The organism is Vibrio gelatinilyticus (assembly GCF_022836845.1).
Taxonomy (GTDB): domain Bacteria; phylum Pseudomonadota; class Gammaproteobacteria; order Enterobacterales; family Vibrionaceae; genus Vibrio; species Vibrio gelatinilyticus.
In genome coordinates, this window is sequence record NZ_JAJNNZ010000007.1 from 1 (window position 1) to 57,671 (window position 57,671).

At 45.3% G+C, this 57,671-nt stretch carries 53 protein-coding genes, 3 tRNA genes, 1 pseudogene and 1 riboswitch (1 of these 58 running past the window's edge); of the genes and pseudogenes, 24 read left to right on the forward strand and 33 right to left on the reverse strand.

Translation table 11 applies throughout. The features are described from left to right. Positions 1-219 precede the first annotated feature (219 nt). The 5 genes from udp to LNL84_RS10235 form a co-directional block, all read right to left on the reverse strand. Complete coding sequence (gene udp / locus LNL84_RS10215; protein ID WP_244357145.1) at positions 220-978, reverse strand: uridine phosphorylase; 759 nt, start codon at positions 976-978, stop codon at positions 220-222. Between the two features lie 218 nt (positions 979-1,196). Continuing rightward, positions 1,197-3,512, reverse strand: a complete 2,316-nt coding sequence (locus LNL84_RS10220; protein ID WP_244357146.1) for a zinc/cadmium/mercury/lead-transporting ATPase — start codon at positions 3,510-3,512, stop codon at positions 1,197-1,199. 97 nt (positions 3,513-3,609) lie between these two features. Continuing rightward, positions 3,610-5,070 carry an MATE family efflux transporter gene (locus LNL84_RS10225; protein ID WP_244357147.1) on the reverse strand — a complete coding sequence of 487 codons (1,461 nt, stop codon included), beginning with the start codon at positions 5,068-5,070 and terminating at the stop codon, positions 3,610-3,612. A 72-nt stretch (positions 5,071-5,142) separates the two neighbouring features. Beyond that, positions 5,143-5,559 carry a CBS domain-containing protein gene (locus LNL84_RS10230; protein ID WP_244357148.1) on the reverse strand — a complete coding sequence of 139 codons (417 nt, stop codon included), beginning with the start codon at positions 5,557-5,559 and terminating at the stop codon, positions 5,143-5,145. A gap of 462 nt (positions 5,560-6,021) precedes the next feature. Beyond that, positions 6,022-7,056, reverse strand: a complete 1,035-nt coding sequence (locus LNL84_RS10235; RefSeq protein WP_244357149.1) for an IS110 family RNA-guided transposase — start codon at positions 7,054-7,056, stop codon at positions 6,022-6,024. Positions 7,057-7,153: 97 nt separating this feature from the next. On the opposite strand from LNL84_RS10235, the gene LNL84_RS10240 reads away from it, so the two are divergent. Next, positions 7,154-7,381 carry a hypothetical protein gene (locus LNL84_RS10240; protein ID WP_244357150.1) on the forward strand — a complete coding sequence of 76 codons (228 nt, stop codon included), beginning with the start codon at positions 7,154-7,156 and terminating at the stop codon, positions 7,379-7,381. 30 nt (positions 7,382-7,411) lie between these two features. On the opposite strand, the gene nirD is transcribed toward LNL84_RS10240, so the two are convergent. The 9 genes from nirD to LNL84_RS10285 all read right to left on the reverse strand — a co-directional run bounded on the left by nirD (position 7,412) and on the right by LNL84_RS10285 (position 18,995). Next, positions 7,412-7,738 carry a nitrite reductase small subunit NirD gene (gene nirD / locus LNL84_RS10245; protein ID WP_244357151.1) on the reverse strand — a complete coding sequence of 109 codons (327 nt, stop codon included), beginning with the start codon at positions 7,736-7,738 and terminating at the stop codon, positions 7,412-7,414. Positions 7,739-7,740: 2 nt separating this feature from the next. Beyond that, positions 7,741-10,236, reverse strand: coding sequence for a nitrite reductase large subunit NirB (gene nirB, locus LNL84_RS10250; protein ID WP_244357152.1), 2,496 nt, complete (start codon positions 10,234-10,236; stop codon positions 7,741-7,743). Positions 10,237-10,247: 11 nt separating this feature from the next. Further along, positions 10,248-11,087, reverse strand: a complete 840-nt coding sequence (locus LNL84_RS10255) for an ABC transporter ATP-binding protein (protein ID WP_244357336.1) — start codon at positions 11,085-11,087, stop codon at positions 10,248-10,250. Positions 11,088-11,145: 58 nt separating this feature from the next. Continuing rightward, positions 11,146-12,114, reverse strand: coding sequence for an ABC transporter permease (locus LNL84_RS10260; protein ID WP_244357153.1), 969 nt, complete (start codon positions 12,112-12,114; stop codon positions 11,146-11,148). A 36-nt stretch (positions 12,115-12,150) separates the two neighbouring features. Further along, positions 12,151-13,551 (reverse strand): CmpA/NrtA family ABC transporter substrate-binding protein, encoded by a 1,401-nt coding sequence (locus LNL84_RS10265; RefSeq protein WP_244357154.1) that lies wholly within the window; start codon positions 13,549-13,551, stop codon positions 12,151-12,153. A 296-nt stretch (positions 13,552-13,847) separates the two neighbouring features. Continuing rightward, on the reverse strand, positions 13,848-14,420 hold the full coding sequence (locus tag LNL84_RS10270) for an ANTAR domain-containing response regulator (protein ID WP_244357155.1): 573 nt from the start codon (positions 14,418-14,420) through the stop codon (positions 13,848-13,850). 9 nt (positions 14,421-14,429) lie between these two features. Then, positions 14,430-15,410, reverse strand: a complete 981-nt coding sequence (locus tag LNL84_RS10275; RefSeq protein WP_244357156.1) for a glycosyl transferase family protein — start codon at positions 15,408-15,410, stop codon at positions 14,430-14,432. A 37-nt stretch (positions 15,411-15,447) separates the two neighbouring features. Further along, positions 15,448-16,305 (reverse strand): uroporphyrinogen-III C-methyltransferase, encoded by an 858-nt coding sequence (cobA, locus tag LNL84_RS10280; RefSeq protein WP_244357157.1) that lies wholly within the window; start codon positions 16,303-16,305, stop codon positions 15,448-15,450. Between the two features lie 11 nt (positions 16,306-16,316). Then, complete coding sequence (locus tag LNL84_RS10285; RefSeq protein ID WP_244357158.1) at positions 16,317-18,995, reverse strand: nitrate reductase; 2,679 nt, start codon at positions 18,993-18,995, stop codon at positions 16,317-16,319. Between the two features lie 331 nt (positions 18,996-19,326). Here LNL84_RS10285 and LNL84_RS10290 point away from each other — a divergent pair, with 331 nt between their 5' ends. Continuing rightward, complete coding sequence (locus LNL84_RS10290) at positions 19,327-20,127, forward strand: Cof-type HAD-IIB family hydrolase (protein WP_244357159.1); 801 nt, start codon at positions 19,327-19,329, stop codon at positions 20,125-20,127. A 44-nt stretch (positions 20,128-20,171) separates the two neighbouring features. On the opposite strand, the gene moaE is transcribed toward LNL84_RS10290, so the two are convergent. The 5 genes from moaE to moaA all read right to left on the reverse strand — a co-directional run bounded on the left by moaE (position 20,172) and on the right by moaA (position 22,925). After that, positions 20,172-20,627 (reverse strand): molybdopterin synthase catalytic subunit MoaE, encoded by a 456-nt coding sequence (moaE, locus tag LNL84_RS10295; protein ID WP_244357160.1) that lies wholly within the window; start codon positions 20,625-20,627, stop codon positions 20,172-20,174. Position 20,628: 1 nt separating this feature from the next. Further along, positions 20,629-20,874 (reverse strand): molybdopterin synthase sulfur carrier subunit, encoded by a 246-nt coding sequence (gene moaD / locus LNL84_RS10300; protein ID WP_244357161.1) that lies wholly within the window; start codon positions 20,872-20,874, stop codon positions 20,629-20,631. After that, on the reverse strand, positions 20,871-21,350 hold the full coding sequence (gene moaC / locus LNL84_RS10305; RefSeq protein ID WP_244357162.1) for a cyclic pyranopterin monophosphate synthase MoaC: 480 nt from the start codon (positions 21,348-21,350) through the stop codon (positions 20,871-20,873). The genes moaD and moaC overlap by 4 nt, the downstream gene beginning before the upstream one ends. Before the next feature lie 16 nt (positions 21,351-21,366). After that, a complete protein-coding gene (gene moaB / locus LNL84_RS10310) occupies positions 21,367-21,879 on the reverse strand; it encodes a molybdenum cofactor biosynthesis protein B (RefSeq protein ID WP_244357163.1) in 513 nt (170 codons plus the stop codon). 56 nt (positions 21,880-21,935) lie between these two features. Then, positions 21,936-22,925 carry a GTP 3',8-cyclase MoaA gene (moaA, locus tag LNL84_RS10315; protein WP_244357164.1) on the reverse strand — a complete coding sequence of 330 codons (990 nt, stop codon included), beginning with the start codon at positions 22,923-22,925 and terminating at the stop codon, positions 21,936-21,938. Continuing rightward, positions 22,914-23,061: riboswitch (molybdenum cofactor riboswitch) on the reverse strand. It overlaps the preceding gene by 12 nt. Positions 23,062-23,405: 344 nt before the next feature. Between moaA and yvcK the strand changes: the two genes are divergently transcribed. Further along, entirely contained in the window at positions 23,406-24,299 is an 894-nt protein-coding gene (gene yvcK, locus LNL84_RS10320) for a uridine diphosphate-N-acetylglucosamine-binding protein YvcK (RefSeq protein ID WP_244357165.1), read from the forward strand. Between the two features lie 53 nt (positions 24,300-24,352). Here the strand turns inward: yvcK and luxU are convergent, their stop codons facing one another. The 3 genes from luxU to uvrB all read right to left on the reverse strand — a co-directional run bounded on the left by luxU (position 24,353) and on the right by uvrB (position 28,275). Continuing rightward, entirely contained in the window at positions 24,353-24,709 is a 357-nt protein-coding gene (gene luxU, locus LNL84_RS10325) for a quorum-sensing phosphorelay protein LuxU (RefSeq protein WP_244357166.1), read from the reverse strand. Positions 24,710-24,718: 9 nt separating this feature from the next. Beyond that, positions 24,719-26,116, reverse strand: coding sequence for a quorum-sensing sigma-54 dependent transcriptional regulator LuxO (gene luxO / locus LNL84_RS10330; protein ID WP_482146148.1), 1,398 nt, complete (start codon positions 26,114-26,116; stop codon positions 24,719-24,721). A gap of 128 nt (positions 26,117-26,244) precedes the next feature. Beyond that, complete coding sequence (gene uvrB, locus LNL84_RS10335) at positions 26,245-28,275, reverse strand: excinuclease ABC subunit UvrB (RefSeq protein ID WP_244357167.1); 2,031 nt, start codon at positions 28,273-28,275, stop codon at positions 26,245-26,247. A 429-nt stretch (positions 28,276-28,704) separates the two neighbouring features. Here uvrB and LNL84_RS10340 point away from each other — a divergent pair. From LNL84_RS10340 to gloA, 9 genes are all read left to right on the forward strand, one after another. After that, positions 28,705-28,780, forward strand: a tRNA-Asn gene (locus tag LNL84_RS10340). A 288-nt stretch (positions 28,781-29,068) separates the two neighbouring features. Further along, positions 29,069-29,650, forward strand: coding sequence for an electron transport complex subunit RsxA (rsxA, locus tag LNL84_RS10345; RefSeq protein WP_244357168.1), 582 nt, complete (start codon positions 29,069-29,071; stop codon positions 29,648-29,650). After that, complete coding sequence (gene rsxB / locus LNL84_RS10350) at positions 29,650-30,231, forward strand: electron transport complex subunit RsxB (protein ID WP_244357169.1); 582 nt, start codon at positions 29,650-29,652, stop codon at positions 30,229-30,231. Before rsxA ends, rsxB begins: the two co-directional genes overlap by 1 nt. Positions 30,232-30,245: 14 nt before the next feature. Next, a complete protein-coding gene (gene rsxC / locus LNL84_RS10355; RefSeq protein WP_244357170.1) occupies positions 30,246-32,768 on the forward strand; it encodes an electron transport complex subunit RsxC in 2,523 nt (840 codons plus the stop codon). A gap of 3 nt (positions 32,769-32,771) precedes the next feature. After that, entirely contained in the window at positions 32,772-33,824 is a 1,053-nt protein-coding gene (gene rsxD, locus LNL84_RS10360) for an electron transport complex subunit RsxD (RefSeq protein ID WP_244357171.1), read from the forward strand. A gap of 3 nt (positions 33,825-33,827) precedes the next feature. Beyond that, the gene (gene rsxG, locus LNL84_RS10365) at positions 33,828-34,457 is read left to right on the forward strand and encodes an electron transport complex subunit RsxG (protein ID WP_244357172.1); all 630 of its coding nucleotides are present in this window, start codon (positions 33,828-33,830) and stop codon (positions 34,455-34,457) included. Further along, positions 34,457-35,146, forward strand: a complete 690-nt coding sequence (locus LNL84_RS10370; RefSeq protein ID WP_244357173.1) for an electron transport complex subunit E — start codon at positions 34,457-34,459, stop codon at positions 35,144-35,146. Before rsxG ends, LNL84_RS10370 begins: the two co-directional genes overlap by 1 nt. Before the next feature lie 59 nt (positions 35,147-35,205). Continuing rightward, entirely contained in the window at positions 35,206-35,847 is a 642-nt protein-coding gene (gene nth, locus LNL84_RS10375; RefSeq protein WP_244357174.1) for an endonuclease III, read from the forward strand. A gap of 11 nt (positions 35,848-35,858) precedes the next feature. Then, positions 35,859-36,275 (forward strand): lactoylglutathione lyase, encoded by a 417-nt coding sequence (gloA, locus tag LNL84_RS10380; protein ID WP_244357175.1) that lies wholly within the window; start codon positions 35,859-35,861, stop codon positions 36,273-36,275. Positions 36,276-36,312: 37 nt separating this feature from the next. Here gloA and motY read toward each other — a convergent pair. Then, positions 36,313-37,122, reverse strand: a pseudogene (motY, locus tag LNL84_RS10385) (flagellar protein MotY); the annotation flags it as partial. A 364-nt stretch (positions 37,123-37,486) separates the two neighbouring features. On the opposite strand from motY, the gene rnt reads away from it, so the two are divergent. Continuing rightward, positions 37,487-38,137, forward strand: coding sequence for a ribonuclease T (gene rnt / locus LNL84_RS10390; RefSeq protein ID WP_244357177.1), 651 nt, complete (start codon positions 37,487-37,489; stop codon positions 38,135-38,137). A gap of 27 nt (positions 38,138-38,164) precedes the next feature. Beyond that, the gene (locus LNL84_RS10395; protein ID WP_244357178.1) at positions 38,165-39,490 is read left to right on the forward strand and encodes a Na+/H+ antiporter family protein; all 1,326 of its coding nucleotides are present in this window, start codon (positions 38,165-38,167) and stop codon (positions 39,488-39,490) included. An 83-nt stretch (positions 39,491-39,573) separates the two neighbouring features. Here LNL84_RS10395 and LNL84_RS10400 read toward each other — a convergent pair whose 3' ends face one another. After that, positions 39,574-39,912, reverse strand: coding sequence for a Grx4 family monothiol glutaredoxin (locus LNL84_RS10400; RefSeq protein WP_244357179.1), 339 nt, complete (start codon positions 39,910-39,912; stop codon positions 39,574-39,576). A gap of 243 nt (positions 39,913-40,155) precedes the next feature. On the opposite strand from LNL84_RS10400, the gene sodB reads away from it, so the two are divergent. From sodB to LNL84_RS10415, 3 genes are all read left to right on the forward strand, one after another. After that, positions 40,156-40,737, forward strand: a complete 582-nt coding sequence (sodB, locus tag LNL84_RS10405) for a superoxide dismutase [Fe] (RefSeq protein ID WP_244357180.1) — start codon at positions 40,156-40,158, stop codon at positions 40,735-40,737. Positions 40,738-40,850: 113 nt separating this feature from the next. Beyond that, a complete protein-coding gene (locus tag LNL84_RS10410) occupies positions 40,851-41,354 on the forward strand; it encodes a VC2046/SO_2500 family protein (RefSeq protein ID WP_244357181.1) in 504 nt (167 codons plus the stop codon). Positions 41,355-41,579: 225 nt separating this feature from the next. Continuing rightward, positions 41,580-42,254 (forward strand): SDR family oxidoreductase, encoded by a 675-nt coding sequence (locus tag LNL84_RS10415; protein ID WP_244357182.1) that lies wholly within the window; start codon positions 41,580-41,582, stop codon positions 42,252-42,254. Between the two features lie 106 nt (positions 42,255-42,360). Here the strand turns inward: LNL84_RS10415 and adhE are convergent, their stop codons facing one another. Next, positions 42,361-45,060 (reverse strand): bifunctional acetaldehyde-CoA/alcohol dehydrogenase, encoded by a 2,700-nt coding sequence (adhE, locus tag LNL84_RS10420; protein WP_244357183.1) that lies wholly within the window; start codon positions 45,058-45,060, stop codon positions 42,361-42,363. Positions 45,061-45,726: 666 nt separating this feature from the next. On the opposite strand from adhE, the gene LNL84_RS10425 reads away from it, so the two are divergent. Together LNL84_RS10425 and LNL84_RS10430 are read left to right on the forward strand one after the other, a co-directional pair. Beyond that, positions 45,727-46,365, forward strand: a complete 639-nt coding sequence (locus LNL84_RS10425) for a YchE family NAAT transporter (RefSeq protein ID WP_244357184.1) — start codon at positions 45,727-45,729, stop codon at positions 46,363-46,365. Positions 46,366-46,452: 87 nt separating this feature from the next. After that, entirely contained in the window at positions 46,453-47,298 is an 846-nt protein-coding gene (locus LNL84_RS10430; RefSeq protein ID WP_244357185.1) for an ion transporter, read from the forward strand. 45 nt (positions 47,299-47,343) lie between these two features. On the opposite strand, the gene asd is transcribed toward LNL84_RS10430, so the two are convergent. The 4 genes from asd to yejK form a co-directional block, all read right to left on the reverse strand. Then, entirely contained in the window at positions 47,344-48,456 is a 1,113-nt protein-coding gene (gene asd / locus LNL84_RS10435; protein WP_244357186.1) for an aspartate-semialdehyde dehydrogenase, read from the reverse strand. A gap of 206 nt (positions 48,457-48,662) precedes the next feature. Next, complete coding sequence (locus LNL84_RS10440) at positions 48,663-49,853, reverse strand: chemotaxis protein (protein ID WP_244357187.1); 1,191 nt, start codon at positions 49,851-49,853, stop codon at positions 48,663-48,665. A 143-nt stretch (positions 49,854-49,996) separates the two neighbouring features. Continuing rightward, the gene (locus LNL84_RS10445; protein WP_244357188.1) at positions 49,997-51,226 is read right to left on the reverse strand and encodes an Hpt domain-containing protein; all 1,230 of its coding nucleotides are present in this window, start codon (positions 51,224-51,226) and stop codon (positions 49,997-49,999) included. 75 nt (positions 51,227-51,301) lie between these two features. Further along, positions 51,302-52,303 (reverse strand): nucleoid-associated protein YejK, encoded by a 1,002-nt coding sequence (gene yejK, locus LNL84_RS10450; protein WP_244357338.1) that lies wholly within the window; start codon positions 52,301-52,303, stop codon positions 51,302-51,304. A gap of 84 nt (positions 52,304-52,387) precedes the next feature. On the opposite strand from yejK, the gene LNL84_RS10455 reads away from it, so the two are divergent. Next, complete coding sequence (locus LNL84_RS10455; protein ID WP_244357189.1) at positions 52,388-52,603, forward strand: YejL family protein; 216 nt, start codon at positions 52,388-52,390, stop codon at positions 52,601-52,603. Between the two features lie 35 nt (positions 52,604-52,638). Beyond that, a complete protein-coding gene (locus LNL84_RS10460) occupies positions 52,639-54,453 on the forward strand; it encodes a DUF3413 domain-containing protein (protein ID WP_244357190.1) in 1,815 nt (604 codons plus the stop codon). 138 nt (positions 54,454-54,591) lie between these two features. On the opposite strand, the gene LNL84_RS10465 is transcribed toward LNL84_RS10460, so the two are convergent. Beyond that, entirely contained in the window at positions 54,592-54,738 is a 147-nt protein-coding gene (locus LNL84_RS10465; protein ID WP_244357191.1) for a hypothetical protein, read from the reverse strand. A 394-nt stretch (positions 54,739-55,132) separates the two neighbouring features. On the opposite strand from LNL84_RS10465, the gene LNL84_RS10470 reads away from it, so the two are divergent. Continuing rightward, positions 55,133-55,209: transfer RNA gene (locus tag LNL84_RS10470), tRNA-Pro, on the forward strand. 161 nt (positions 55,210-55,370) lie between these two features. After that, a tRNA-Ser gene (locus LNL84_RS10475) sits at positions 55,371-55,461 on the forward strand. Between the two features lie 389 nt (positions 55,462-55,850). Here the strand turns inward: LNL84_RS10475 and LNL84_RS10480 are convergent. From LNL84_RS10480 to LNL84_RS10490, 3 genes are read right to left on the reverse strand one after another with little or no spacing between them, the layout of a single operon-like run. Continuing rightward, complete coding sequence (locus LNL84_RS10480; RefSeq protein ID WP_244357192.1) at positions 55,851-56,042, reverse strand: DUF2986 domain-containing protein; 192 nt, start codon at positions 56,040-56,042, stop codon at positions 55,851-55,853. 56 nt (positions 56,043-56,098) lie between these two features. Next, a complete protein-coding gene (locus LNL84_RS10485; RefSeq protein ID WP_244357193.1) occupies positions 56,099-56,587 on the reverse strand; it encodes an NUDIX domain-containing protein in 489 nt (162 codons plus the stop codon). Beyond that, positions 56,584-57,528, reverse strand: coding sequence for a histone deacetylase family protein (locus tag LNL84_RS10490; protein ID WP_244357194.1), 945 nt, complete (start codon positions 57,526-57,528; stop codon positions 56,584-56,586). The genes LNL84_RS10485 and LNL84_RS10490 overlap by 4 nt, the downstream gene beginning before the upstream one ends. 54 nt (positions 57,529-57,582) lie before the next feature. Between LNL84_RS10490 and LNL84_RS10495 the strand changes: the two genes are divergently transcribed. Next, on the forward strand, positions 57,583-57,671 hold the 5' end (the start) of the coding sequence (locus tag LNL84_RS10495) for an SDR family oxidoreductase (RefSeq protein WP_244357195.1). It continues 598 nt past the right edge of the window; the window shows 89 of its 687 coding nt (coding positions 1-89); its start codon is at positions 57,583-57,585; the stop codon falls past the right edge of the window.

Consider the following 57,671-nt stretch of genomic DNA (forward strand, 5'->3'; position numbering starts at 1 on the left):
AGAAACAGTAGAAGATGTATTTGCGACGCAAATCCTTCCTGAGCGTTTTGTGAAAGCAAAAGCTGAGATTGAAAAGAAGAAAACAGCTAAAGCTTAATTTCTTTTCCTGACCTTTCAAAAAACCTCTCGCTAAGTCGAGAGGTTTTTTTTGAATACAACAAAATAAAAAACTCTTCGCACCAACGAAGAGTTTTATCAGTTACAGAATATTGAAATCAGTTACAACATCTTGCGCGCCGCTTCAACAACAACCTTAATTGAACGTGTTTCCGTTTCTTTTAAGGTCGAATGATCTGGAATTTCTTTTTGCGTGCGGTTGATAATAACACCAGCAACACACCCTGCTTTTAACCCTGAGCTAGCACACATAGTAAGGAGTGTGGCAGACTCCATCTCAAAGTTTAATACGCCCATATCTTGCCATTCCTGCATCGAACCCTGAAAACGCTTAACCACGCGACCAGAAAAGGTATCGTAACGTTCTTGTCCTGGGTAGAAAGTATCGCTCGATGCCGTCACTCCGGTATGAACCGTTGCCTCTTGCTCTAATGCCGCGTGCTTCATTGCAGTGGCAACATCAAAGTCAGCGACTGCCGGAAATTCCATCGGTGCAAAGTGCAAACTCGCACCATCAAGACGCACAGAGCCTGTTGTCACGATCATATCGCCCACATTCACGTTCGGTTGAATTGCACCTGTTGTGCCAACGCGTAGAAATGTTCTTACCCCTAACTGAGCCAACTCTTCAACAGCAATTGACGTCGAAGGGCCACCAATGCCCGTTGAGCAAACAATAACAGATTGCCCCTCTAACTTGGCACGATAGACCGTATATTCACGATGGCTCGCCAAAAACTCAGGCTCATCCATTAACTCAGCAATCTTCTGCACTCTAGCTGGGTCACCTGGAATAATCGCTAATGTCGCGCCTTGTAAATCTTGTTCTGTTACACCTAGGTGGAATACTGCTTGAGACATGGGTTACTCCTTTCTTCACATTGGATACCTGATAAAGCTTATAAGATAAATCCGGCCAAGACCGTACGCATGTCACGTTTTATCACTGCAAATTACAACGCATTGCAGATAAAATCGGTTGGCATCACATAATGTGACCCTATTGGTTTGAGATTTGCACAAGCCTTACTACATCAGTCGTAAAAAAAGCCGCTATAATCTGGCGGCTTTATGGACATTCAATCTTGCGTTCTTGTTTTATAGTGTAACAGTCTCAAAGCATTAAGAGTGACCAACGCAGTGGCGCCACTGTCAGCTAGCACTGCTACCCAAAGCCCGGTGATACCAAATAAACTCGTCACGAGAAACACCCCTTTCAAGCCCAATGCTAATGTTACATTTTGTTTGATATTATTAAGTGTCGCTCTTGAGAGCTCTACCATTGTAGGTAACTCAAGCAAACGATTATGAGTGAGTGCAGCATCCGCAGTTTCTAGGGCGACATCTGTTCCGCCTCCCATCGCAATACCAATGTTTGCAGCCTTCATTGCCGGCGCATCATTAATACCATCCCCCACCATTGCAACACGCTGACTTTCGCTTAGCTCGTCAACATAAGCCACTTTTCCCGCTGGTAGCAAAGATGCCTGGTAGTCCATTCCCAGAGGCTCTGCTATCGCTTTAGCGCTTCGTTCGTTATCACCTGTTAGCATAACCGAGTGAATACCAAGTCGTGAGAGTGCTTTTATCGCCTCTGCTGCTTCTCGACGCACTTCATCTTGCCATGCAATCAGGCCCAATATTGATTGTCCTTCAATGAGTACTACGGCTGTTTTTCCTGCACTTTCTAACTGAGCAATCTGTTGTTCAATTTCAACGCCAACGTCAACGTCAACGTCGAGTTTAGACGGTGACATCAAAGAAAAATGCCTGTCTCCAATGCGCCCTTCAACACCAGCTCCTACTAAGGCTCGTTTGTCGTCCGCTTGCGGGATGGTAATGTCTTTGTCCTCGACATATTGGACAAGTGACCTTGCTAAGGGGTGATTTGAACCCATTTCTATTGCCGCTGATACTTCCAATAATTCCAGCTCGCTAATCTTGTCGAAGGTAATAACATTCGTGACCGCAGGACGGCCTAACGTCAACGTGCCAGTCTTATCGAAGGCAACCGCTTCTATATTACCGAGCTGCTCTAGTGCCGCACCACCTTTGATCAAAGCGCCACGTTTTGCAGCTGCGGCTAGCCCTGATGTAATCGCTGCTGGCGTCGAGATCACAAGGGCGCAAGGACACGCGATGAGCAACAGTGCGAGTCCGCGATAAATCCATGTATCCCAAGATTGCTCGAACAATAAAGGAGGAGTGACGATGACGAGCAGTGATACCAACATCATCAGCGGGGTATACCAGCGACTGAATCTATCAAGAAATCTCTCGATCGGTGCTTTACGTGATTCCGCTTCTTCTATCAAATGAAGGATGCGGTCAATAGCATTCTCGCCTTGCTTAGAGGTCACTCGTAAAGTTACAACCTTGTCAGCAAGCACTGCGCCTGCCATCACCTTGTCACCGACTTCACGCTCGACGGGTAATGACTCACCGGTCAAGGCACTTTCGTCAAAACTCGCTGAAGACGAAACAAGAACACCATCGGCCGGTAAACGATCACCGGGTGCAACTTCAATTATATCGCCTGGATTTAACTGCGACGCACTCACCACACTGCGTTTATCTTCAACAACAACAGTGGCTTGTTCTGGTACCAGTGACATTAACGCCGTTACACCACTTCTTGCTTTTGAGGCCGCGAATACCTCCAAGCGCTCGCCAATCAAAAAAAGCAAGAGAACCATTGCGGCCTCAACCGTTTCGCCTAAATAAAGGGCTCCTAATGCGGCGACACTCATTAGAGTTTCTATCGAAAACGGAGTGCCTGAGCGTGCTAATCGCCATGCTTTTGATGTAATAGGCATTAACCCCAATAGGCAAGTTAACGCGAAAATCCTCTCACTCAAGACAGGCTGATTTGTTTGCATTAAAGCCGCTAGCGTCATACCAAGTGTAATGGCACTGATGTGAAAGTTCTCTTTCAGAAAATTAATCCAGCGCGGCTGGGAAGATTGCTTGAGGTTAGCTGACTGATCAGCGGCTGAAATGAGCCTGAATCCAGCCGATTTTACTGCAGATTCGACATCACTTAAGTATCGCAGTTCATCGACTCTCACCACTAATTTTTCAGTGGCAAAAAGCACCTTAGTGCTACTTACGCCGGGCAGTGAACCCGTCGCTTTTTCTACTTTACGAGCACAGGATGGACAATCCATACCTGCGACTTTCCAGGTTTTTACAATGCTTTGTTCTTTATGCCCCTCATTCACAAGGGGGTCGTCAATATCTTCAGACAGACACCCGTCAGATTGATGGTTACAACAGCTATCACTGGCCACTTCAGTTGCCGTTGCCACCAGCGGCTTTGCTGCTGCGCAAGAGCTTTGTATCGGACGAACCGTACTTATCTTTTGTGAGCGGCACGCTTCATGTTTCATACACATAGGCTTCTCCTTTCCTCTCCTATATAGACAGTTTAAACCTTGGAGGTAACTCCAAGGTCAAGGAGAAAAACGTTTTATTCAACTATGCCAATCACTCTTACGTTTTACTTGGATCTAGGATCTCTTCCTCAATGCTGGCGACATCATCGAGAAGCACGGCATCGTGAGAGCAAAATGGTTGTGAATTTACGCTAGTCATACTTGGATCCGTCACACCAGTACACTCACCTGTTTGTCTTAATTCACGAATATGGAAATTTAAAACTGCCAATCCAATAATACCAAACACAATATTACCGACAGCTTGCCCATACAAAACACCAAGCGCCCCAAACCAAAGGGAGCCCAAATATACAAAAGGTAAGGTACCCGCTGTCGCTTTACCAAGGTTGAGCGCTGTTGAATAAAGCGGTTTACCAAGGTTATTGAAAGAAGTGTTGGCGACAAACAGTGCCCCATTAAATACAAAGGTCACGGCAATGTAAGTGGCAAAGGTTGCCATGATCAAAGCAGCATCGCCTGTCAAAGAAAAGCTGCTAACCACGAGATCTTGGGCAAAGTACAACAGCAAGCAAACTAGCAAGGTATAAATGGTAGTGACTATCAATGAATTACGCAGAGTTTCTTCAACTCTATCTATTCTTTTGGCTCCATAATTTTGCCCTACGATCGGTCCAACCGCCCCTGATAACGCGAAAATTGCAGCGAAACAGACCGGAGTAATGCGGCCAATCACCGCAAAGCCAGCGATAAAGTCTTCACCATACTGAGCCAGTGATGTGGTCACTATGGCATTGCCTATTGGGGTCGCTGTATTGGTTAAAATGGCCGGCAATGCAATAGCCAATATCACTTTGCTGTTATCAACAAGCTCTCGGATCCTCGGACATGAAAGTAATTGATGCACTCTGAGTAATGGAAAAAAAGAAAAGTAAAACACGGTGAAGCGAGCAACAACAGACGCCGCGGCCGCACCTTCAACGTTCCAGCCAAAACCAAAGATAAATAATGGATCGAGTACGGCATTGACGATCCCTCCTGCTAATGTCGCCCACATAGAGCGCTTAGCGTCACCAGCGGCTCGAAGGCCCGCACCACTTGCCATGCCTATGGCAATTATTGGTGTGCTTGGCAGTATAATCCACAAATACGCCTGCGCTCTTTCGTGGGCTCGGCCTTCGGCTCCAATCGCTGAGAGCAGTTCGGGGATATAGACACACATCGTCGCGGTTATCACCGCACTAATGAGAAACGAAATGACTAAAACACTACTGCCAATTTGCCGAGCGTAATCGAGATCCTTTGCACCAATAGCCTTTGACATCAACGCCCCCATAGCGATAGACGTACCTATTGACACTGACGTTGCAAAAAAGAGCAGTGTTCCTGCAAATCCAACAGCGGCGGCTAATTCCACCTGACCGAGCATACTGATGAATAGCATGTCTAACAGATCGACGACAAACAGCGACATCAATCCCACCGAACCGGCTCCTGACATCACCAATATGTGCCGCATTGTTGAACCTTCAACAAACTTCGCTGAGCTATCCGTCATGATCAGATCCCATCAACTGGTTGAAAATGCAATAAAAAAGCGTCTAATGCGCTCTTTTTCGGATGGTAAAGGTTAGACGGGATGCTGGAAACAATCTTGGAGGTTTTTGCCAATGGCTCTAAGGACATCACGACGTGTTATAATCCCCACAAGCTTTCCATTATCAATAACCGGATAGACCTTGGGCTTTCCGACTTTCATCATATCCGCAAGTTCAATGATCGATGTCTCGGGCGAGACAGACAGAACCTCTTCATACATACAGTCACCCACCACATGTGTATCTTGGCAGTGGTAACTCACTTTGACCAATTTATCTAAGAGATCTTGCTCGGAAATAAAACCAATCACCTTTTCATTATCATCGATCACCGGCCCACCGAGTATCGGTGACTGCATCACTTTATCAAGAGCCGCGGTTAGCGACATATCTTTTGTGAAAGTAATGGTTCTTTGAGTCATATAGTCTTTAACTTTTAGTGATTCCATAGCACTCTCCTTTGTCTCCCGATAATCAAACCTAGTCCGTTTATTGTGGCGCAATCTGCTACAAGGTCGAAATGGGATTTACCGATACTATCGATAGTAAATTCCTATCACAGTAAAATTCATTGATTCCACGGCATTTATATTTCTAAGCGTAAGACGGTTTTTTCGATTTTGCCTGCCTTATCGATAAGAATTTTGTAACTATTCTGTGTGCTTGATTTTGGGTTATTGGTGTCACCCTCATATATGGACTCCCGTTAGATTGCAACTAGAGGACAAAAATAAGTAGGAAGCATGCGCATATTCGGGCTCTTATTGAGTTGCGAACTCTGCCCCTTGATGTTTTCGCACCCTAATGCCACTTCGCGAAAAAGGTACCTAGTACCATGAGGATGATCTGGCTCGTTAGGGTTGGTCTTACCTGTTTTCGTCTTACTCTTGGTTGTAATCTAAATATGGTTCTTAAACTGGTTCAGGTAATTGGTATGGTTGGTGGTGATTGAGCATTGACCATGCCGTCCTGACTGTTTTGTTGGCAAGCGCAACAGCGGCTCTTCGAAGCCCAGCTCTTTCTATCAGGCTTTTGACCCAAGCCTCTTTTGTTGTCTTAGGCTCTCTTCGGTCGACAACCCGAACAAAAGCGAGAGCACCTTGAATCAAATTGGCTCGTATTCGTTTACAGGCGAATTTTTTACCAATGCCTAAAAGTACAGTCTTGCCGCCAGTGCTGTACTGTTTTGGTGTTAGACCAATGCACGCTGAAGCTTCACGGCCATTTTTGAAGTTACCGCCGCCTTCACCTATGGCGAGATACAAGGCCAGCGCATTGACATTGCCCACGCCCTCAAGAGCAGAGAGGTCGCGACATTCAGGTTGTTGCTGAATTTCATTGTTGAGTTGTTTTGCGATTGTCTCTTTCTTTTCAATAAGGTCTTGATACAGCCAATACATCATCGATATTTGCTCTCTAACTATATCTGGCAGCCCGTTTTCGGCGTCTTCTAAAACAAACGGAACTTGCTTTCCAAAAGCGGACGTTCCACGTGAGATATCAATACCAAACTCGGCAACAAGCGCTCTAATCATGTTGCTTGTAGCAGTGATTGTGTCGACCAAGTGCTGTCTCATTTTGTCGATGGATTGAAGTGACTGCGCTCTAACGGATTTGACAGCAATAAAATGGACATTAGGCTGTTTAGCTGCGACAGCAATGGCCATCGCATCATTTTTGTCTGTTTTTTGATTGGTGCGAAATGGAGATACGTTCTTTGGTGCGATCAAGATGACATTATGCCCTATGGATTGACAATAACGCCCCCAAAAATGGGAAGTAGCACAGGACTCCATTACGACAGTGCAAGGAGGTTGCTTGAGTAACCAAGACTTTAGTTTGGCTTTGCTGAATGATTTCTCTGTAGCGACATGATTGCCAACTAGCTTACAAACTTGGAATGAGCTTTTTGCTAAATCAATAGCTATGGTCGTAGACTTGTTCATGTATGGACTCCTAAAGATTATGGTTTAGTCACCAGTAATTTTAGCTCCCTCTTAAGGGAGGGAGTCCATACATCGTGAAAAAGCGACTGCAATCCCGATGCGATCGAGTTTCGCTCGCACATTTGGGGTGGTGCATCTCTCTGAACCATTTATCAAAAACCCATCGTTGGCGGTCAATAAAGTTCCGTTTTCTAGCCCATTGTCATGGATGAAACGCAAAAGTTACACTCAATATATGTTCGGCAAACCCGTGACGATGACATCGTCACAACTGCTTGTGGGTGAGCTTGGCGAGGTTGTTCACCAGCTCATGAGGGTGAAGTAATCACCCCCCTCATGGTTCCATTCGCCCTGTTTAAGCTGACATCACCCATACTTCCTCACCACGTATTTCAACCTGCCATGTTTTAACGGCAACTTCAGGGGCTTCAATACACTCTCCAGAGGTCAAATCAAAGTGCTGCTTATACAGTGGTGAGGCAACGCAATCACGTCCATCAATGTCACCTACAATCCCACGGCTCAAAACAAACGCGCCACCGATGGGGTCCCAATTATCAATGGCATACACCGCTTGTTCGGTCTCAGGTAAATAAAACAGCGCCAATTGAGTATCTCCTACCAGCGCTCCACGCCCTTGATAGGGTGTCAAATCGGTAACATCACAAATCTTATTCCACATGATCAATCCTCCAATTGCGGGTCAACGATGGTTACAGGGATCCTTTGACCTCGAACGCGCTGATAACCAAGGTCTGTACTTTGTTGGTCACTATTAATAAATGGCATGAATTTGGCGCGTTTCTCTTGTGACTCAACGGCGGTTTTCCACTCACATTGATAAGTATCGACAATATGTTGCATCTGTTTTTCAAGCTGCACATTAATCCCAAGTGAGTCTTCGATAACCACTTGTTTCAGATAATCTAACCCACCTTCCAAGCTTTCCATCCAAACCGAAGTACGCTGCAAACGTTCACCCGTTTTAACGTAGAACATCAGTACTCGGTCAATCAAAGTGACAAGGGCTTCCGTCGTCAGATCAGAGGCTAATAAATCAGCGTGGCGCGGACGCATACCGCCATTGCCACATACGTACAAGTTCCAGCCATTTTCGGTAGCGATTACACCAATATCTTTACTTTGGGCCTCAGCACACTCACGAGTACAACCCGAAACCGCGAACTTGATTTTATGCGGAGCACGCAAACCCTTATAGCGATTTTCCAGGTCGATAGCGAGACCCACTGAATCGTCGACACCGTAACGGCACCAGGTTGAGCCAACACACGATTTCACAGTACGTAGCGACTTACCGTAAGCGTGGCCCGTTTCAAAACCGGCTGAAATCAATGTGTCCCAAATTTCTGGAAGCTGCTCGACTTGGGCTCCAAATAAGTCAACACGCTGACCACCTGTTATCTTGGTGTAAAGGTCGAACTTCTTCGCCACCTCACCCAGTACAATCAACTTTTCAGGCGTGATTTCACCACCTGGCACGCGAGGTACTACAGAATAGGAGCCGTCTTTTTGTAAATTTGCGAGGAAAAGATCGTTGGAGTCTTGCAATCCGCGATGAGAGCCCTCTAATACATGCTCATTCCAAAGTGATGCAAATACAGATGCCGCTGTGGGCTTACAGATATCACAGCCCTTCCCTTTACCATGCGTCTCAATTAGCTCATCAAAGCTTTTGATCGATTCGACTTGGCAAATGTGAAATAGCTCTTGTCGTGAGAACTCGAAGTGTTCACAAAGGTGATTGTTCACCTCTTGACCCATTGCGACTAACTCTTCATCGAGAACACTTTTCACCATGTTGCTACAGCCACCACAGCCCGTACCAGCCTTGGTTTCGTCTTTTAACGTCGCGAGATCGTGGGCGCCAGCATGAATGGCTTCGACTAAATCACCGCGAGTCACATTGTGACAAGAACAGATCATGGTAGACGCGCTAGCACCGCCTGATAGTGAACTGGTATCAAACAGCAGCTCAGCAGGATGCTCCGGTAAGGTTTTCTCATTGAGGTAAGCTTGCAACAGCAAGTCATAATCGGTGGTATCCCCAACCAGAATCGCGCCGAGTAAGCGAGTACAGCTTTCGTCCACCACAAGCTTCTTATAAGTCCCTTGTGCCATGTCTTGCAGCACCATTTCTTTGGCACCTGGAGTCTGCATTTGCGCATCACCAATCGACGCAACATCCACACCAAGCAGCTTGAGTTTGGTGCTCATATCTGCACCTTCAAACGTTGCCACTTTTCCCATCAGTTGGTCTGCAACAGTTCTCGCCATCGCATAGCCTGGTGCCACCAATCCGAAGATGCGATTTTGCCAAAGAGCACACTCACCAATCGCGTAGATAGCATCATCACTGGTTTGGCAGTTGTCGTTAATGACGATACCACCGCGCTCACCAATTTCTATACCCGCCTTTCTTGCAAGTGCATCTTGTGGGCGAATACCCGCAGAAAACACCACGACATCCACATCCAGCGGCTCTGCATCGTTGAATACCATACGGTGATAGGCCGTTTCACCATCACAGATCCTATCAGTACCTGTAGAGGTGTGTACTGTAAGCCCCAGATCTTCAATCTTGTCTTTCAAAAGACCACCAGCACCATCGTCAAGCTGCACTGGCATCAAACGTGGAGCAAACTCAATCACGTGCGTTTTCAACCCCAACAGTTTTAAAGCATTAGCCGCTTCAAGCCCCAGTAGACCGCCACCGATAACCGCACCAGTCTTCGCGCCTTCACACGCTTTACGAATGGCGGAAAGGTCGTCTAAGGTACGATAGACAAACACCTTGTCGCGATCTTTGCCTTCAATGGGGGGTACAAACGGATATGAGCCCGTGGCTAATACTAACTGGTCATAACCGAGAATGTCTTCGTCATCGAGCGTAATGCGTTTGCTCTGCTTATCGATAGCGGTAACCCGACTCCCCAGCACCAACTCAACACCGTATTTTTGGTACCACTCTTCATCACCCAACATTAGAGAATCGTAGGAGTTACCAGAAAAGAGTGATGAAAGTTGAACTCGGTCATACGCGGCATAACGCTCTTCACCAATAACCGTAATTCGATAATTTAAGTGTCCCTGCAGGCTAATTAGGTGGGCGATAAAATGATGCCCAACCATGCCATTGCCGACTACAACGATATGCTCCATATCTGCTCTCCCTATGCGCTTTTTTTCGCGTCTTGCTGTTTGCTCGTACTCGCGGTCACTGACAATTCGTTTTTCGCTTGTTTCTCATACAAAAAGGACAATACAGCTTGGCGGTATTTTTGATACTGCGTGTTGTCGGCCATGGCCACTCGGTTTCGCGGACGCTCTAAGTCAATATCAAGCACCTCACCAATCGTCGCGGCAGGTCCATTAGTCATCATCACAATCTTGTCCGACAGCAATACCGCTTCGTCAACGTCGTGCGTGATCATGATGACGGTGTTGTTTAGCTCGGCTTGAATCGCCATCAATGCATCTTGCAACTTGGCTCGGGTCAAAGCATCTAGCGCACCAAACGGCTCATCCATTAGCAGCACTTTCGGCTTTAACGCCAAAGCACGAGCAATGCCCACTCGCTGCTTCATCCCCCCGGAGATTTCGTCGGGCTTTTTGTCCGCGGCGTGAGACATTTCCACAAGTTCGAGATAGTGATGAACTTGCTCTTTGATCCATATCTTGTCCTTCCCCTTAGCCACCTGCTTCACTGCCAGTTCAATGTTGTCATACACGCTTAGCCACGGCAGCAACGAGTGATTTTGGAACACGACAGCACGCTCTGGTCCCGGGCCGTCAACTTCACGACCATCGACAATGACCCCGCCGTCAGTGGGAAAGTGAAGCCCCGCCACTAAGTTCAACACCGTGGACTTGCCACAGCCCGAATGACCGATCAATGAGATAAACTCCCCTTTTTGGATCTGAAGATTGACATTCTTGAGTGCCACAAACTCCCCTTGTGGCGTAGGGAACCGCATTCCGAGCTGGGTCAGGTCAAGTAAAGGTTTCGACATCATTAACTTCCTTATTCGATAATCAAGGCACTATTTATCAATTGGCAACAGTGTCTAGTTAGCGTAGCGATTGTTGTTTGTTCCAAGAAAAGTGCTTTTGTAACAGCAGCATGCCGCGATCAAGCAGCAGACCGATAAAGCCGATAGTCATCACTGCGACCATAATGCGACCGAGTGAAGCGGAGCTACCGTTTTGGAACTCATCCCAGACAAACTTGCCGAGACCTGGGTTCTGCGCCAGCATTTCTGCGGCAATCAATACCATCCAAGCAATACCGAGTGATAATCGCAGACCAGTGAAAATCATTGGAATGGCCGAAGGCAATACGATGGTGCGAATGTGTTGCCACCAAGACAGCTTCAACACTTTGCTCACATTAAGAAGATCCTTATCGACGCTGGTCACCCCCACTGCGGTATTAATAAGCGTTGGCCACAAGCTACACAGTGCTACCGTGAGAAGTGAGTTAACAAAAGATTTCGCAAACAAAGGATCATCACTCACATACGTGGCACTGACAACCATGGTGACTATCGGTAACCACGCCAGTGGTGACACCGGTTTTAAAAGCTGAATAATCGGATTAAATGCCTGATACACGCCTTGATTGAGGCCCAGCACGATACCTAACGGGATCGCAATCACTGATGCCAAAATAAAGCCACATGCCACCGTGATCAGCGAGGTGCCGATTTGATCAAAGAAAGTGGGCTTACCCGTATAAGGACGGATCTTCACTTTCGCATCCGGGTTTTTCGCCAGTTTCGCTGCATTACGCTTTTCTTGACGCTCAATAAATGCCTCGGCCTTATTACGCTCCTCAACGTGCTCTACGGCCAAATTTGTAAACTGTTCAAACGTTTTAACTGGCCCTGGTAAGGTACCCAATGACGTCTCTACCTGTCTTGCTGCCAAATGCCACATCATTAGGAAACACAGTATCCCAATGAGGGGAAACAGCAGCGCTCGGCTGCGGTTCACCACCATGTCACGGCTTGGCTTAAGTGAAATTACGTTCGTTGCCATCGCCTTTTCTCCTTAGCTTCTTCTCGGCTTATTCGGTTAAACTTTGTCGTTGCCTTTAAGACCGATAGAGAACTTTTTCAGGTACTCGTTCGGCTTCGTGCCGTCATACACGATATTGTCGATAAAGTGAGTTTGTGGCGCACGAAAACCATCTTCTTTTTTGAAATTCGGGAAATCTTTTGACGTTAATACACCATCGTCCACCAGCGCTTCAGCTGCTTGTTGATAGATGTCTGGGCGGTAGACTTCTTTTGCGATGTCCGTATACCACTGGTCATCTTTCGAGTCGGCAATCTGTCCCCAACGACGCATCTGAGTTAAGTACCAGATCGCATCACTGTAATATGGGTAAGTGGCGTTGTGACGAAAGAACACGTTAAAATCAGGCACGTCGCGCTTATCCCCTTTCTCGTACTCAAATGTCCCAGTCATACTGTTGGCGATCACCTCCGCATCTGCACCTACGTAGGCACTCTTCGATAGCATCTTCACCGCTTCTTGACGGTTTGCATTATTGTTTTCATCCAGCCAGTGCGCCGCACGGATCAGCGCTTTCACTACGCGAATATGAGTATTCGGGTATTGTTCAGCCCAAGACTTGGACACGCCGAACACTTTCTCTGGGTTGTTTTTCCAGATCTCGTAGTCAGTCACCACCGGCACCCCAATGCCTTTGAACACGGCTTGTTGGTTCCACGGTTCGCCTACGCAATAGCCTTCGATAGTGCCCGCTTCCATTGTCGATGGCATCTGTGGAGGCGGTGTTACGCTAAGCATGACATCGGCATCAACTTGACCACTGTTATCACCCGATTTTGGCGCGTAGTAACCAGGGTGGATCCCACCCGCCGCTAGCCAGTAGCGCAGTTCATAGTTATGGGTCGAAACAGGGAACACCATGCCCATATTGAATGGTTTACCTTCATCCAGATACCCTTCAACCACGGGCTTTAGTGCGTCTGCTTTAATAGGATGAACCGGCTTACCATCGGCTTGCTTGGCAATATGTGGCTTCATCGCTTCCCAAGTGTTATTAGAAACAGTAATCGCGTTACCGTTGAGATCCATACTGAACGCGGTGATCACCTCCGCCTTGGTACCAATACCGATCGTCGCTCCCAGTGGCTGACCTGCCAACATATGGGCGCCATCTAGCTCACCATCGATTACGCGGTCTAGCAGTACTTTCCAGTTAGCTTGCGCTTCGAGCGTGACGTACAAACCTTCGTCTTCAAAAAAGCCTTTTTCATAGGCCACAGCAAGCGGCGCCATGTCGGTCAGTTTAATGAAGCCAAACTTAAGCTCTTCGATTTCTGGCTCGCCCAACGCTGCCCACGCTGATGTGCCAACTAACAGCGTTGCCGTGGCAATAGTTGTGGTGCTGACGCGATGAAACGTCTTACCGACTTGAGTTGCTCGTTGAGTCCATTTCTTCATAACACTCTCTCCATGTAATGCTTAAATTTTTTCCAAAAAAAAGACGCCACTGCTAGATACAAGCAGTAGCGCCATTGCTAACCTTCATTCACCGCCATTGATGAGTTCAGGAGCTGCCCACGAAAGGGCGGGGGGTATTGTGTTTGATATTAGTCTTTCAATATGCGTGCCACATTGTAATTAAACTTTAAATTCAGTCACTTAGTTGAATTTTCATTTCAAAAAAGTGATTTCTTGCCTCTCCAGTGTGCACCGTGCACCAATTGAATGAAGTACCCCTAACCCTAAAGTGGTATCTAACAATGAATCGATTCCAGGGTGTTAATAAGGTTCTTGGCAACTTGACCAAGGGACAAACTCGACTGCATTGCCGATTTTCGTAGTGCAGCGAAGGCGGTTTGCTCATCAAGATGATGATGTTTCATCAACAGGCCTTTCGCTTTCTCAACGACTTTTCGCTCTTCGATTTTAAGATTTAGCGCTGCTATTTTTTGTTCGTCCTGAATCGATTTTTCTCGAACCTGTCTGGCGTGAATTACCCAAGCATTGAGTGAAAACTGAGAGTCATGAGGTAACAACACATAGTCGTTACCAAAAGGTAAGCGATTGATATCAGCATTATTAAGCTGCTTCAATATAACCAAAAGTGGACGTTTTTTCTGTTTCGCGACATCAATGATCAGCGACAATTCGGCACATGGTTGCTGCCAAGAAATGACTAAAGTGGATGACGGTTCTTTTTGAAGCATGGACTCCAACTGGGACAGTTGGCAGCCCATGATTTTATCAAAGTCTTGGGCAAGCCTAGCGCTGATGTGCGCCTGCTCGGCGATTGAATCGCAACAGACTAATACTGGTGTTTTTGGCATACGATTTCCCTAACATAGTGTTCCTTCACTCGTTAGTCCAACGCAATATGTATGCCAAAGTTGCTGAGCTTTTGATTGTGATTCCTTCCAATCACCGCATAACGCAAACAACGCCACTGTCATGGTACTTATAACCGTACTGGACATTAACTCTTGCTCGTCCTCAGAGGTACCTAGTGGGCACAAGATTGAGCTGTGGTTCATCATGCACTCTTCGATATAACTCGAGTTCACCATACCGTTTTCCGCCCACCAAATAGTTTGACTCACCTTCGGGTTATATTCGGTCTCACCCGACTGTCCTTTAAAAGAGACGGTTCGCTGAGTCTGCTTTGTCGGTAAATGCACTAACGACTCTACTTGGGCATGTAGCTCTTGAAAGCCTGGATGAAAGCTACCGCGCAATGCAAAAGGAGCATTTGCAGGGTTGAGCGCGCGTGCAACCGTATTGACTGGTGTTCTGAGCCCATAGCGATGCTTCCAATCGAGCATCATTTTTACTTTTGGTAGAAAGTTATCAAGAGGAAGATAAACGATATTAAACTGCTCTAGCTGTTCCTTAGCATCCTCAAGGCTACTCGCTGTATTGATATTGAGGTGGTTTAGAAAATTTCGGGCGTGCAAGCGATTATGCATTTTGTCCAAATCGCCATGGAGCAAAATTTTTACACCATTGTTAGCCAAAATCTTTGCTGCCACTAAATGCCATGGCAAACCTGAACTTTGACCGGTACGTTTCCCCGCATACAAAGGCCAATCCAGATCGGCAAAACGGTCAGGCGAGGATTTTAACGCCTGTACAAAACCGGCGATTTCCTCTGGTGTTTCATCACGAACCCGAATAAGCATCATCAGCATGGCCATTTGGTCATCACCGACTTCGCCATTAATGAAGGCCGTCATCACTTCTCGCGCCTGCGTTTGAGTCAGCGGACCTCGACCTCTTGAACCTCGGCCAACCGTACGGATACATTCTTGAATTAACGACACATCTTCTCCTACTTAATGTTACTCGCCAAGTTCACTTTCAAAGCAACCATGCTAAGTGTTCGTCTTGGACATATTCTTTCGCTACATCAACAAGCTGCTGACGGATCGATACCACTTCACCGATGATCATCAACGCTGGGCTCAAGCCACGAAGCTGTTCCGCAATTTGATTCATTTGCGACAATTGGAAAGTATATACTTCTTGTTCTGGGCTACAACCTTTACCGATAATAGCGACGGGGGTTGAAGAACGAAGCCCGGCTTGCAACAAGCCCTTTTGAATATCGAGGCTTTTTTCCAATCCCATATAACAGACCAAGGTTTGTCCTTGAGCGATAAGTGATGACCACGCAGGCAAAGCCCCAGAAACCACATTGCCCGTCACAAAGGTGACACTGCGCGCCAGTTTGCGGTGCGTTAACGGGATCAGCGCACTCGACGAGCAACCTAACGCCGCGGTAATACCAGGAATCACTTCAAACTCGATGTGCGCCGCTTTAAGTGCCAACGCCTCTTCCCCACCTCGGCCGAACACAAAAGGATCTCCTCCCTTTAACCGCACAGCGCGATACCCCTTCTGGCCGCAATCTTTGAGAATTGCATTGATTGATTCTTGGTTAAGGCTCGGCATACCGCAACGCTTGCCGACATAGAATCGAAGTGCGCTGCTGGGGATCAAATCCAAAATCCGCTGGCTGACCAAACGGTCGTATACCACGATATCCGCCAGTGCAATTCTCTTGTGTGCCGCCATTGTCATCAAATCCGGATCACCGGGCCCAGCACCGACTATAGAAACAAACCCTTTTTCTGACTTGTATGGCAATTCATCAATGAAACCAGAATCTTGCTGCTGGTGTGGACGGTATGCGTGCTCATGCCTTTGAAATTTCATGCTACGACTCCTTATTTAGCAATCACATCAATATGCTGAGAATGTTGAAAATGTTGATTGGCAATCTTTTCGACCTCAGGCAGACAAGAGCCACAATTGCTGCCACATTTAAGCTCACTTTGTAACTGGGCGATACAGGTATAACTTTGGGTTTGAATTGCGTCAATAATCTGATTTTCCGTCACTCGATAACAGCTACATACAAGCTTGCTGGTCACTCCGGTTTGAATTGCTTTAAGTGTTTTTGATAGCGAAAATGGCTGTCCAATCAGTTGCGAGAGCTGCTCCACATCAGCATCAAACGTTTTATTCTCCACTTGAATCACACTCTTCACTGTAAGCTCAGCACCGTCGGCACAGCTCAACGTGACCCAGCCATGTTCGGTATCCAAGACCAATAGTTTGCCCTTTAGCTCAACTCCTATCGCCTTGTTCCAAGCCTGCTTATTGAGCGGTGATTGACTCGCATAGCGCCACAAACGACCTTCAAACCCGCCCGTATTCGTCACTTGCATCGACGCAAACTCAGTGCGATCACGCAACTTGTCACTGCCCTCGCCCATGGCAACCATATAACTACCAATTTTGAACGGCCTTACGCTGACCAATGTTGATTTGAACGCAGGCTGGCCGGATATGGGGTCAACAACGGACTCCGTCACTTGGTTAACACCACTGCCAGCACCAAACTCCCCAGCCCAATGCATCGACAAGTACACACTATGCATCCCTAAACCTTCATCCGCTTTAATTCGCACCACGATACTGTTGCCACTATCTGGAAGTGTTACTTGTGCCAACTGATTCGTTGCTAGCTCTGCTCGCTCAATGGATAATGGATTAAGATAGAGCGTTGGCTCCACCTCTTTTTGTGTTAGCGATGACACGTATCCTGTGCGCGTCATGGTGTGCCACTGATCCCGATCTCGACCGGTGTTTAGAATAAACTCCTGGTGACCTCGTGGTAGACACTGTTCAATGGCTTCGGGGACAATCAAATTAGCACGACCAGACGAGGTCGAAAACGAGCCATCGGCGAACGGCCTAGCACCGTTCAGCGGCCACTGAGTTGGCTGCCAATTGTTGTACTCTTCTTCACTAAGCGTACTAAGCTCACTCAACTCAAAAATATAAGGGCCGCTTTTATTAATGCTCGACAGCGCAATGTGCTCTTTAAAAATGTCGTATTCACTTTGATAATCAAAGCCATCGGCTACCTCCATTAAGGAGCAAAATGCCTGCCCCACTTTAGAGATCGCCCACCAATCCGGCTTACTTTCTCCTCGCATGGGCAAGAACGCACGCTGACGAGACATCATGCGCTCCGAGTTAGTGACCATACCCTGCTTTTCTCCCCAACCCGCTGCAGGTAGCAAAATATCCGCATACTGAGCGATATCAGAGTTGACGCAAATATCCGATACAATCACCAATTCACAACGCTTTAGTGCTCGTTTGATTTTCTGGCTTTGCGGCAAAGAGACCACTGGGTTTGTAGCCATAATCCACACCGCTTTGACCTCACCCTGCTCTATCGCATCAAACAAATCTACGGCCTTTAGACCCGGTTTGGTGGCCATATTCGGCGCCTGCCAAATAGCTTGAACTTGTTCAATTGACTGAGGATCGAATCCGCGATGAGCGGCCAGTTGATTGGCAAGGCCTCCCACCTCACGACCGCCCATAGCATTAGGCTGACCAGTAATGGAAAATGGTCCACATCCCTCACGACCGATTTTACCCGTTAACAAGTGGGCGTTGATGATGGCATTACCCTTATCAGTACCATTAGCAGCCTGGTTCACGCCCTGACAATAGAGCGTAATCACGCGCTGCTTGGTCGCAAACCAATGATAAAACTGTTTGAGCCTAGTTTTGTCGACTTGGGTTTGCTCTGAGACAGCATCGAGCGAGCAAGAAGCTAGTTTTAGTGCTTTCATCAGCGCATCTGCGCCTTGCGTATGCTGATTAATGTAATCGGTATCTAACTGCTTAGTATCATCACAATAACGAGCCAGCCCCATAAACAGTGCCACATCGCTGTCGCTTGAAAGAGGAAGGTGCAGATCCGCTTGTTCTGCGGTCATGGTTTTTCGCGGGTCGATGACCACCAGCTTTAGGTTCGGGTTGGACTCTCTTGCCTGTTGAATGCGACGAAATACGATTGGATGCGTCCACGCCGCATTCGAGCCTACCAGCACAATCATTTCTGCAAGTTCAATATCTTGGTAATTCACCGGCACAACATCTTCACCAAACGCGCGAACGTGAGACGCAACCGCTGACGACATACACAAGCGAGAGTTGGTATCAATATTGGCGCTACCGACAAAGCCTTTCATCAGCTTATTGGCAACGTAGTAGTCTTCGGTTAGTAGCTGACCCGACACATACATAGACAATGCATCACTACCATGTTGCTGTTTAATGTCGTAGAACCGCTGAGCGATGGTATCAATAGCTTCTTGCCACGAGGCTTGTTTTCCGTTGACCTGCGGGTATAAAAGCCTTGCTGGCCCTGTATGACTCTCATCTAGAGAGGAGCCTTTGACACACAGTGCCCCCATATTCGCCGGGTGCGAAAAATCACCGCTAGAGGAAGCTTGATTAGGGTGACTGACACATTTGGCAACTAGACCACATCCGACACCACAATAAGGACAGGTGGTTTTGACACTTCTCGGCTTCATAGCTTCTCCTTAAGCTCGGCGACATCGATAAAAAACGCCTCTCCTTATTACAAGAAGAGGCGCCTTTGCCATTTTGACGAGTTAGATTATTGTTTATTTCATCGGTTTGTTAGCCAAACCCAACTTGGGAAGATGCAAATTTAGTTCCATGTAAGAATGTAGTTACATTTCATAGAGTTAATATAAGATAAAATAAAAAACTCACGATTATTGAGCATCATAGAGCACCAAGTTGGTGCGCTTTAACGAAGCCATCACTAAATGACTGCCTACCGTGAGGAAATTGAGTATACTTTAGCCCCTGTTCCCTAATTGACGACATTTGCGTTTTATGACTCACTCTATTAAGTTCATTGCCACAGACATGGACGGTACGCTGCTTGATGAAAATAGCAACCTACCACCTGCATTCCCAGAGTTTTTTCAAAGACTTAAAAACGAAGATATTTTGTTTGCGGCCGCGTCAGGCCGTCAGTATTACAGCCTGTACGACACCTTTGCTGATTATCAGGAAGAGATGTTATTCATCGCAGAAAACGGGACAATCGTTATGCACAAGGGCAACGAACTCTACAGCTGCACCTTAGATTTCGACGCCATCCCAGCAATCATCAACAAAGCGCGCACTATCGACAATGCCTTTATTGTTTTGTGTGGCAAAAAGAGTGCTTATATCGAAACTCAAGACCCTGTCGCACTCGCAGAAATCAGTAAGTACTACCATCGATGTGAGTACGTTGAAGACTTGCTCAGTGTTAACGATGAGTTCATTAAAATTGCTTTACTGCACTTTGATGGTTCGGCAAAACACATAGAACCGGTTATCCGACCCGTGTTTGAAGAGGCCTTCCAAGTGGTCGTCAGTGCAAAGATCTGGCTGGATGTCATGAATAAGGTCGCGTCAAAGGGTGCGGCCATTCGTCACCTACAACAAACTCTGGAGTTCAGTTATGAACAAACCATGAGTTTTGGTGACTATTTTAATGATGCTGAAATGCTGAAGGAAAGCTACTACTCGTATGCGATGGAAAACGCACACCCTGGCGTCAAACAAATCGCACGTTTCTCAGCGCCAAGCAATACCGAATACGGCGTCATAAGTGCTGTCTACGATTTCTTAGATAAAAAGTAAACGTACTCAATAGTAAAAAAAGCATGCCAAGGCATGCTTTTTTACTATTTTTGCCAACGCTGGGCAGCTTGGGCGTCTGAATCGCGAGACTCAACCCAACGAGTGGTCTCTTTAGTGCGTTCTTTTTTCCAAAAGGGTGCTTTAGTCTTGAGGTAATCCATAACAAACTCGCACGCTTCAAATGCTGAGCCTCGGTGAGCACTCGATACACCAACGAATACGATCTGATCCCCTGTATCCATATCACCCACTCTGTGGATAACACGTATGCCATTGAGAAGCCAGCGCTCTTCAGCCTGATCGCAAATAGACAGTAGCGCCTTTTCCGTCATTCCAGGGTAATGTTCTAGAGATAAACCAACCACATCATCCCCCAGATTCATATCACGCACTTTACCGACAAAAGTCACGATGGCACCTGATGCATGGCTTTGTGCCAATGCGTCGTATTCCTCTCCGACGGAAAAATCCTCGGTTTGAACCGATACTCTTGGTTTCACTTTAACCTCCTGTCACAGGTGGGAAAAACGCAACCTCATCGCCGTGGTTAACAGCTGAATCTAATGGCACAATCGCTTGATTGACAGCGGCAAGCAGTTTTCCACTTTCAAGAGCCAATGCCCACTTTCCTTCGCGCTTTGCCAAATGCTCTCGAATCGCGTCAACACTGGCAAAGTCCTCGTCTAATTCGATGCTGTCTTGGCCAATCAACTCTCTGGTTTGAGCAAAAAACAGTACTTTAATCATGATGACACCTTAAAATGACCCGATTTTCCGCCTGTTTTTTCTAACAAACGAACATTGTCGATGACCATATCTTTTTGTACGGCTTTACACATATCATAAATGGTCAGAGCGGCAACAGAAGCAGCCGTTAACGCTTCCATCTCTACACCCGTTTTGCCTGCGAGTTTACATACGGACTCAATACGCACTTTATTTTCGGACTCGATTGCTTCCAATTGAACTTCGACTTTAGACAACAATAAAGGGTGACACAATGGGATCAGATCCCACGTTTTTTTGGCCGCTTGAATACCGGCAATTCGCGCTGTTGCAAATACATCACCTTTATGATGGTTACCAGAAGTAATCATCTCTAGAGTTTCTGGTGCCATGTGCACGAATGCTTCTGCTCTCGCTTCTCTGACAGTCTCGGCTTTAGCTGACACGTCGACCATGTTTGCTTCGCCAGACGCATTGATGTGGGTAAATTGAGACATCTCTTTTCCTAGACGATTATTTACTTAGATGTGGCATAAAGTTGCATGGTCTGTGGCTCGCGTCCATTTGCTGCTTAATGATCTTTGTCCATGCAGTGCGACACGCTCCTGTTGACCCAGGCATTGCGAAGATAACGGTATGATTAGCAAAACCTGCAATGGCTCTAGATTGAATCGTTGAAGTACCGATTTCTTCGTACGAAACAGCTCTGAACAATTCACCAAAACCTTCAACCTGTTTGTCGAAAAGTGGGATAAGCGCTTCTGGCGTACTGTCTCTAGAGGTAAAACCTGTACCACCAGTGATCATTATCGCCTGAACAGAGTCATCAGCGACCCATTTCGAGACAATGGCGCGAATTTGATAGACATCGTCAATCACAATGGCTTTATCTGCAAGCTTGTGACCCGCTTCTTGAAGGTTTTCAGCTAAGTAGCGTCCGGACGTATCGTTTTCTTCTGTACGTGTATCCGATACCGTTAATACGGCAATGTTTGCTGGCACAAATTTGCTTTCTGCGTGACCCATTCTCGTTCACCCCTAATTAAAATTATTTGATTTTGTAATTGATAGTGGTGGCTTATCTAGCCACCTATTGATGCTAAATGCGGTGTGCTGCCCGAATTGCCATCTTGCAAGAAATGGCTAACTGATTTATTGGCAAGCTGAGCTTGGATACGGGCAATGAGCTCTTGTTCTTGCGAGTCCTCTTGCAACAAATCACGCAGCTCAACTCCGCATTCTCCAAACAGACACATGTGTAGCTTACCAAGAGCAGAGACTCGTAATCGGTTGCAGCTAGCACAGAAGTTTTTCTCATACGGCATGATCAGCCCGATTTCACCTAGATAGTCAGCATGAACGAAAACCTGAGCAGGACCGTCATTAACACCTCGAGCTTTTAAGATCCATCCATCGGCAATCAACTGATTGCGGATGGCGACACCTGAGACATGATGTTTTTGAAACAACTCATCCATTTCCCCGGTTTGCATCAGTTCGATGAAGCGCAGTTGAATCGGTTTATTTTTTATCCAATGTAAAAAAGCGGGCAATTCTCCGGCATTCAAATCCTTCATCAACACCACATTCACTTTCACCTGTTCAAAGCCAACTTCGAAAGCTTTATCAATGCCAGACATTACTTGATGAAATTTGTTCTCACCGGTTATTTGATGAAACATTCTTGGGTCAAGACTATCAACACTCACATTGATATTAGTGAGCCCCGCCTGTCTCCAAGTATCAACTTGGTTGGCCATACGATAACCGTTGGTTGTCGTCGCGACCTTATCAATGCCCGGAGTGTTAGCAACCGTTTCAATGATCTCAGGAAAGTCTCTTCTCAAACTAGGCTCACCACCGGTGATTCGGACCTTATTGGTACCGCAGTCGGCAAAGGCTGTCACTATCCGCTTGATTTCTGGGAGACTTAAAAAGGACGAGTTCTTATTGCCCGAGGGTTTGTAGCCATCAGGAAGGCAATAAGTACATTTAAAGTTACAGACGTCTGTAACTGACAAGCGCAAGTAATAAAACTTGCGATGGAATTTATCTTCGAATTGTTGCGCCACGGAACACCTTTCCAAATACGGGAGGCAAAATCATTTCCAATTATGCCCTGGTGACGAAATGTCACTGGCTCTAGACGCATATTGTCACGTTTACTTGTGACGACTTAGCCCAAAGAGCTCGGAGTTATGGCAATTATCAATTTATCCAATCGATAATAGCGTGCGATTAAAATACTTAATAACGAAAGGGTTTTCTAGTACTTATACACAAAACTTCTACTAACCTTTCACTTTTTGCTCGAAGCTTATGCTTCACTAGCTCTATAGTAGTATAGCTTCCCTTGTTTGATTCACCATAAAGGATTGAATTGCTCTGGTGAAATTAAATGTGATATAGGTGGACCATTGATTTAAAAAATATTCACAATCTACAGGCTTTGCCTTAACGTACCGGCTCAGAACCTGTTTAACGTTCGATAGAGTGGCGTTGTATTGCTCACTCGCCTAATGTCGTAATAGAACAATAAATAAGAAGACTCTATGGATATACATACGTCAAAAAAAGTGGTTGCTGTTGGTGGCGGCCACGGTCTAGGCCGTATTTTGGCTGCCTTGCAAGATTTTGGTCACAATGCCACTGGTATCGTGACGACTACCGATAATGGTGGCTCTACCGGCAGGATCCGCTCCTGCCAGGGCGGAATAGCTTGGGGAGATACTCGCAACTGCATTAACCAGTTGATCACTGAGCCATCAATCAGTTCTATGATGTTCGAATATCGTTTTCGAGGTACTGGTGAACTCGATGGACACAACTTAGGTAACCTAATGCTAACAGCTTTAGACAACCTATCTGTGCGCCCCCTTGCCGCTATCGACCTGATTCGTAATATGTTGGGTGTCGATGTCAATATTATCCCAATGACTGAACACCCATGTGACCTTACCGCACTGTCGATTGAAGGTAGCTGGGTCACAGGTGAAACCTCTGTCGATGAAATGACTGAAGATCTGCAGCGGCTTGATCTTGATCCTGTGGTACCCGCGACCAAAGAAGCCGTTGTGGCTCTCTCACAAGCTGACTGCATCATCTTGGGCCCGGGGAGCTTTCTGACTAGCATCATGCCACCGCTACTGCTATCTGAAATTAGCCAAGCCATTAAAAATAATAGCCATGCTCAGCTAGTCTTTGTCGAGAACCTTTCACCTGAATATGGTCCAGCAGGGCGAATGACGCTGGCGCAGAAACTAAAATGGTGTGAGCGTGCGCTTCATGGACGCACTTTGGATGTCATTCTTGGAGCCGAACCTCATATCGAATTGAAAGGCAAGTGGCACTGTGAAACCAGAGATTTGGCGTCGCCAAACCGAGATTGGCGCCACGACAGGGACAAGCTGAAGAATGCCATCTGCGACCTTATTCGCACCTGGTAGACCGTTTTGGATCATTGACTAGGCTGCGAACAATCCCTCGCAGCTTAGCCAATCTAAGCATTGGACTTTAATGACTTAAGATATTTTGAATAAACCTGATGAGTCTCATTTAGGCAACTCATCATGAAAGAGATATCTTCATCTTTCTCTACAAAGTCATCTTGCTTGACTGCTTCATCAACCGACAGTGCCAAATGACATAGAGCATCAGCACCAAAACTGGCAGCGCTGCTTTTTAACGCATGGCTGATTTCTTTCAAATACGCTGATTTTGCCGCCAAGTTGCCGCAATTCAACTGCTGCTGGTAGGTTATGAGCTCTCCGGTAAAGATTTCCAGCAACACTGGAATATTATCCACGCCAATTTCGCGGGTTAACTGTTCAACTTTATGCTGATTTAAATATTCCACATCGTCACCTTATTTTGTATTCCATGCTTGAATTTTTCGATAAATAGTTGACGGGCTGACGTCCAAAAAACCGGCGGCTCTAGGGATATTACCGTCACACACCTCAATAGCGTTTTCTATTGCGATCTTTTCTGTCTGCCACAGAGGAACAATGTCTTGCGGCGCCAGATTATTGGCCGTCGTAGTATGTGCGAACCGAGCACTGATGTTTTCGCCCTCTGCAGGTTCATTGAGAGGGGGTGGCAGCATATCTAATGTAATTTCCTTACCGTGATTGAGTACCACAACATTTCTCAGAACATTTTGCAGCTGACGTACGTTACCTGGCCATTCATACTGAATAAAGCGATCGACGACATCTTGAGAGAAGCGTATGAAGCTCTTGCCTTCTTCGTGAGACATAAAGCCGAGTAGCGAATAGGCAATTTCGATCACATCTTCATCTCGTTCTCTTAAGGGTGGGAGGTGAAGTGGGATCACATACAGTCGATAATATAAGTCCTCTCGAAAACGTCCTTCTTGTACTTCTTTCCAGGGATCCTTGTTGGTTGCACAAATAAACCGAACATCGACCTTTTTCATTTTCGAAGAACCCACTTTCTGGAATGTTCCCGTTTGAATAAATCGCAGCAGTTTGGTCTGCAACTCTAGATCCATTTCACACAACTCATCAAGAAACAGAGTTCCTCCGTCAGCAAGTTCAGCGGCCCCCTCCCGGTCACTAGACGCGCCCGTAAAAGCACCCTTTACGTGTCCAAAAAGCTCACTTTCAATTAAATCTTTTGGTATAGCTGCGCAGTTGATTGCAATAAACGGGCTGGTATCACGCCGACTTGCAGCATGTATGGCTTCAGCACAAACCTCTTTGCCAGTACCACTTTCGCCAGTGATAAAAATACTGGCTTTGCTCGTTGCAGCCGAGTCTATCGTTCGATAAACCGCTTGCATGGTATGGCTGCTCCCGATGAATCCTTGATATTTTTCTGCTGCACCATCATTGGCATCGTTGTTTTTGAGCTTTGACGCTTTGCGGATGGCATTATTGACTGTAACACGCAGACGATCTGCTTCGCAGGGCTTGATCAAAAAGTCTTGTGCGCCATGCTGCATGGCATCCACTGCAATATCAATGCTACCATGAGCAGTCATAAAGATAACCGGAACGTCTGAATGAGCTTGTTTGACCTGATCCAGAACATCCATACCCGTCATATCGGGTAAGCGTAAATCCAACAAAATAAGATCTGGGGTGCGATGATTTAAGCTTTGAATGGCATCGCGTCCCGTCCCAACGATATTAATATCGATCCCGAGGGGAGTGAGATAGGAGCGATACAACGCTGCCACCGAAGCGGTATCTTCAACCATTAGTAAATAGGTCGAGTTTGGATTGTTCTGTTCTGGCATAACCTAACTAACTTATAATGTGTTTATAGGCATATCATTACACCGTGTTTCGCATTTTGCAATTATCGTGACCAGTTACCACGCAAAATGCGTTAAAACCATCGTATTCTCCCCAGAAGATCGTGCGACTAGCTATTGGCTATAAAGTGTTGACGCAGTTTTTCCATCTCATCACGCTTAGCTGCGGCAAGTTCAAACTCTAGGTTCTGAGCGTGTTGATACATTTCTGATTCGAGTTTTAAAATCTGCTTTTCAATATCCTGAGATGACATTGCCACATAAGACATTGAAGGCTCGGCCACTTTCGACAACGGAACCTGCTTGGATTTCTTTGCACCTTGTTTCTTGGTCGCTTCACCTAGCTCCATAATATCTTTGATATTTCTTTTCAGTGCTCTAGGAACTAAACCATTTTCTCGGTTATAAGCCTGTTGCTTTTCGCGCCTACGCTCAGTTTCTTCCATTGCTCGCTGCATCGAATTTGTAATTCTGTCAGCATAGAGAATCGCCTTACCTTGAATATTTCGAGCTGCGCGTCCTATCGTCTGAACCAAAGAGCGCTCAGAGCGCAAAAAGCCCTCTTTATCGGCATCTAAAATTGCCACCAGGGAGACCTCTGGCATATCTAAACCTTCTCGAAGTAAGTTAATACCCACTAACACATCAAACTCACCCAGTCTTAAGTCGCGAATAATTTCAACCCGCTCAACGGTATCGATATCAGAGTGAAGATAACGAACTTTCACGTCGTGTTCACTTAAGTATTCCGTCAGATCTTCAGCCATCCGTTTCGTCAAAGTCGTCACTAGCACGCGTTCGTCTTTCTGGGCGCGAATTCTAATCTCTGAAAGCAAGTCATCGACTTGAGTCGCTACTGGCCGCACCTCTAGTTCAGGATCCAGCAAACCCGTTGGACGGACAACCTGGTCGGCAATTTCGCCATCCGACTTTTCAATCTCATAATTGCCCGGTGTCGCAGACACAAAAATGGTTTGTGGGGAAATCATTTCAAACTCTTCAAACTTCATCGGCCGGTTGTCCAATGCCGATGGAAGTCGAAAACCATACTCAACAAGCGTTTCTTTGCGCGAGCGATCGCCTTTGTACATTGCGCCGATTTGCGGCACAGTTACATGAGACTCATCAATAATCAGCAAACCATCTGCTGGTAAATAGTCAAATAATGTTGGTGGTGCCTCTCCCTCTTTTCGTCCACTAAGATAACGGGAATAATTTTCGATACCCGAACAGAAGCCCAATTCGTTCATCATTTCCAAATCAAATTGTGTTCGCTGACTAATACGCTGCTCTTCAAGTAGCTTATTATTATTCTTTAAGTATTCCTGACGCTCACGTAAATCAACTTTGATATTCTCAATCGCGTCAAGAATTTTCTCTCTTGGTGTAACGTAGTGGGTTTTTGGGTAGACGGTAAAACGAGCCAAATCTCGCTGGATAATAGCTCCTGTAAGTGGGTCGAAAAGGCTAAGGCATTCAACTTCATCGTCAAACATCTCAATACGTACCGCTTGATGTTCTGACTCCGCTGGGAAGATATCAATCACTTCGCCCCGCACACGGAACTGACCGCGCTCAAATGCAACATCGTTTCGAGAGTACTGAAGCTCTGCCAAGCGCCTGAGGATATCTCGCTGATCGATATGGTCACCTCGGGTCACGTGAAGCATCATTTTTAAGTAGGAATCAGGATCGCCTAAGCCATATATTGCAGACACCGACGCCACAATAATCGCGTCTTTGCGCTCAAGTAGCGCTTTAGTGGCAGATAACCTCATTTGCTCGATATGAGCATTCACCGATGAGTCTTTCTCTATAAAGGTATCGGTCGTTGGCACATAAGCTTCAGGTTGATAATAGTCATAATAGGAAACGAAGTATTCCACTGCATTATTAGGAAAAAATGCTTTCATTTCACCGTATAGCTGAGCCGCCAATGTTTTATTTGGCGCAAGTAGAATCGCAGGTCGTTGTGACTTAGCAATGACGTTCGCCAACGTAAAAGTTTTACCTGAGCCCGTCACCCCCAATAAGGTTTGGTGTGCCAGCCCAGACTCTAAGCCTTCATAAAGCTGCGCGATTGCGGTAGGTTGATCACCAGAAGGCTGATAGTCTGAAACCAACTCAAATAATTTTGCCATATCGAATTCATCCTTAAAGAGTGAACACAATATTACCTTATCGTCACGTTGGCGGAAATGCTTTCTCAAGATTCAGTCGCTTCAAGAGCGGTGTGAAAACCACCAAAAGTTATTCACTACTTATCGAGTTTCTAACCGGTTGATCCACAATATCTCAACACCAATAAATACCAATTTTTTCAATGACTTATTATGCTAAGGCTCAATTAAATACAATAAAGTTGAAGAGAAAAAGCTGTTTTTTTGATGTGGAAGCCAAATTTACAGATAGTTATCCACAAAATTGGTGGATAACTGGATAGAGCCTAGTTTTGGCAAGGGATTTGTGAAAGTAAAGTTTTTTGTAACTAATTTTATTGAATTTTTTAATCAAAAAAAGATTGACACAATAGGGTGGCAAATATAATATTCGCCGCGCTTTCGAGCAATTCCCCCTTAGTTCAGTTGGTAGAACGGCGGACTGTTAATCCGTATGTCGCAGGTTCGAGTCCCGCAGGGGGAGCCAAATTTTAAAAAGCCGTGTCCTAGACACGGCTTTTTTCATTTTGTCACGACATAGACATGGTTTGTGCTTAAGTATTTAGACCACGCAAGCAACGCTCAAACCCATCTTCTTTATCAAACACCGAAGATACACGCTTCGATATGACCGTTTTTGTTGGTCTGTTGCTATAATTCTTTCATTTCTAGGCTGCTTTTCGCGCAACTATTTAAAACCTTAGCTTTCATCGGTTGTTATTAGACTCACAAATAACGATAATATTGAGATCGGAGCTATTTAAAGTTTAACATTATGACCGAATATTTTTTGTTGTTGGTGGGCACCGTCCTCGTCAATAACTTCGTACTAGTCAAATTTCTTGGGCTGTGCCCGTTTATGGGAGTCTCTAAAAAGCTAGAGACCGCTATTGGCATGGGACTAGCCACGACTTTTGTGCTAACACTGGCCTCTGTCTGCTCTTATTTGATAGAAAGTTATGTCTTGATCCCGCTAGAGATCCAATATCTTAGAACAATGAGCTTTATCTTAGTGATTGCGGTTGTTGTTCAATTCACTGAAATGGTCGTCCATAAAACCAGCCCAACACTTTATCGATTATTGGGTATTTTCCTACCGTTGATCACCACTAACTGCGCGGTGCTCGGGGTCGCGATTCTCAATATCACCGAGAGTCACAATTTTATTCAATCGATTGTTTATGGCTTCGGTGCTGCCGTTGGTTTTTCTTTGGTTCTCGTTCTTTTTGCCTCTATGCGCGAAAGAATTGCTGCGGCAGATGTTCCAGCACCTTTTAAAGGAGCTTCAATCGCGATGATTACCGCAGGACTTATGTCTCTTGCGTTCATGGGCTTTACTGGGTTGGTGAAGCTATAATGAACACGATTCTTATTGCTATTATTGCCTTAGTCGCCCTTGCTGCGTTATTTGGTGCCCTATTAGGCTTTGCTTCTATCAAATTCAAAGTAAAAGCCGACCCTATCGTAGAACAAATAGACGCAATTTTACCTCAAACTCAGTGTGGTCAATGTGGCTATCCCGGTTGTCGCCCATACGCTGAAGCTATCGCTAACGGTGACAACATCAATAAGTGCCCTCCCGGTGGACAGGCCACGATCGAAAAATTGGCAGATTTAATGGGTGTCGAGGTTGAAGACTCCGCCCACGATCCAGAAAAATCCATCAAAAAAGTCGCCTTTATCCACGAAGATATGTGTATTGGTTGCACTAAGTGTATTCAGGCCTGTCCCGTTGACGCCATAGTCGGTGGAACAAAGGCGTTACATACCGTAATAAAAAGTGAATGTACGGGTTGCGATCTTTGCATTGCACCCTGCCCTACTGACTGTATTGAAATGATCCCAGTTCAGGCAACAACCGATTCTTGGAAATGGCAACTTGATACCATCCCGGTTTTGAACATTACAAATGTAAGCCCGCAGCAAGAAGTGAAATAAGGTAAGATTAAGATATGTTGTCACTGATAGAACAAATAAAAACGGGCTCATTATGGGATTTCCCGGGTGGCGTTCATCCGGAACAAAATAAACAGCAGTCTAATCAAACATCAATCGTAAGTTGCCCGCTTCCTAAGCAGTTGGTTTTACCTCTCAAACAGCACATTGGCAAGCCTGGTGATATTCTAGTTGGTGTCGGTGAACGGGTATTGAAAGGTCAACCTCTCACGCACATCAATGCCATGTTTATGTTGCCAATTCACGCACCAACTTCTGGTACTGTTACTGCTATTGAATCAAGGACAACCGCTCACCCTTCAGGCTTGTCTGAACTATCAATCGTCATCGAGACCGATGGTGAAGAGCAGTGGTACACACGTAATCCGGTAGAACATTACCTTGATGCCGCTCCTGAGCAACTGGTCGAGACCATTCGTCAAGCGGGTATATCCGGTTTAGGCGGTGCTGGCTTTCCAACCGCCACAAAAATTCAATCCGGATTAACGCGCACGGATATTCTTATCATCAACGCTGCCGAATGCGAACCCTATATCACCGCAGACGATCGACTAATGCAAGATCGAGCCGATGAAATACTACAGGGTATTGAAATTTTAGAGCATATTCTAAAGCCCAAGTTGACCGTTATCGGTATCGAAGATAACAAACCAAATGCAATCAAAGCGCTCGAAAAATCGGCCAAAAACATGGATATTCAGATCAGGGTTATCCCGACTAAATACCCATCTGGCGGCGAAAAGCAACTGATTAAGATCCTGACTAATCTCGAAGTACCTAATAACGGTATTCCAGCTGATATTGGTATCTTAGTGCAGAATGTGGGAACGGCGTATGCCATTAAGCGCGCAGTCATTGATGGAGAGCCCTTAATTGATCGCGTCGTGACTCTGACGGGCAATGCGTTCAAGCAACCTCAAAATGTCCAAGCCTTAATTGGCACATCGATTGCCCATTTGCTCGAGCATTTTGATTACAAAGCTGATAAGAAAGCACCTCGTTTGATCATGGGCGGCCCTATGATGGGCTTTACTCTGCCTCATGCCAACGTTCCCATTACCAAAACATCAAACTGTATCTTGGCGCCAACCTATCGTGAAATAGACCCACGTCAGGACGAGATGGCCTGTATACGATGCAGCCAATGCGCTGAAGCTTGTCCTGCTTCTTTGTTGCCTCAGCAGCTCCAGTGGTATGCCAAATCCCAAGAATATGACAAATGTGAAGAGCTGAATCTTAAAGACTGTATTGAATGTGGTGCCTGTGCATTTGTTTGCCCAAGTGAAATCCCACTGGTTCAATATTACCGTCAGGCAAAAGCTGAAATACGGGCGAGAAAAGTTGAGTCAGAAGCAGCAGAGCGCGCAAAAAATCGATTTGAAGAGCGTAAGGCCCGTTTAGAGCGTGACAAACTCGAAAGAGAAAATCGCTTTAGCAAAGCAGCCACTGAACGACGCAAGGAAATGAAAGCCTCGGGAGGCGACGATGCCGTTGCAGCCGCGATTGCCAGAGTGAAAGCGCAAAAAGAGCAATCCAATAAAGAAGTGAAGCCCGCCGTGGCGGCAGCCATTGCTCGAGCTAAAGCCAAGCAAGCACAAGCGGCGGAAAATGCTAGTCAAGAGCCGGATAACTCGGAAATGTCCAAGCTCAGAGAAGAACGTAAGCGTTTAGCTCGTGAGAAAAAAGCGCAGAAACAGACCGAAGATGCCCAAGCACAAGCAGAGCGCTCACAAGACGATAAAAAAACAGCTGTTGCTGAGGCTATTGCACGCGCCAAAGCGCGCAAAGCGCAGCAAGCTCAAAATCCCGCTGAAACAAGCCAGGTCGACGAGACATCGTCAAACCAGCAAGCAAGCGATAATGCCGACCCGAAAAAAGCCGCCGTCGCCGCCGCCATTGCAAGGGCCAAAGCGCGTAAAGCGCAGCAAGCTCAAGAGCCCGCTGAAACAAGCCAGGTCGACGAGACATCGTCAAATCAGCAAGTAAGCGATGACGCTGACCCGAAAAAAGCCGCCGTCGCCGCCGCCATTGCAAGGGCCAAAGCGCGCAAAGCGCAGCAAGCTCAAAATCCCGCTGAAACAAGCCAGGTCGACGAGACATCGTCAAACCAGCAAGTAAGCGATAATGCCGACCCGAAAAAAGCCGCCGTCGCCGCCGCCATTGCAAGGGCCAAAGCGCGTAAAGCGCAGCAAGCTCAAGAGCCCACTGAAACAAGCCAAGTGGATGAGGCATCGTCAAGCCAGCAAGTAAGCGATGACGCCGATCCGAAAAAAGCCGCCGTCGCCGCTGCCATTGCAAGGGCCAAAGCGCGCAAAGCCAAGCAGAGTTCGAGCATACCTGAGGCAGAAAAAATGGCTGACGATGCACAATCCTCGCCAGCCGAAAGCAATAATCCTGCCGAGGTTTCATCGGTTCTGGTAACAGACGATAACGTCGATCCAAAAAAAGCAGCAGTCGCTGCCGCCATCGCCCGTGCTAAAGCACGTAAAGCCCAACAACAAAAAAAACAAGGGGAATAGACAGTGGCCTTCTTTCTCGCTAGCTCTCCACATACTCATAACAAGAAAAAGACACCTGACTTAATGAAGGGCGTGGCAATGTGTGCCATTCCCGGGTTAATTGCTCAGTGCTATTTTTTTGGATGGGGGACATTAATCCAGCTCTGTTTTGCTATTTTAGTAGGCCTGATCCTTGAAGCGCTTGTGATGACAATCAGAAAACGTCCCGCAGCTCGAGCCTTGTCAGATTACAGTGCTTTGGTTACCGCGTGGCTACTGGCCATTGCCATACCCCCTCTGTCTCCATGGTGGATAGTGGTAATTGGTTTAATCTTCGCCATTGTAATTGCAAAACACTTATATGGCGGTCTTGGGCAAAATCCGTTCAATCCCGCCATGGTTGCCTATGTGGTATTGCTGATCTCATTCCCTGTTCAGATGACAAGTTGGATGGCTCCCCATCATTTGACCAGCGATTCCACTAGTTTCAGCGATGCACTATCGCTCATCTTTACCGGTTTTAATCTAGATGGTTACTCACTGCAGCAGATACGTACAGGGATAGATGGAATTACGACTGCAACACCGCTAGATGCGCTGAAAACCGGACTGAAAAACGGACTGACTCCTTCAGAAGTTATGAGTGATTCCATTTTTAATAACATTGCAGGCTTTGGTTGGACATGGGTCAACGTTGCTTACTTAGTCGGTGGCCTCGGCTTACTTAAAATGCGCGTTATCCAATGGCACATCCCTGCTGGCGTATTACTTTCGCTAGTCGTTTTAAGTAGTTTAGCGGTTCTTTTTGCTCCAGGCTCTAGCCCTACCCCCTTATTCCACTTGCTCTCCGGGGCAACAATGTTAGGAGCATTTTTTATCGCTACGGATCCCGTTTCAGCGTCAACCACCGTGAAAGGTCGGCTGATTTATGGTGTCTTTATCGGCGCAATGATCTTCGTGATCAGAACTTGGGGGGGCTTCCCTGACGGTGTCGCATTTGCCGTATTATTGGCGAATATGTGCGTGCCACTCATCGACTATTACACAAAACCAAGAACTTACGGGCACAATAGGTAAAACATGCTTACAGCCATTCGTAAAAATGGGTTAACCCTCGCGCTCTTCGCCTGTGTCGCAACAGGTGTCGTAGCCGTGACTCACTACTTAACCCAAGATAAGATTCTGCAGCAGCAACAAGCTCAACTGCAAGGTATCCTAAATGAGGTTGTGCCGCATAGGTTGCATGACAATGAGTTGTATGCTGAATGTACTTTGGTCTCGGACCCAGCATTAGGCAGCTCACAAGAACAGCCCGTTTATATTGCCACTCTGGGTGGCCAGCCAACTGCATTGGCTATCGAGAGCATCGCTCCCGACGGCTACAATGGTACAATAAAGATCATTGTTGGTATTGATATGCAAGGGAAAATCCTTGGTAGCCGTGTATTAGCCCATCAGGAAACCCCTGGGCTTGGCGACAAAATAGATCTTCGTGTCAGTGACTGGATCCTCAGTTTTACAGGAAAGACAGTGTCTGAGGACAACCTAGCCACTTGGGCGGTAAGAAAAGATGGCGGTGCATTTGACTCATTCACAGGGGCAACCATCACACCTCGCGCCGTAGTCAAAGCAGTTCGTGATACAGTAGACTTTATCAATGAGCATCGTTCAACTATCCTAACTCAACCACGCACTTGTGGAGAATTCTAATGAGTACTTCTAAACAGCTGGCAAAAAATGGATTATGGGACAATAACCCTGCTTTGGTTCAATTGCTTGGCCTTTGTCCCTTACTTGCTGTCTCTTCAACGGTGACCAACGCGCTAGGATTGGGGCTGGCAACTCTCGCTGTATTGATCGGGTCTAATGTGACCGTGTCATTAATACGCGACTATGTACCAAAAGAAGTTCGCATCCCCGTCTTTGTCATGATCATTGCGTCACTGGTCACCTGTGTTCAATTATTGATGAATGCGTATGCCTACGGATTGTTTCTCTCTCTTGGTATTTTCATCCCGCTCATTGTGACCAATTGCATCATCATTGGCCGAGCAGAGGCTTACGCTTCAAAAAATGCAGTGCTTCCTTCAGCTTTAGATGGATTTTGGATGGGGATGGGCATGACTTCGGTCCTCGTCGTACTGGGTGCAATGAGAGAAATTCTTGGTAATGGTACTCTTTTTGATGGTGCAGACTTATTACTTGGCGATTGGGCTTCGTCTCTGCGCCTAGAAATTTTTCAGTTTGATAGCCAATTCTTATTAGCCCTGTTGCCACCAGGGGCTTTTATCGGGGTTGGTATTCTTATCGCATTTAAAAATGTCATTGATCAACAACTTCAGCAAAGACAACCAAAACAAGAAGCAAAACCTATTGAACGAGCGCGCGTGACCAACTAGTTGAAATTTCTGGGCATCAGTGCATTGTTTAACTCATTGGAAGAGAGTTAGTCAGCAACATGAATAATATAAAGCGCAAAGAAATACTTGAACGCTTGCGAGCCGATAACCCTAACCCGCAAACCGAATTAAATTGGTCGACACCGTTTGAACTGTTGATCGCGGTATTGCTTTCTGCGCAAGCCACAGATGTCAGCGTCAATAAGGCCACCGATAAGTTATACCCCGTCGCGAACACCCCGCAAGGTCTATTAGATCTCGGTGTAGATGGCGTAAAAGAGTATATAAAAACCATTGGGTTATTTAACTCCAAGGCCGAGAACGTTATTAAGACATGCCGCATCTTGGTAGAGCAGCACCATGGCGAGGTTCCTGAAAACCGAGATGCACTGGAAGCACTGCCTGGCGTCGGTCGAAAAACGGCGAATGTGGTGCTTAATACTGCTTTTGGTTGGCCTACCATTGCAGTAGATACTCATATTTTCAGAGTATCCAATCGCACTAAATTGGCAATGGGAAAAAATGTCGATGATGTCGAGCAGAAATTACTCAAAGTAGTGCCAAAAGAATTCAAAGTTGATGTTCACCACTGGTTGATCCTACATGGGCGCTACACATGTGTAGCGCGAAAACCTCGCTGTGGCAGCTGCATTATTGAAGACTTATGTGAATTTAAAGAAAAAATTTATCCAGAAAATTAGGGAGTCAGATTATGTCAAATGGGCGCATTCTTCATACAATGCTTAGGGTTGGAGATCTAGAAAAGTCGATCGCGTTTTATACCGATGTGATTGGTATGCATCTTCTACGTAAAAATGACAACACTGAATATAAGTACACATTAGCATTCTTGGGTTTCGGGGACGAAAAGCAAGGTGCGGTGCTTGAACTTACTTATAACTGGGGCGTGACCGAATACGATCTTGGCAGCGCCTATGGGCATGTTGCGATTGGTGTCGATGACATCTACTCAACTTGCGATGCTATTAAAGCTGCCGGGGGCAACGTAACCCGTGAACCTGGACCTGTGAAAGGTGGTACAACAGAAATCGCCTTTGTCAAAGATCCTGATGGTTACATGATTGAACTCATCCAAAATAAACAGGCCAATGCCGGTTTAGAAGGCTAAAATCAAAAACCTGCCATGAGGCAGGTTTTTTTCATCACTAGACTTGCGTTCTACCAAACGAAATAACTACCCTACGGTTTTTAGCCTTACCGACTGGAGAGGTATTGTCAGCGACTGGGCGACGTTTTCCATACCCTTGAACTTGAATCCTATCCTCGGGTAGCCCTAAAGACTGAAAATAATCTTGCAATATCAGTGCTCTTGTTTCGGACAACTGCTGACTGTCGCTTTTATTGCTCACAGAATCCGTGTATGTGGAGACCAATACCAAGTCGATGTCTTGATTGTAACGAATGTACTCCGCTATCTGTTGCAAGCGATGTTGAGACGACTTATTTAGCCTCTCACTATTATTGTCGTAGTGCAGAATGGTAAACGAGATGTCTTCAAAGCTGTAAGGCAATAAATTCGCCACACAATCACTAAAAACATTGTATTTCCCTTGAAACAATACCGACGATAAAGACACTTCTATACGTTCGTCTCGACTTTGCCAGTCTTGATAACTGAATGTAGGGTAGCGACCTTTCTCTAGCTCGCTAAGCAGGCTCCACGCCGACTGCCCACCCACATAACCATCAAACTGCTTAAAGAACTGGAGATTGGTCATACCGTCAGCACTATCACCAGGTCGCCAAGGGGGTGGCATAGAGACTAAACTTACATTTCGAGTCTCCCCCATAGAGCGGCGCATTTTTAATTCGAAATCCAGATTCATTTTTTTACTGGCACGTGCCGTAAACTCCGCATCCCCGAAGTTTGGGATCGGATGAACCAAGCGACACTCTAAAGGTGTATTCACGACCATCTCCCATTGAGATTGGCTAGGCCTTGCCACGTAGTGCTTGTTGGTCATACCAACAGCAGAAAAAGCCACACAAAGAAAAGCTAAAGAAAATGGGTAAAACTTCATAAATTTCATAATGTTAAAATGAACCGATAGCCTTTAAGGAAATACGGCTAATCATTGCCGCCCTAGATAGAATAATTTGTCTAAACGTAATACTGCAAAAATCCCGCCAGATTTTCTATTTCACTACAAAGAGTCTCTTATAGAAAACAGGCTGCATAGGTTAATAAGTCGACACCAAGCCAATCAAAATAAACCACGTAAAATAACGGGAAAATGCCCATTTAAATACCGCTACTCGGTTTTTCTTGAGCAGATAATCTGCAATAATGTGGCGCCTATCACATACCGATGTATAACAATGACAGTGGAAAACGAAACGCACACGCTAAAAAAACGATTTCGAGGTTACTTCCCAGTCGTGATTGATGTTGAAACCGCAGGCTTCAATGCAAAAACAGACGCCCTTCTCGAAATATGCGCGATTACGCTAAAAATGGACGATAATGGCGAACTGCATCCCGCAAGCGTAGTCCACTATCATATCGAGCCTTTTGAGGGTGCAAACCTTGAACAGGAAGCGCTAGATTTTATCGGTATCCGAGATCCCTTTAGCCCTCTGCGCGGTGCGGTTTCTGAACAAGAAGCTTTAAAAGAGATCTACAAACTGATTCGCAAGGAGCAAAAACAAGCCGACTGTAGTAGAGCCATTGTCGTGGCGCACAATGCTCAGTTCGATCACAGTTTTGTCAGTGCTGCTAATGAAAGAAATAAATTAAAACGAGTTCCTTTTCATCCCTTTGCGACCTTTGATACTGCAACGTTAAGCGGTTTAGCCTACGGACAAACTGTTTTAGCTAAAGCTTGTAAAGCCGCCGGGATGGAATTTGACAATAAAGAGGCTCACTCAGCCCTTTATGACACTCAGCAAACTGCTGAGCTCTTCTGTCGTATCGTCAATAAGTGGAAAGCCCTTGGTGGTTGGCCGCTATTAGACGACTCAGAAACATAAATAAACACAACAACATTTGGGTAAACTATGAATCCTGTCGTTATTTCCGTTTGTATTATGCTGCTGCTGGCACTAATGCGTGTCAATGTCGTCGTTGCGTTGACCTTTAGTGCTATTGTCGGTGGTGTTGTCTCTGGTATGAGCCTAACCGAAGCTGTTTCGATTTTCGAAGGTGGACTTGGTGGCGGCGCTACTATCGCTCTAAGCTATGCCATGCTCGGTACGTTTGCTGTCGCAATCTCTAAATCTGGCGTAACTGATTTGCTTGCACAAGGCGTTATTAAGCGTATCCACGGTAGAGAAAGTGATGCTTCAACTACCGGCTTAAAATATGCGGTATTGTGCGCGCTAATATTGGTCACAATGTCTTCGCAAAATATCATTCCTGTACACATCGCTTTCATTCCCATTTTGATTCCGCCACTTCTTGGTGTGTTCGCTAAACTTAAGCTTGACCGCCGATTGATCGCCTGTGTACTGACGTTTGGACTGGTTACCCCATACATGGTTCTACCTGTTGGTTTTGGTGGTATTTTCCTCAACAACATTCTATTAAAAAACTTGCACGATAATGGCCTCGAGTCAGTGACAGCATCACAAGTACCAATGGCAATGCTATTACCCGCTGCGGGTATGATTGTCGGCCTGTTAAGTGCTGTATTATTCACTTATCGCAAACCTCGGGTGTATAAAGAAACCGAACTGACCCATGTTGACCCTGAACCTAGCCATATCAACAAGCGAAACATTGTTGTCGCAGTGATCGGTATTACGACCGCTCTTGCCATTCAACTCGCATCTGGTTCAATGATTATCGGCGCACTTGCAGGCTTCATGGTGTTCACTTTCGGCGGTGTCATCGCCTGGAGAGAAACCCAAGACGTGTTTACCAAAGGCGTGCACATGATGGCCATGATAGGGTTTATCATGATTTCGGCTGCGGGCTTTGCTGCGGTCATGAAACAAACCGGTGGCGTTGAATCTTTAGTAGAAGCACTATCAACAAGCATTGGCGACAACAAACCGCTAGCCGCTTTGCTCATGTTAATTGTTGGCCTACTGGTCACCATGGGTATCGGTTCTTCATTTTCGACGATCCCTATCATCGCTACTATCTATGTACCTTTGGCGATTGCCTTTGGATTCTCACCAATGGCAACGGTTGCACTTGTTGGAACAGCGGCAGCACTTGGTGATGCGGGTTCTCCGGCTTCCGATTCAACGTTGGGCCCAACCTCAGGATTGAATGCCGATGGTCAACATGAGCATATTTGGGAAACGGTAGTGCCCACGTTTATCCACTACAATATTCCACTGATTATCTTTGGCTGGATTGCAGCAATGGTTCTGTAATTCTTTTAAGGTACAAATCATTACGATCAAAAAAGGCTCGGTTTTCACCAAGCCTTTTTCTCATCTAGCACTAACATGCCAATTTAAGCGTTGCCTTCTTCGCCATTGCGCGCTGCAGCTTCTTTGATAATCGGTTGCAGCTCACCCTTCTGGAACATTTCCATAATGATGTCACAGCCACCGATCAACTCACCTTCAACCCAAAGTTGAGGGAAAGTCGGCCATTGTGCATATTTAGGAAGCTCTGCACGAATATCTGGGTTTTGCAGGATATCAACATACGCAAACTTCTCACCACATCCCATTAGAGCTTGAGCCGCTTGTGAAGAAAATCCACAACTAGGTAGCTTTGGAGAACCTTTCATATACAGAAGGATCGCATTCTCTTCAATTTGCTGCTTGATTTTATCGATAGTTTCCATTTTTTCCTCGAAATACTTGTACTGCGGATTTAGTCACATTCTAGCGAATCGGTGAAGAATAAAAAGCACATAATGTATATGGTTATTATTGTTACAAAAACAGACAGATTATTTTTCATCACCACCCTTTTAATAAAGTAAAAACTTGCTAAAATAGCAAGCAGTCAGTCTCATAAGACTCAAACAATAATTACTGGAAGCAAAGAGAGTATCCTCTCTCATATATAATGGAGAATTGAGCAAATGGCATTTGAATTACCAGCTCTTCCTTACGCGAAAGACGCACTTGAACCACATATTTCAGCTGAAACGTTAGATTTTCACCATGGCAAACACCACAATACTTACGTGGTTAAGCTAAATGGTCTAATTCCTGGTACTGAATTTGAAGGTAAAACGCTAGAAGAGATCGTTAAAACTTCATCTGGCGGTGTCTTTAACAACGCTGCGCAAATTTGGAACCACACGTTCTACTGGCACTGCCTAGCGCCAAATGCAGGTGGTGAACCTACAGGTGCTGTAGCTGACGCTATCAACGCTGCATTTGGTTCTTTCGAAGAGTTCAAGGCTAAGTTTACTGACTCTGCGATTAACAACTTTGGTTCATCTTGGACTTGGTTAGTTAAGAAAGCTGACGGTTCACTAGACATCGTCAACACTTCTAATGCTGCAACACCATTGACAGAAGAAGGTGTAACGCCTCTACTAACAGTGGACTTGTGGGAACACGCTTACTACATTGATTACCGCAATGTTCGTCCAGATTACATGAATGGTTTCTGGGCACTGGTTAACTGGGAATTTGTTGCTCAAAACCTAGCTTAATCTAAGCACATAACGCTTTCCTAAGGCCCGTATTTAATACGGGCTTTTTTTATGCCTTTTGCTAAAGAAACCGATTCGACAGCCGATAAAGTATTGAATCCAAGAGGTAAGCAATGCAAATACACACTTTAGATAAAGCAAATCTAGTCAACGAGCTACAATGTGGTCCGACACTTAATCAGGCTGTTGAGCAGGGTCGACGTGCTGATTTTGCTTTATTACTATCGATGTTTAGTGCTGACTGCAGAGAAACGATACCTGTCACCGGAGATCTTGAAGCTAGCATCGATGAAGAAGGTTTAAAAAGACGCTTCGCAGTAGCCGACAAACAAAAACTTACCGGTGATTTGGAGGACTACCCTCGTTCAGCAAGTCTTGCTGAAGGTTTTCACCAAGGTGGACTTGCGAGTGCGAAGCTTCGTCATTACTTGCTACCTGAGCCTTTGAGTTACCAGCCCGCCCATACCTTTGGCCTGCCTGAAGACGTTTATCAAAACTTATCTGGGCACACTCGCCGCCAACTGCAAGCAACTACGGTTCGTCCACAAGCCCCAGACAACTTGTACAATGAGCTGGTAACAACCTCAAGAATATCCCAACTGTCCTTCACCATTTGACATTCAGTCACCATTTAGCACTAAATATCCCTAAGCAAAACATGGCTGTTCAATGTAATCCTCATTGTTGTTCACAAGGAATGTGACCTAACGCTAACAAAAGACTTTTTACAGTACTGCACGGTAAAAAGTATGAAGTTATTCACACCTAATATACAACTTTTATACCAGTTTTATACCAGTTTTATACATCCTATTAAAAAACAATAGCGCGCTGGAGTATACATGGTCATAAACAATTCGGTTGTACTTATTACCTCTGCCTCTACCAACCTTGGTCCTACTATGGCGTGTCACTTTGCACACCTGGGGGCGAGAGTCATCCTTTGTGACACCGATGCTCAACAGTTAGCCATTGCTTACGACAAGTGCTGTGAAGTTTCGAGCAATGTAGAACAAAAACTGATCCCTGATACTTCATGCCAAACGATAGACGCGCTATTTTTTTCTATTCAACAAGAATATGGATGTTTTCCAGACGTACTCGTCAATAATTGGTCGGCTTTGCGGTTAAATCCCCTTGCCAACGGTACGACTTGTGAGGCTTTCATTTCAAAATACTCACAATTAGCTTCTAGTTTGCTCATGTTTGGACAAGTAGCCGCCAATAAAATGAGAGAGCGTCGTTCAGGGGTTATTGTAAATATTGCCTCGCAAGAACCCGAGTATAGAAATTGCGATCTAGAAAACACCTCATCACTTGTTACTGGCTTTACTAAAAGCTGGGCACTCGAATTGAAACCTTTCAATGTTCGCGTCGGTGGCGTAGTTCCAATACGCAGTGATCAATTTTGCAGTGCTTCACATTGGAATGAAATTCAACAAGAACTGATTAGAAACACTGAATACATTATCTCTAACGATTACTTCAGCGGGCGCGTCGTCTCTACTCAATTATGAGTCAAGTAAACTACGATCGTTTCAAATACCATAAAAAAAGCCCCCTTCATATGAAGGGGGCTTAATCTTTTCCCGATAGGTTTTCGTGCTAGCGAAAATCTACAACTTAAGCGTTAGCTTTTTCTTTCTTTGCTTTAGGTGCTTTAGCTGGCTGTTGGTCTGCTTTCTTCTTGATAACCGTTGTACCTTCGAAAGTTTCACCTTCAACGTATGGCTGACCGTGGAAAGAAGTTAGTAGTACTTCTTTAAGCTCAGTGATTAATGGGTAACGTGGGTTCGCACCAGTACATTGGTCATCGAACGCTTCTACCGCTAGCTCATCAAGCTTAGCCACAAAGTCTGCCTCGTTAACGCCAGCTTCTTTGATTGACTTAGGAATGTCTAGGTCAGTCTTCAGCTCGTCCAACCATGTTAGTAGACGTTCAATTTTCTGAGCAGTGCGGTCACCAGCTTGGCTTAGGCCTAGGTGGTCAGCAACTTCAGCGTAACGACGACGTGCTTGCGGACGGTCGTATTGAGAGAACGCAGTTTGCTTAGTTGGGTTGTCGTTCGCGTTGTAACGAACAACGTTAGAGATTAGTAGTGCGTTCGCCAGACCGTGTGGTAGGTGGAACTCAGCACCAATCTTGTGAGCCATTGAGTGACAAACACCTAGGAATGCGTTCGCAAATGCTACACCAGCGATAGTTGCTGCGTTGTGTACTTTTTCACGAGCGATTGGGTCGTTTGCACCATTCGCGTAGCTAGACGGTAGGTACTCTTTTAGCATCTTAAGAGCTTGTAGAGCTTGGCCATCTGAGTATTCGTTCGCTAGAACAGATACGTAAGCTTCTAGAGCGTGAGTTACTGCATCGTAACCACCAAATGCTGTTAGAGACTTCGGCATGTTCATTACTAGGTTTGCATCAACGATAGCCATGTTTGGCGTGATTTCGTAGTCAGCTAGTGGGTACTTAGCACCTGTTTTGTCGTCGGTAACAACGGCAAATGGAGTAACTTCTGAACCCGTACCTGAAGTTGTAGTAATACATACAAGCTCAGCTTTTTTACCCATTTTAGGGAACTTGTAGATACGTTTACGGATGTCCATAAAGCGCATTGCAAGCTCTTCGAAGTGAGTTTCTGGGTGCTCGTACATAACCCACATGATCTTCGCTGCATCCATTGGTGAACCACCACCTAGAGCTAGGATTACGTCAGGTTGGAAGCTCTTCATTGCTTCTGCGCCTTTCTCAACAACAGAAAGTGTTGGATCCGCTTCTACGTCGAAGAAAGTTTGAACTTCGATGCCTTGCTCTTTCAGTAGTTTAACTACTTCATCAGCATAGCCATTGTTGAATAGGAAACGGTCTGTTACTAGGAATGCGCGTTTCTTACCTTCAAGGTCGCTCATAGCAATTGGAAGGCTGCCACGACGGAAGTAGATAGACTTAGGTAGTTTGTGCCACAACATGTTTTCAGCTCGCTTAGCTACAGTTTTCTTGTTGATTAGGTGCTTAGGACCTACGTTCTCAGAGATAGAGTTACCACCCCAAGAACCACAACCAAGAGTTAGAGAAGGCGCAACGTTAAAGTTGTAAAGGTCACCGATACCACCGTGAGTAGTTGGGATGTTTACAAGAATACGTGCAGTCTTCATCTTGTCACCGAAGTAACGAATGCGGTCTGCGTTTACATCTTGGTTAGTGTATAGACCAGATGTGTGACCGATACCGCCGATTTCAACCATAGTTACTGCTTGAGCAACAGCATCTTCAAAGTTGTCAGCACGGAACAGACCTAGAGTTGGTGATAGTTTCTCATGAGCGAACTCATCGTCGATAGAAACTTTACCCAGGCCTTCACCTACAAGAACTTTAGTGTCCGCAGGAACTTTAACACCTGCCATTTCAGCGATTGCTGGTGCTGGTTGACCTACGATTTTCGCGTTTAGGTTACCGTCGATTAGAAGAACTTTACGAACTTTGTCAGCTTCAGCTTTGTTTAGAACGTATGCTTTGTGAGAAGCGAAACGCTCTTTAACTTCGTCGTATACAGAGTCAACAACGATTGCAGCCTGCTCAGAAGCACATACTACGCCGTTATCAAAAGTCTTAGACATAAGGATAGAAGCTACTGCACGTTTGATGTCAGCTGTTTCATCGATAACTACAGGAACGTTACCTGCGCCTACACCGATTGCTGGCTTACCAGAAGAGTATGCCGCTTTAACCATGCCTGGACCACCAGTTGCAAGGATAAGAGCGATGCCGTCGTGCTTCATTAGAGCATTTGAAAGTTCAACAGATGGCTGGTCAATCCAACCAATGATGTCTTTTGGTGCACCTGCTGCTACTGCTGCGTCTAGAACTAGCTTAGCTGCGTCGTTAGTAGAGTTCTTCGCACGTGGGTGTGGCGAGAAGATGATGCCGTTACGAGTCTTAAGTGAGATTAGAGACTTAAAGATCGCCGTTGAAGTTGGGTTAGTTGTTGGAACGATACCGCAGATAATACCTACAGGTTCTGCGATAGTCATAGTACCTAGGTTGTCGTCTTCTTCAAGAATACCACAGGTTTTTTCGTCTTTGTATTTGTTGTAGATAAACTCTGAAGCGAAGTGGTTTTTGATAACTTTATCTTCAACAATACCCATGCCAGATTCTGCTACCGCTTGTTGCGCTAGAGGAATACGAGCTTGGTTAGCTGCCAATGATGCTGCACGGAAAATTGCGTCTACTTTCTCCTGTGAGAATGTCGCAAATTCCTCTTGAGCCGCTTTAACGCGAGCTACTAGAGCATCTAACTCTGCTAAGTTAGTTACAGGCATAATGAATCTCCTAAAAAAAAAATATTAAAAACTTTTTAGTAAACAGGCCATCACATCGAATGCAAAACCCTTGAAAACCAAGTCTGCTTAGTAAATCGCTTTCATGACTGAGTATAATATTTCAGTTAATGAAAAAAATTGACGTAGATCAGTTCTGAAAAACTAATTACCCAATAAGTAGTACACAATCACCGCAATACCAGCTAAGCCCATGATTATTAGAGATAAAAACAACAAAAGCAAGTGGCAAAAAAAATAAGAAATCGAATGATATTTTTTTGTAACTTACACAATTGTGTAAAAAAGTTTCAATTTTGTACATAAATTTTATGTGTGACAGAATATCTGTGCCACTGGCAGTATAATCCCGATAACAACAAAACACACTACCATTGTGAAAACTTATCAATCAACACAAAAGCGTAACATATTGCGAGCATTGTTAACGCGCTTTCCTTACGTACTCTTCACAGCGCCACCTTCTTCCATACACACGAATTATGAGTCGATTTCAGCTTAATTCAGGCTATTAGTTTTTTTATCTTTACGTCTCCATCTGCTTTAGTTTTTTTCATTCGTATTCTAGCTAGCAATCGCTTACATTAGGCGCGATTCACCTTTGGTGAAGATCCTTTACCTTTAGGCTTTACAGTATTGAGCATTGCTATGAACAGCATCGAATTCGCGATTTATCTTCAGTTCTTCCTCGGCCTTGTTGCCGCGGTGAACCCGATCGGCATTATGCCTATCTTCGTCTCCCTCACCGGGCATATGCCCCTTGAAGATAAGAACAAGACTGCAGCAACAGCAAATATTGCAGTCGCAACTATTCTAATTACCTCATTACTAGGGGGACAGATATTGCTAGATATGTTCAGTATCTCGCTAGATTCCTTTAGAGTGGCAGGCGGGCTGCTGCTACTCACCATCGCATTTACCATGATGTCGGGTAAACTTGGTGAAGACAAACAGAACAAACAAGAGAAGTCGGAATACATTAGTAAAGAGCAGATTGGTGTGGTTCCTTTAGCTATGCCCTTAATGGCAGGACCTGGCGCGATTAGTTCTACAATCGTTTACGGTGCCAGGCACCCTAGCCTGATTGAAACCACTGGCATTATCATCAGCATCGTTCTTTTCTGTTTTTGTTCCTGGTTACTCTATCGCTCTGCACCAATCATTGTTCGCTTCCTTGGGCAAACGGGGATCAACGTCATCACTCGTATTATGGGTTTGATACTGGGAGCGTTGGGGATTGAGTTTATGGCCAACGGATTAAGAGCTCTTTTCCCTGGACTTGCTTAACAAAACAGTGATTGATTTAAAAACCTAGGCCGTATGCCTAGGTTTTTTTATATACTTAAGGCATTCAATCGACTTCTACTTAGCCTTATGACCAAGCAAACTCTTAGACATGACCTATACGTCGTTATATTTGGCACTTATACTCGAGCCGGGCGAGCGTTTGATATTGCCCTTATTGTCGCTATCTTACTCTCTTTAACTGTGCTAATCGTTCACTCAATTCCAAGCGTTTCAGAACAATGGGGAAGGCAACTCGATATTCTTGAATATATCTTTACTGGCATTTTCACTATCGAGTATATGATAAGGCTCTATTGTTCCCCCAAACCCAAAGCCTACGCAAAAAGCTTTTATGGCGTCGTTGATTTGCTCTCTATCTTGCCAACCTATTTAGCCTTAATCTTCCCCTCTGCCTCTTTCATGGGGGTTATTCGTTTGCTGAGGGTTATGCGGATTTTCAGAGTTCTTAAACTGGTTCGTTACCTACAAGACTCCAACATCCTACTGCGTTCTCTTTTAATGTCGCGCCGAAAAATTCTGGTCTTTTTTAGTACTGTTGCCGTTCTTGTCACTATTTTTGGTGCTTTGATCTTTGTTATTGAAGGGCCTGAGAACGGGTTTACGAGCATACCGCAAAGTATATATTGGGCCATCGTCACCATCACTACTGTAGGCTATGGTGACTTAGTACCAAGCACACCACTTGGCAAAGGCATTGCTTCAATAACTATGTTGCTGGGTTATTCAATATTGGCTGTACCTACCGGTATTATCACGGCAGAGCTTAGCCAGGAGATGAATACTCACCGAAATCTGGTGAAATGCCCAAACTGTTCTAGGTCTGGACATGAAACAGAAGCGCTTTTTTGTAAGCATTGTGGCAGTGAACTTGCAGAGCCCGACAAACGAGTGGTCTCCACAACATCACCATAAAAAAAAGGGTTCTCTAAAGAGAACCCTTTTTCAAAGCGGTTTAAATTACTTTTCAGCTAAGATAATACGCAGTGTTCTACGTAGTGGCTCTGCTGCGCCCCAAAGCAGTTGGTCACCCACTGTAAATGCGTTGAGGAAGTCATTGCCCATTGCCATTTTACGAAGACGACCAACAGGAATAGACATGGTGCCTGTTACTTTGGCAGGAGTCAGTTCTTGGGCGGTAATATCACGCTCATTCGGGATCACTTTAACCCAGTCGTTATGAGTGGCGATAATTTCTTCGATCTCGTCCATAGGGACATCTTGCTTAAGCTTGATCGTTAATGCCTGAGCATGGCATCGCATTGCGCCAATACGAACACAAGTTCCATCAATAGCAATAGGGTTACCGTCTGTGCCGAGGATCTTGTTCGCTTCTACGCCAGCCTTCCACTCTTCTTTGCTTTGACCATTATCACGTTTCACATCAATCCAAGGGATCAGAGATCCGGCTAATGGCACGCCAAACTGGTCCGTTGGGAAAGAGCTAGAGCGAAGGGTTTCTGATACTTTTTTGTCGATGTCTAGAATCGAGCTTGCCGGGTTTGCCAATTCAGAATGCACTGAATCATTCACTGTCCCCATTTGAGAGATCAGCTCGCGCATATTCTTAGCACCTGCTCCTGACGCAGCTTGGTAAGTCATGGCACTCATCCATTCAACCATGCCTTTCTCGTACAGTCCGCCCAAACCCAATAGCATTAGGCTAACGGTACAGTTACCGCCGACAAAGGTATTTGTTCCTTTGTGCAAGCCTTGCTGAATTTGAGCCATGTTGACAGGATCCAGAGCAATGATGGAATCTTTGTCCATACGAAGTGTAGAAGCTGCATCAATCCAGTAACCCTTCCAGCCAGCTTGGCGAAGTGCTGGGTATACTTTTTCGGTATAACTGCCACCTTGGCAAGTAATTACCGCGTCTAGTTGCTTCAAGCTGTCGATATCATAGGCATCTTGTAAAAGCCCGCCATCTTTACCTAGATTTGGAGCCGGGATACCAACTTGGGAAGTGCTGTAAAATACTGGTTCAATAAGGTCGAAATCTTTTTCTTCCACCATACGTTGCATCAGCACTGAACCCACCATACCGCGCCAACCGACTAAACCTACTCTCATTGAATTACTCTCCGTGTTAATTAATCTTTGCTTTACCCATCTATAAAATTTTCCAACGAAGAACACAAGAGTAAATTCACAAAACCGATGATTTTTTTAACAAGACCTACCACTCATAAACCAGCGCTTAGCACAGAAACCAAAAAACTCTCTGCCTAAACCGAGAGTTCAAGTCATCACCCAATATTGGGTTTAACGCTTTGACACTAGGTTGGTTTTTTTATCGCAGATTTCTTGCCTAATATATAGCCAAGACCTAGAGGAGCGAAGAAGACGAGCAATAAGAAGAGAATAAAATAAACGATGGTGCTTTTGATTAGCGCTATGAGTTTTTCTACCGCCAACGCTAATACGTCTTGAGAAATTTTATCAAGGTCCTGTGCAAACAACGCTCTTTCATTCGATACGATGACAGCGATCTCTTTTCGTTCTCGTTCCACCAATTTAATCAGCTGTTGTCGTTCCCGCATCACCATCTCGTCAATGGCTTTTCTTTCCTCAGTGAGTTGATCAAGTTTATTTTGTGTTTTGGCGTCGATTTCATCGAGCAGTGGCTGCAACTCTACTGCCATTCTCCTTGCTAAATCTTGCATATACTGGGGGTTATTGTTGACGAAATCTCGGAAAGCAGCGGAGCTCAATTGAAAGCTATTAATGGCACCAGAGATATCTTCACTATTGATATTACTGTTAAGTGCGATTAACTCCGCTTTCCAGCTCAAAAGTTTTGGAGTCTGTTCAGATAAAAGCGCCAACCGATCGGACACATCCGAAAGAGCTTCAGGCATGGTACCCATAGTCGAGGCGACTTCACTTTCATCTATATTATTCGCTTTAAGCCATCCTCGATAGGCAGGGGTTCGCGAAAAAGCGATGCTTTTTTGCGGGTGGGATTGAGAGAATTGCTCAACAAACGTTTTACTCGCTTGATACGAATCCTCATTAAGTAGGACATTGGCTAACTCATCGATACTAGCAGCTAGCTGGGTCGAGGCCGTCTGAGCACTCGCATCAACAAACAGTCCAACACCTTTTCCCGTTTCGAAGAAATCTCGCATTTGAAGTGTAAATACCCAGGAATCAATCAGAGATGCAAAGGGGGAAACCTGAAACGCTGAACTTTGTAAGCCTTCTTCGGCGTTAATTTTCCAAAGCAGCAAGCGAGACTGGTTGACAACATCTTTCTCGGGATACTGTTTCGACAGCAGATCAGCGGCACTTTCTACCTGAGTGAAGAACTCTTGGCTGTATTCCCGCGTCATCAAGCGCATATTTAGCTCTTGCTGAGTGAGAGGTGTGGTTTGCGAATCAATACTGACCTCCAATAATGAGCACCCAAACAGCAAAGTCATCATCAGGCATAATAGAGTGCTGCGATACAAGCATAGCAACTTCATAACCCCTCCCTCTTTCAATCACACTCTGACTTTGTGGCCGTGCTCCGCTTGATTTTTATCGGAAGTCACCCTATCAAAATAGCCTGTTATCATTGTGTGTTAGTTATTAAATTTGAGCAAGTTGAGCAAGTTGAGCAGCCTCATTAATGACATAACTCCGAGTAACGCTGGATTTGGTGATGGGCTGAAGTTAACGCCTCCTGTAAGGCAGAAGACAAGTCAGAAAGTTGCTGCGGTGAAACAGCACCAGATTCTTTTAAAGCAAACTCGGCACTGCTTGCCGTCAATCTCAATTTGTCAGCATGCAAACTGCCCGCCACCCCTTTTAGAGTATGCGCAATTCTTATAGCCTCTTGGCTATTTTTTCCCAAGAAGGTTTTAAGTTTGTCGATATCATGTTCATGCTCTTGAGTAAAAACTCTCAGTATCAGCAGCATCGCATCAGGATCCTTGTCTAGGGTCTCCAACATCTTGTTGTAATCAATCGCTGACTCGTTAACCGATAAAGGTAAAGAAGGCGGCGTATTGACCTTCACTGTGTCATTACTCGTTTGTATTGATGTTGCCTCATTCTGTTGCGGCTTTTTTATCTTAGGCGGTTTTATCCCAGCCTGCTTGCCAATGAGAAGAGATGAAAGCAATAGGATACAGATAGTGCTGATGAGGACTATAGAATACAGATGAATCAAAGTGGCCTTTTTCGCTGTATCACGACTAAGCGCAAGCTCATTGTATATAGGGTGCCTGATAAGTCGATCGACCAAAAAGTCAATTTGCGCATAGTTGGAAAGCAGTGTGGATGCTTGCCAGGTCGCTTTTTGCAGTTCAACTCGATCCGATTCTGGGTGATCTTTTGCGGCTAAAAGTATCCCTTCTAAGCTTTGATATACACCCCGACCAGCTAACTCATCATTAAACAATGCTCTTAAGACAACTGATGCTAACTCACTGTATAGTGACGACAATTTAGGCGTTGCTACGCTTTTCTGTCGCTCAATATAATAAGCAAAGTTTGAAATTTGTAACTCAAGCTCAATAAGATCGTGTGACTGATCAACAAAACGATTGAGAGAATAAACAAGTTGAGCACGACTATCGTCGATTAATGGCGAATCATCGGCAATGAGTAAGGTTTGAGATTGAACAAGCTGCAAATCTAACTCGAGTTGTTGAACCAGATTGGCTCGATGCGGTTCGGACAAGAACAATGTTTGCCTGAAGTTTTCAATGCTATGGCGAACCTCGTCTATTTGCCGAGTCACCCTACTTTGTTTGTGGTCTAAAAACAAAACTCCTGCGACTACCAGCAACCAAATCACTGATATCAGTAGCACAGAGATATACTTGTATCGGCCTGCTCGAATTAAACGCATACCTTTCCTTAACACTGTTTTATTACCATTCCATTGGCAATTAAAGAGTCATCACCACTCGATGACTCTCGCGTTCTATTTGTCTCTTGTTAGCTGCTCTCGTAAATTTGGCGGAGTTCCTTTAATCGTAAGAGTGTCAGTTTCTGGATCGTAAAAAATTCTTTCGCCTAATAGCAGGCTATCAAAACTCACATTGAGCCCACCACCAGCGCCAACATACTTGGTCAGTTTACGTACGGTTGAACGATCCACAGGAAAGCTCTCCTCAAGTTCGTAACCTTGCTCTTGGGTGTAATCAAGAAAGCTAGTACCACCTTGGCTTTGCGGCAACTCACCAGAAAGCTCTTTAACTTGGAGCTCATCACCTGATTTTAGCTGCTCATTGCAGTAATCATAAACCTGCTTCTTATAGGTGACCGCTTCTTCTTTATCTAATTGTGCATTACTGCAAAAATCTTGTACCGCTTGCATTAACACTTGGTTCTGCTGCTTGGTGTCTAATCCCACTTCAGCTTGTAAAAAGTCCAAAAAGAAATCCGCCACTTTACGACCGACACGACCTTTGATGTACGCTAGATAGCGGTTGGAGTCTTTGTCTGTTTGATAGCTTGTTAAATCGATGCGAGCAGCGATGTCCATCTTGGCGATATCGAGGTAATCAATTGCACCGATATTCAGCCCTTCCGTGACTTGCAAACTGTTGTAAGATGGTAGAAGACCGAGAAACAGATAGTCCGTTGCCAATGACTGATATTGAGCGATCACTAACGTGCCCGCATCGGCAAAGGGGTATTTCGCCAGTTCTGTTCTCAATCGCTCGGCACTTTGCTGGGAAAAAGCGTAAAAGTCTTTATCTCCCTGATTGAGATCTGCTAGCCACGTTTGAAAATCACTTTCATCTTTGAAAGAGCCAAAGCCTTTACCCGCTTTGGCATTGAAAACACGATGGAGCTCAGCAACTAAGCTTTCTGTTGAGCTATCATTTTCAAGAGTTTCAGGGCGGAAATTAACAATCAGCTCTTCCTGATCGTTTATACTCAGTTGGTGTAAAATAACGTTAGACAGGTTCAAACTCATAGTGAATAAATTGTCGTTGATGTTTCGTTTGTGATGCATTGTAGGGTATCATAAGCCGCTTTCATTATCATTATTAGAGTCGTTATGCCAATTACATCCAAATACAGTGACAATCAAGTTGAAGAAATTCTTTCTGAAGTGGCAGCAGTGTTAGAAAAACACGGTGCTACTCCAGAGCTTTCTCTCATGATTGCAGGAAATATCGCAACCAATGTCTTAAATCAAGACGTTGCGGCTTCACAACGCCACGCAATTGCGGAAAAATTCTCTCAGGCACTGTTGTCTTCGATCGACGCATAGTCGCAACATAATTAAGCACGGAATTTTATCGGCAAATGGTAGATAACGGAAATACATACGGTGAACGAGTCTCTCGCCTAGTGGGCTGGGGACACTGGTTTGCATTTTTTAATACTATTGCGGCCATGCTTATTGGTACCCGATATATTGCTCAGTCGCCTTGGCCTGAGACACTGTTGGGTCAGTTCTACCTATTAATTTCTTGGATAGGGCACTTTGGCTTTCTTGTTTTTGCCTTGTATCTGTTGATACTATTTCCACTGACTTTCGTGATCCCTTCGCGAAAGCTGTTCCGAATTGTTGCGGTCTGTTTTGCTACGTTTGGGTTGACGATCTTACTGATTGATACTCAAGCGTATCAAAGTATTAACCTGCACTTATCACCGGTCGTCTGGGATCTTCTTTTTAGCACTGAAGACAATACCGTTAGTGCCGATTTGCAACACCTTTTTATCGTGCTTCCACCAATATTCCTTATTCAGCTGGCTTTGTCAGAGTGGGTATGGCGCAAGCAACGTAAGTTGTCACATAAACATATCGGCCGACCAATCGCCGCGTTGTTCTTTGTTTGCTTTGTCACTAGCCACCTCATATTTATGTGGGCCGATGCGTATTTCTATAACCCAGTGACCGCACAGAAAGCAAATTTTCCTTTGTCGTACCCAATGACGGCAAAATCGTTTATGGAAAAACACGGTTTATTGGATCGTGAAGAATACATAACCAAATTAAAAGAAAATAAAGGCTCTGTAGACTTAGTCCGTTACCCAATTGAGAAGATAGAGTTTAATCGCCGTTCCGAGAACTATAATGTTCTACTGATTAGCATCAATAACTTACGTAGTGATGCTCTACAACAAGAATACATGCCAAACGCTTATCAATTTTCCTTGGCGAACCAGAACTTTACCAATCACTATAGTTCAAGCAATGATGCATATGGTGCGTTCGGTCTGTTCTATGGGTTGCCAAGCAGTTACGCGAGTAGCATAAAAGCGCAAGGGACAGCGCCGCTGTTTTTGACGACCCTTGAAGACCAAGGCTACTCATTCAATATGGTAAGTGGCGATAACTTCAGTGACGATTTGTATCGAGAAACGATTTTAAGGGCCTTCCTGGCAAATGGAGAATTTAGCGAAATTTCCACAACGAGTACCGAGGCAAAGCTCAGCACTGTAGAACGTTGGAAGTCATCGTTGTTAGAGAATACATCTTCACCGTGGTTTAGCTTTATTGAACTCACCACTGTTGATGACTTTAGCCGGTACAAGCCAAGTACGCCAAATTTAAGTCCTGAAGAACGCTTTGTAGAAGCTTATGCCAATGCTGCAGCGGCAGCTGATGAAGAGTTTGGCAAGATTATCAGCTCGCTTGAAGAAAACGAACTGCTTGATAAAACCATTGTAATTTTAACGTCTAATCACGGAACTGAATTCAATGAGACCAAAACCCGAAGCTGGGGCTCGAATAGCAACTACAGCCAGTATCAGCTGCGTGTTCCTATGGTTATTCACTGGCCTGGTAAACTCGCCGCTAACTACGACCATATGACGAGCCATCTCGATCTTTCGGTTACCTTGATGCAAGATCTCAGTGGTGTATCGACCAATGCCAAACATTACAGCAGTGGCCGTAATCTGTTTTCGGAGTCTAAGCGTCGATGGGTACTAGCAGGAGACACTAGAGAGGTCGCATTGATTACAGACAAAGACACTACAGTAGTCGACAAGTTTGGCAATTACAGCCTTTATGACAACGATTATCAAAGCCTTGATAATAAGAACCCTAAACTGCCAGTGCTAATGCAAGGTTTTACTGAACTGCAACGTTTTTACTCAAAAAGCCGCTAAACGATAGCAAGTTAACGCATATGAGAACGCCCTTACGATTCACGTTGCAAGGGCGTTGTTGTCTCTGAGCCTTTCGATACTGAGCCTTTCGATACTGCGTCTTTATCAAATGATATGCCTTAGCGCTGCCAAGCACTTCTAACGCATGCTGCACTTCTCGGCATATTGTAATTTGCCATTATTCCATTTTGTCACTTCACAAGTAATTGCACTGCGAGAAATGCCCTTTGCATCTTGCTTAGCCACGGGGGCAAATAACAGTGGAAGAGTCATTAATAACGCCATTGGACTGCCCCTACGCTCTGGCTCTTGTTCTTTGAATCTATAAAAGCATCCACAATCGTTTGGCTTTGCAAGTGATTCACTCCTTTTAGCTGAATAAGGTAATGACGGCTAAACTGTAAACGCTATCCTCTCACTTGGGCAGGGTGTCATAAAATTAGCATTCATTTGCTTTTTAGATATTTTGCGTCAAATGGCATCCAGTTCCCCCATACGCGCGCTGGTTTTCCCAACCATCTTGTTGTGGAGATGTCGACCAGCAACCAAGCGCTCAATCTATAACCAGTTGACTTCGTTATTATTCTTCACCGTCGATGTTATTACTATTAGGAGGTTGACTTGATAAACACGAATCGTTATTTTATTGGCAATCCAACAGCACAACGTTGGCAGTGTTCGGACTGTAGCGCAGCTTGGTAGCGCACCGTCATGGGGTGTCGGGGGTCGGAGGTTCAAATCCTCTCAGTCCGACCATTTTTCCGCTCAAACGTTTATTTTTGCGGACTGGTTAGACATATTAGTCTAACTTTTAAACACCCCAACCTCTTTTTTCAATCAAGTGCTCATTTACTAATCACTTGATTAAAATAGGGGTTTACAAGAAAGGCAATGCACATTATTATGCGCACCAACACGGAGAGATGGCTGAGTGGTCGAAAGCACCGGTCTTGAAAACCGGCAACCGTTAATAGCGGTTCTAGGGTTCAAATCCCTATCTCTCCGCCACATTCAGAAAGGCCGCTAAGAAATTAGCGGCCTTTTTTCGTTTTACTGTCTCGTCCTGAATTGTGTTTACACTTCGATGCTTGCCGCACAGCAAAGATACTTCTCGGACACCTCCCCTTTAGTCACCGCTTGACGTGGTGTCGCTGGACTTCTTTGAACTTAAAAGCGCACTTAAACCACTGCCCGTGTCATTCGTACTAATAAAAGTAAGAGCCTGGCGAGTATAGCGGAGGTCGTATTCACAACGAACCCAATTAAGATGCGACGGCGGATGGTCGGCTTGGAAGTTTGGATATGACGCCCATGACTTCCAGGGCGCGACAGGATGAATAGCAATTGAAATGGTTGTTGCCCAGTCAAAGTGACTGAGCAATCTTATTGGCGGCGTTTTACTGTGCTTCTAGAGCAGCGCTCTCGCCCGACTCAGCAACAACGACTTCTTGTTGCTGCTCTGCCTCCATTTTAGCGCGCTCAGCTTTTGATATATAACGCGGTTTATTCTTGCCTGCGCCATTCTTTTTAGCATTCGCTTTTTTCATTCGAGCTTTGTGTATTTGATTGATTTTTTTCTTGCGATTCATAAGTTGGCACCCATCAAGTCTGCGTGAAGTGGTGCATCATACAGATGTCCAATCATTTAATCTAGAAGGTTGACGTCATCACTCTTTCCCTGAACGTAACTCCCCAGGTGCTTTGAGTACCGCTTCTGCTTAACAAGAGGAATGACTTCAGTGACAAGATCTTTGGGAAACACTTTCTTTTGCTCTAAATCGCCAAGAGAAACCCAGCGTACCTCTTTGATATAATTGGCATCATTAAGCCCTTTAAGGTTACTTAGTGAAATATCGCCGTGCCACTCGTTAACAAGATAAAACAATTCAAGGTGATAAACAGCCCTTGAGACTTCACGAAACTCCCTAACACAAAGTAGCTCGCCAACGCTCACCGATAGTCCCGTTTCTTCATGAAACTCCCGAGCAAGAGCGGATTTAGTCGTGGTATCTTGTTCTTCTAGTCCGCCACCTGGGAGAATCCAGTACTCACCGGAGAATTCATCTTCAACCTTTAACATGAGTATTTTGTTCTCATTAAGCGCGACACCTGCCGCGCGGATCCGATGTTTCATTTCTGCTCCTTTTTGCGACGACTCCAAACCTGATATGCCGAGTCGATAAGACACATATGTATAGGAACCAGTTGTTCGTGCTGGCTTCGATAACCGCCTCCGACGACACACGCGACGGGAATGTCCTGATTCATACAGGTGTCTAACAGCCACTGATCTCGCTCTAATATTCCACTCAAGGTTATGTTAAAGAAACCCAGCTCATCTTGTTCATGAATATCAACGCCAGCATCAAAGATGACCAGGTCTGGCTGATGTATGCGCAGCGCCAAGTCAACTACTTGTTTAAAGCTGATTAAAAACTCTTCATCTTCAGTGCCTTTTAACAATGGCACATCAAAATCAGAAGCAGGCTTTCTCGCGGGAAAGTTTTTATCACAATGCACGGACAGCGTGACTATGGCCGGCTCATTTTCAGTTAACGTCGCCGTGCCATCACCATGATGCACATCACTATCGACGATGAGTACTTTTTCCGCGCCTAGCTCGAGGGCGTGTTTTGCTGCAATCACCAGATCATTAAACACGCAGAAGCCACTACCATAATCATAGTGCGCATGATGATAGCCACCACTTAAGTGAATCGCGATCCCGCACTCCAGAGCCTGCTCTACCGCGAGGCAGGTCCCTCCTGTTGATGTCAATGTTCTTTGAGTCAGCGCCTCGCTCCAAGGAAAGCCTATACGCCTTAACTTGGCTGCTGGTAATGTCCCTTTCATTAGTGACTCCACATAAGCGGGACAATGCGTTTTGGCGATGATGTCACTGCTCACCGCCTTTGATTTAGGCTCAGTAAAAGGGTGACCTTCTAAATGGAAGTACTTTGATTTGATGGCCTGATACAAAAAGCGATATTTGTTGATGGGGTAGCGATGATCTTCAGGTAATGCTAATGATGAGTAGCTAGGATGATAAATCAAAGGGATCTTAGTTTGGTGCATCAGTGGGTCTGCTTTTCATTTATACTAAAGCCATCTTATCGCTAGGAAGCTTGTATGAAAACTGTATTTATTACTGGTGCTAACCGAGGAATTGGTCTGGCTCTGACTAAAACACTTCTTGCCGGGGGCTATAGAGTTCATGC

Excerpts from the sequence above, each read along its gene's own strand:
- udp (WP_244357145.1), bottom strand. The coding sequence starts at position 978 with ATGTCTCAAGCAGTATTCCACCTAGGTGTAACAGAACAAGATTTACAA.
- LNL84_RS10220 (WP_244357146.1), bottom strand. The coding sequence starts at position 3,512 with ATGTGTATGAAACATGAAGCGTGCCGCTCACAAAAGATAAGTACGGTT.
- LNL84_RS10225 (WP_244357147.1), bottom strand. The coding sequence starts at position 5,070 with ATGACGGATAGCTCAGCGAAGTTTGTTGAAGGTTCAACAATGCGGCAC.
- LNL84_RS10230 (WP_244357148.1), bottom strand. The coding sequence starts at position 5,559 with ATGGAATCACTAAAAGTTAAAGACTATATGACTCAAAGAACCATTACT.
- LNL84_RS10235 (WP_244357149.1), bottom strand. The coding sequence starts at position 7,056 with ATGAACAAGTCTACGACCATAGCTATTGATTTAGCAAAAAGCTCATTC.
- LNL84_RS10240 (WP_244357150.1), top strand. The coding sequence starts at position 7,154 with ATGCGATCGAGTTTCGCTCGCACATTTGGGGTGGTGCATCTCTCTGAA.
- nirD (WP_244357151.1), bottom strand. The coding sequence starts at position 7,738 with ATGTGGAATAAGATTTGTGATGTTACCGATTTGACACCCTATCAAGGG.
- nirB (WP_244357152.1), bottom strand. The coding sequence starts at position 10,236 with ATGGAGCATATCGTTGTAGTCGGCAATGGCATGGTTGGGCATCATTTT.
- LNL84_RS10255 (WP_244357336.1), bottom strand. The coding sequence starts at position 11,087 with ATGTCGAAACCTTTACTTGACCTGACCCAGCTCGGAATGCGGTTCCCT.
- LNL84_RS10260 (WP_244357153.1), bottom strand. The coding sequence starts at position 12,114 with ATGGCAACGAACGTAATTTCACTTAAGCCAAGCCGTGACATGGTGGTG.
- LNL84_RS10265 (WP_244357154.1), bottom strand. The coding sequence starts at position 13,551 with ATGAAGAAATGGACTCAACGAGCAACTCAAGTCGGTAAGACGTTTCAT.
- LNL84_RS10270 (WP_244357155.1), bottom strand. The coding sequence starts at position 14,420 with ATGCCAAAAACACCAGTATTAGTCTGTTGCGATTCAATCGCCGAGCAG.
- cobA (WP_244357157.1), bottom strand. The coding sequence starts at position 16,305 with ATGAAATTTCAAAGGCATGAGCACGCATACCGTCCACACCAGCAGCAA.
- LNL84_RS10285 (WP_244357158.1), bottom strand. The coding sequence starts at position 18,995 with ATGAAGCCGAGAAGTGTCAAAACCACCTGTCCTTATTGTGGTGTCGGA.
- LNL84_RS10290 (WP_244357159.1), top strand. The coding sequence starts at position 19,327 with ATGACTCACTCTATTAAGTTCATTGCCACAGACATGGACGGTACGCTG.
- moaD (WP_244357161.1), bottom strand. The coding sequence starts at position 20,874 with ATGATTAAAGTACTGTTTTTTGCTCAAACCAGAGAGTTGATTGGCCAA.
- moaC (WP_244357162.1), bottom strand. The coding sequence starts at position 21,350 with ATGTCTCAATTTACCCACATCAATGCGTCTGGCGAAGCAAACATGGTC.
- moaB (WP_244357163.1), bottom strand. The coding sequence starts at position 21,879 with ATGGGTCACGCAGAAAGCAAATTTGTGCCAGCAAACATTGCCGTATTA.
- yvcK (WP_244357165.1), top strand. The coding sequence starts at position 23,406 with ATGGATATACATACGTCAAAAAAAGTGGTTGCTGTTGGTGGCGGCCAC.
- luxO (WP_482146148.1), bottom strand. The coding sequence starts at position 26,116 with ATGCCAGAACAGAACAATCCAAACTCGACCTATTTACTAATGGTTGAA.
- uvrB (WP_244357167.1), bottom strand. The coding sequence starts at position 28,275 with ATGGCAAAATTATTTGAGTTGGTTTCAGACTATCAGCCTTCTGGTGAT.
- rsxA (WP_244357168.1), top strand. The coding sequence starts at position 29,069 with ATGACCGAATATTTTTTGTTGTTGGTGGGCACCGTCCTCGTCAATAAC.
- rsxB (WP_244357169.1), top strand. The coding sequence starts at position 29,650 with ATGAACACGATTCTTATTGCTATTATTGCCTTAGTCGCCCTTGCTGCG.
- rsxC (WP_244357170.1), top strand. The coding sequence starts at position 30,246 with ATGTTGTCACTGATAGAACAAATAAAAACGGGCTCATTATGGGATTTC.
- rsxG (WP_244357172.1), top strand. The coding sequence starts at position 33,828 with ATGCTTACAGCCATTCGTAAAAATGGGTTAACCCTCGCGCTCTTCGCC.
- LNL84_RS10370 (WP_244357173.1), top strand. The coding sequence starts at position 34,457 with ATGAGTACTTCTAAACAGCTGGCAAAAAATGGATTATGGGACAATAAC.
- nth (WP_244357174.1), top strand. The coding sequence starts at position 35,206 with ATGAATAATATAAAGCGCAAAGAAATACTTGAACGCTTGCGAGCCGAT.
- gloA (WP_244357175.1), top strand. The coding sequence starts at position 35,859 with ATGTCAAATGGGCGCATTCTTCATACAATGCTTAGGGTTGGAGATCTA.
- rnt (WP_244357177.1), top strand. The coding sequence starts at position 37,487 with ATGACAGTGGAAAACGAAACGCACACGCTAAAAAAACGATTTCGAGGT.
- LNL84_RS10395 (WP_244357178.1), top strand. The coding sequence starts at position 38,165 with ATGAATCCTGTCGTTATTTCCGTTTGTATTATGCTGCTGCTGGCACTA.
- LNL84_RS10400 (WP_244357179.1), bottom strand. The coding sequence starts at position 39,912 with ATGGAAACTATCGATAAAATCAAGCAGCAAATTGAAGAGAATGCGATC.
- sodB (WP_244357180.1), top strand. The coding sequence starts at position 40,156 with ATGGCATTTGAATTACCAGCTCTTCCTTACGCGAAAGACGCACTTGAA.
- LNL84_RS10410 (WP_244357181.1), top strand. The coding sequence starts at position 40,851 with ATGCAAATACACACTTTAGATAAAGCAAATCTAGTCAACGAGCTACAA.
- LNL84_RS10415 (WP_244357182.1), top strand. The coding sequence starts at position 41,580 with ATGGTCATAAACAATTCGGTTGTACTTATTACCTCTGCCTCTACCAAC.
- adhE (WP_244357183.1), bottom strand. The coding sequence starts at position 45,060 with ATGCCTGTAACTAACTTAGCAGAGTTAGATGCTCTAGTAGCTCGCGTT.
- LNL84_RS10425 (WP_244357184.1), top strand. The coding sequence starts at position 45,727 with ATGAACAGCATCGAATTCGCGATTTATCTTCAGTTCTTCCTCGGCCTT.
- LNL84_RS10430 (WP_244357185.1), top strand. The coding sequence starts at position 46,453 with ATGACCAAGCAAACTCTTAGACATGACCTATACGTCGTTATATTTGGC.
- asd (WP_244357186.1), bottom strand. The coding sequence starts at position 48,456 with ATGAGAGTAGGTTTAGTCGGTTGGCGCGGTATGGTGGGTTCAGTGCTG.
- LNL84_RS10440 (WP_244357187.1), bottom strand. The coding sequence starts at position 49,853 with ATGAAGTTGCTATGCTTGTATCGCAGCACTCTATTATGCCTGATGATG.
- LNL84_RS10445 (WP_244357188.1), bottom strand. The coding sequence starts at position 51,226 with ATGCGTTTAATTCGAGCAGGCCGATACAAGTATATCTCTGTGCTACTG.
- yejK (WP_244357338.1), bottom strand. The coding sequence starts at position 52,303 with ATGAGTTTGAACCTGTCTAACGTTATTTTACACCAACTGAGTATAAAC.
- LNL84_RS10455 (WP_244357189.1), top strand. The coding sequence starts at position 52,388 with ATGCCAATTACATCCAAATACAGTGACAATCAAGTTGAAGAAATTCTT.
- LNL84_RS10460 (WP_244357190.1), top strand. The coding sequence starts at position 52,639 with ATGGTAGATAACGGAAATACATACGGTGAACGAGTCTCTCGCCTAGTG.
- LNL84_RS10465 (WP_244357191.1), bottom strand. The coding sequence starts at position 54,738 with ATGGCGTTATTAATGACTCTTCCACTGTTATTTGCCCCCGTGGCTAAG.
- LNL84_RS10480 (WP_244357192.1), bottom strand. The coding sequence starts at position 56,042 with ATGAATCGCAAGAAAAAAATCAATCAAATACACAAAGCTCGAATGAAA.
- LNL84_RS10485 (WP_244357193.1), bottom strand. The coding sequence starts at position 56,587 with ATGAAACATCGGATCCGCGCGGCAGGTGTCGCGCTTAATGAGAACAAA.
- LNL84_RS10490 (WP_244357194.1), bottom strand. The coding sequence starts at position 57,528 with ATGCACCAAACTAAGATCCCTTTGATTTATCATCCTAGCTACTCATCA.